Annotated in this window: 41 protein-coding genes (1 of these 41 cut by a window edge); 20 read left to right on the top strand and 21 right to left on the bottom strand. The window is 63.8% G+C overall.

Translation table 11 applies throughout. From position 1 onward, the window contains the following. Together LPA34_RS01490 and LPA34_RS01485 are read left to right on the top strand one after the other, a co-directional pair. Positions 1–365: META domain-containing protein (locus LPA34_RS01490; RefSeq protein ID WP_228974145.1), on the top strand; the 365-nt coding region annotated here is incomplete at its 5' end. Between the two features lie 180 nt (positions 366–545). Then, on the top strand, positions 546–3,902 hold the full coding sequence (locus tag LPA34_RS01485) for a DNA translocase FtsK (protein ID WP_228974143.1): 3,357 nt from the start codon (positions 546–548) through the stop codon (positions 3,900–3,902). 76 nt (positions 3,903–3,978) lie between these two features. Here LPA34_RS01485 and LPA34_RS01480 read toward each other — a convergent pair whose 3' ends face one another. Further along, the gene (locus tag LPA34_RS01480; protein WP_228974142.1) at positions 3,979–5,211 is read right to left on the bottom strand and encodes a lactonase family protein; all 1,233 of its coding nucleotides are present in this window, start codon (positions 5,209–5,211) and stop codon (positions 3,979–3,981) included. Between the two features lie 273 nt (positions 5,212–5,484). Here LPA34_RS01480 and LPA34_RS01475 point away from each other — a divergent pair, with 273 nt between their 5' ends. After that, positions 5,485–5,637 (top strand): DUF3096 domain-containing protein, encoded by a 153-nt coding sequence (locus LPA34_RS01475; protein WP_081935917.1) that lies wholly within the window; start codon positions 5,485–5,487, stop codon positions 5,635–5,637. A 144-nt stretch (positions 5,638–5,781) separates the two neighbouring features. On the opposite strand, the gene LPA34_RS01470 is transcribed toward LPA34_RS01475, so the two are convergent. Continuing rightward, positions 5,782–6,027 (bottom strand): hypothetical protein, encoded by a 246-nt coding sequence (locus LPA34_RS01470; RefSeq protein ID WP_090531497.1) that lies wholly within the window; start codon positions 6,025–6,027, stop codon positions 5,782–5,784. Positions 6,028–6,318: 291 nt separating this feature from the next. Here LPA34_RS01470 and LPA34_RS01465 point away from each other — a divergent pair, with 291 nt between their 5' ends. Continuing rightward, positions 6,319–8,217: a glycoside hydrolase family 15 protein gene (locus tag LPA34_RS01465; RefSeq protein WP_228974140.1), complete on the top strand. Its 1,899-nt coding sequence runs from the start codon at positions 6,319–6,321 to the stop codon at positions 8,215–8,217. A gap of 197 nt (positions 8,218–8,414) precedes the next feature. Then, a complete protein-coding gene (locus tag LPA34_RS01460) occupies positions 8,415–9,704 on the top strand; it encodes a polyhydroxyalkanoate depolymerase (protein WP_228974138.1) in 1,290 nt (429 codons plus the stop codon). 115 nt (positions 9,705–9,819) lie between these two features. Here LPA34_RS01460 and LPA34_RS01455 read toward each other — a convergent pair whose 3' ends face one another. Next, positions 9,820–10,452, bottom strand: coding sequence for a TetR family transcriptional regulator (locus LPA34_RS01455; RefSeq protein WP_228974136.1), 633 nt, complete (start codon positions 10,450–10,452; stop codon positions 9,820–9,822). Positions 10,453–10,759: 307 nt separating this feature from the next. Between LPA34_RS01455 and rsxB the strand changes: the two genes are divergently transcribed. The 3 genes from rsxB (at position 10,760) to LPA34_RS01440 (ending at position 12,891) form a co-directional block, all read left to right on the top strand. Then, on the top strand, positions 10,760–11,635 hold the full coding sequence (gene rsxB, locus LPA34_RS01450) for an electron transport complex subunit RsxB (protein WP_228974134.1): 876 nt from the start codon (positions 10,760–10,762) through the stop codon (positions 11,633–11,635). Positions 11,636–11,643: 8 nt separating this feature from the next. After that, positions 11,644–12,288 (top strand): endonuclease III, encoded by a 645-nt coding sequence (gene nth, locus LPA34_RS01445; protein WP_228974132.1) that lies wholly within the window; start codon positions 11,644–11,646, stop codon positions 12,286–12,288. Between the two features lie 168 nt (positions 12,289–12,456). Continuing rightward, entirely contained in the window at positions 12,457–12,891 is a 435-nt protein-coding gene (locus tag LPA34_RS01440) for a DUF1841 family protein (RefSeq protein WP_090531507.1), read from the top strand. Positions 12,892–13,033: 142 nt separating this feature from the next. Here the strand turns inward: LPA34_RS01440 and LPA34_RS01435 are convergent, their stop codons facing one another. Then, a complete protein-coding gene (locus LPA34_RS01435; protein WP_228974130.1) occupies positions 13,034–13,417 on the bottom strand; it encodes a c-type cytochrome in 384 nt (127 codons plus the stop codon). Positions 13,418–13,466: 49 nt separating this feature from the next. Next, positions 13,467–13,835 carry a c-type cytochrome gene (locus LPA34_RS01430; protein WP_228974129.1) on the bottom strand — a complete coding sequence of 123 codons (369 nt, stop codon included), beginning with the start codon at positions 13,833–13,835 and terminating at the stop codon, positions 13,467–13,469. Positions 13,836–14,201: 366 nt separating this feature from the next. On the opposite strand from LPA34_RS01430, the gene LPA34_RS01425 reads away from it, so the two are divergent. From LPA34_RS01425 to LPA34_RS01400, 6 genes are all read left to right on the top strand, one after another. Further along, positions 14,202–15,044: an AAA family ATPase gene (locus LPA34_RS01425; RefSeq protein WP_228974127.1), complete on the top strand. Its 843-nt coding sequence runs from the start codon at positions 14,202–14,204 to the stop codon at positions 15,042–15,044. A gap of 115 nt (positions 15,045–15,159) precedes the next feature. Further along, the gene (locus LPA34_RS01420) at positions 15,160–15,747 is read left to right on the top strand and encodes a GNAT family N-acetyltransferase (RefSeq protein WP_228974125.1); all 588 of its coding nucleotides are present in this window, start codon (positions 15,160–15,162) and stop codon (positions 15,745–15,747) included. A gap of 67 nt (positions 15,748–15,814) precedes the next feature. After that, on the top strand, positions 15,815–16,990 hold the full coding sequence (locus tag LPA34_RS01415; RefSeq protein ID WP_228974123.1) for a vWA domain-containing protein: 1,176 nt from the start codon (positions 15,815–15,817) through the stop codon (positions 16,988–16,990). A 37-nt stretch (positions 16,991–17,027) separates the two neighbouring features. Further along, the gene (locus tag LPA34_RS01410; RefSeq protein ID WP_228974122.1) at positions 17,028–18,248 is read left to right on the top strand and encodes a benzoate/H(+) symporter BenE family transporter; all 1,221 of its coding nucleotides are present in this window, start codon (positions 17,028–17,030) and stop codon (positions 18,246–18,248) included. A gap of 216 nt (positions 18,249–18,464) precedes the next feature. Beyond that, positions 18,465–19,418, top strand: a complete 954-nt coding sequence (tal, locus tag LPA34_RS01405; RefSeq protein ID WP_228974120.1) for a transaldolase — start codon at positions 18,465–18,467, stop codon at positions 19,416–19,418. Between the two features lie 276 nt (positions 19,419–19,694). After that, on the top strand, positions 19,695–20,117 hold the full coding sequence (locus LPA34_RS01400) for a VOC family protein (protein WP_228974119.1): 423 nt from the start codon (positions 19,695–19,697) through the stop codon (positions 20,115–20,117). A gap of 49 nt (positions 20,118–20,166) precedes the next feature. Here the strand turns inward: LPA34_RS01400 and LPA34_RS01395 are convergent, their stop codons facing one another. The 7 genes from LPA34_RS01395 to LPA34_RS01365 all read right to left on the bottom strand — a co-directional run bounded on the left by LPA34_RS01395 (position 20,167) and on the right by LPA34_RS01365 (position 27,754). Beyond that, positions 20,167–21,300 carry an FUSC family protein gene (locus LPA34_RS01395; protein ID WP_228974117.1) on the bottom strand — a complete coding sequence of 378 codons (1,134 nt, stop codon included), beginning with the start codon at positions 21,298–21,300 and terminating at the stop codon, positions 20,167–20,169. A gap of 159 nt (positions 21,301–21,459) precedes the next feature. Continuing rightward, on the bottom strand, positions 21,460–23,010 hold the full coding sequence (gene mctP, locus LPA34_RS01390; RefSeq protein ID WP_228974115.1) for a monocarboxylate uptake permease MctP: 1,551 nt from the start codon (positions 23,008–23,010) through the stop codon (positions 21,460–21,462). After that, positions 23,007–23,249: a DUF3311 domain-containing protein gene (locus tag LPA34_RS01385; protein WP_228974113.1), complete on the bottom strand. Its 243-nt coding sequence runs from the start codon at positions 23,247–23,249 to the stop codon at positions 23,007–23,009. The genes mctP and LPA34_RS01385 overlap by 4 nt, the downstream gene beginning before the upstream one ends. Positions 23,250–23,614: 365 nt before the next feature. Next, the gene (locus tag LPA34_RS01380) at positions 23,615–24,538 is read right to left on the bottom strand and encodes a class I SAM-dependent methyltransferase (RefSeq protein ID WP_228974111.1); all 924 of its coding nucleotides are present in this window, start codon (positions 24,536–24,538) and stop codon (positions 23,615–23,617) included. A 211-nt stretch (positions 24,539–24,749) separates the two neighbouring features. Beyond that, positions 24,750–25,742: a sugar-binding protein gene (locus tag LPA34_RS01375; protein WP_228974109.1), complete on the bottom strand. Its 993-nt coding sequence runs from the start codon at positions 25,740–25,742 to the stop codon at positions 24,750–24,752. 220 nt (positions 25,743–25,962) lie between these two features. Next, complete coding sequence (locus LPA34_RS01370) at positions 25,963–26,958, bottom strand: ABC transporter permease (RefSeq protein WP_228974108.1); 996 nt, start codon at positions 26,956–26,958, stop codon at positions 25,963–25,965. 55 nt (positions 26,959–27,013) lie between these two features. Further along, entirely contained in the window at positions 27,014–27,754 is a 741-nt protein-coding gene (locus LPA34_RS01365; RefSeq protein ID WP_228974105.1) for an ATP-binding cassette domain-containing protein, read from the bottom strand. A 774-nt stretch (positions 27,755–28,528) separates the two neighbouring features. Here LPA34_RS01365 and LPA34_RS01360 point away from each other — a divergent pair. Together LPA34_RS01360 and LPA34_RS01355 are read left to right on the top strand one after the other, a co-directional pair. Continuing rightward, on the top strand, positions 28,529–28,822 hold the full coding sequence (locus tag LPA34_RS01360; protein WP_228974104.1) for a hypothetical protein: 294 nt from the start codon (positions 28,529–28,531) through the stop codon (positions 28,820–28,822). A 528-nt stretch (positions 28,823–29,350) separates the two neighbouring features. Beyond that, positions 29,351–30,208, top strand: coding sequence for a PA4780 family RIO1-like protein kinase (locus LPA34_RS01355; protein ID WP_228974102.1), 858 nt, complete (start codon positions 29,351–29,353; stop codon positions 30,206–30,208). A 121-nt stretch (positions 30,209–30,329) separates the two neighbouring features. On the opposite strand, the gene LPA34_RS01350 is transcribed toward LPA34_RS01355, so the two are convergent. The 8 genes from LPA34_RS01350 to LPA34_RS01315 all read right to left on the bottom strand — a co-directional run bounded on the left by LPA34_RS01350 (position 30,330) and on the right by LPA34_RS01315 (position 37,552). Then, the gene (locus tag LPA34_RS01350) at positions 30,330–30,707 is read right to left on the bottom strand and encodes a BON domain-containing protein (RefSeq protein WP_228974100.1); all 378 of its coding nucleotides are present in this window, start codon (positions 30,705–30,707) and stop codon (positions 30,330–30,332) included. Positions 30,708–30,737: 30 nt separating this feature from the next. Continuing rightward, positions 30,738–31,883, bottom strand: coding sequence for a porin (locus tag LPA34_RS01345; protein ID WP_228974098.1), 1,146 nt, complete (start codon positions 31,881–31,883; stop codon positions 30,738–30,740). A 77-nt stretch (positions 31,884–31,960) separates the two neighbouring features. After that, complete coding sequence (locus tag LPA34_RS01340; protein ID WP_228974096.1) at positions 31,961–33,601, bottom strand: 3-(methylthio)propionyl-CoA ligase; 1,641 nt, start codon at positions 33,599–33,601, stop codon at positions 31,961–31,963. A 46-nt stretch (positions 33,602–33,647) separates the two neighbouring features. Beyond that, complete coding sequence (locus tag LPA34_RS01335) at positions 33,648–33,830, bottom strand: DUF1289 domain-containing protein (RefSeq protein ID WP_228974094.1); 183 nt, start codon at positions 33,828–33,830, stop codon at positions 33,648–33,650. Positions 33,831–33,843: 13 nt separating this feature from the next. Beyond that, on the bottom strand, positions 33,844–34,686 hold the full coding sequence (locus tag LPA34_RS01330; RefSeq protein ID WP_228974092.1) for an SDR family NAD(P)-dependent oxidoreductase: 843 nt from the start codon (positions 34,684–34,686) through the stop codon (positions 33,844–33,846). Next, on the bottom strand, positions 34,683–35,963 hold the full coding sequence (locus LPA34_RS01325; RefSeq protein ID WP_267478859.1) for an MFS transporter: 1,281 nt from the start codon (positions 35,961–35,963) through the stop codon (positions 34,683–34,685). The genes LPA34_RS01330 and LPA34_RS01325 overlap by 4 nt, the downstream gene beginning before the upstream one ends. A gap of 80 nt (positions 35,964–36,043) precedes the next feature. Continuing rightward, positions 36,044–37,099, bottom strand: a complete 1,056-nt coding sequence (locus tag LPA34_RS01320; RefSeq protein ID WP_228974090.1) for a beta-keto acid cleavage family enzyme — start codon at positions 37,097–37,099, stop codon at positions 36,044–36,046. A 45-nt stretch (positions 37,100–37,144) separates the two neighbouring features. Further along, entirely contained in the window at positions 37,145–37,552 is a 408-nt protein-coding gene (locus tag LPA34_RS01315; RefSeq protein WP_228974088.1) for a carboxymuconolactone decarboxylase family protein, read from the bottom strand. 142 nt (positions 37,553–37,694) lie between these two features. Between LPA34_RS01315 and LPA34_RS01310 the strand changes: the two genes are divergently transcribed. Next, positions 37,695–38,726, top strand: coding sequence for an AraC family transcriptional regulator (locus LPA34_RS01310; RefSeq protein ID WP_228974082.1), 1,032 nt, complete (start codon positions 37,695–37,697; stop codon positions 38,724–38,726). A 140-nt stretch (positions 38,727–38,866) separates the two neighbouring features. Here the strand turns inward: LPA34_RS01310 and LPA34_RS01305 are convergent, their stop codons facing one another. Next, complete coding sequence (locus LPA34_RS01305) at positions 38,867–39,763, bottom strand: LysR family transcriptional regulator (protein ID WP_228974080.1); 897 nt, start codon at positions 39,761–39,763, stop codon at positions 38,867–38,869. 105 nt (positions 39,764–39,868) lie between these two features. Between LPA34_RS01305 and LPA34_RS01300 the strand changes: the two genes are divergently transcribed. The 3 genes from LPA34_RS01300 to LPA34_RS01290 all read left to right on the top strand — a co-directional run. After that, positions 39,869–40,936: an alkene reductase gene (locus LPA34_RS01300; protein WP_228974078.1), complete on the top strand. Its 1,068-nt coding sequence runs from the start codon at positions 39,869–39,871 to the stop codon at positions 40,934–40,936. Positions 40,937–41,060: 124 nt separating this feature from the next. Beyond that, positions 41,061–41,618: a carboxymuconolactone decarboxylase family protein gene (locus tag LPA34_RS01295; RefSeq protein WP_228974075.1), complete on the top strand. Its 558-nt coding sequence runs from the start codon at positions 41,061–41,063 to the stop codon at positions 41,616–41,618. 37 nt (positions 41,619–41,655) lie between these two features. Continuing rightward, positions 41,656–42,021, top strand: partial view of a helix-turn-helix domain-containing protein gene (locus tag LPA34_RS01290; RefSeq protein ID WP_228974074.1) — the start only. It continues 480 nt past the right edge of the window; 366 of the gene's 846 nt are visible here — the first part of the coding sequence; its start codon is at positions 41,656–41,658; its stop codon lies off the right edge, out of view.

The raw sequence follows: 42,021 nt of genomic DNA, 5'->3' as shown, positions 1-42,021 counted from the left end.
CCCCCCGGGGGGTGCTCCCCCGCGGTACGCGGGGGGCGGGCCCGGGGCCCACGGGGCCGCACGGCGACAACGGCGAACCCGTCACGCTCACGCTATCGACCGCCAGTGGCCAGCGGCGCGCGAGCGGCTTTTCCGGCTGCAACCGCTATATGGGCACCTACGCGCTGAAGGACGGCAAGCTGTCGTTCGGACCGCTCGCCGGCACGCGGATGGCGTGCGCGACGCCGGGCGGTCAGATCGAAGGCGCCTATCTCGACGCACTGGCGCATATCGACCGCACGGGCGTGCAGATGCGCGCACCACAGGAATTGCAGCTGATTGCCGAAAACGGCGACACGCTCACGTTCGCGCGACGCGGACAATGAGCGGCCACGCGACGGACGCTTTCCGGGCGCCCCGCGCGGCGGGCATGAAGCCGCGCCGGCCGCACCGCGTGCCGCTCTTTTCGCGCCCGCGCGCCGGCGCCTGCCTTCGAAGCGTCCCGCTTCACCGGTTAAACTCGACGGATTGCGTTTTCAAGCGTCCTTCATTCGTTGATGTCTAGCATGCACACGGTAGTTTTCAGCTGGTTCGGCGCATCGGCCGTCTGGTTTATTCCCCTTTTGTGGCGTCTCGTGAAATCCGTCCTGCCGGGCGGCGTCGGGCTGCGCGGTCCGGGCACGATCCGTCTGTGGCTCGGCTTCGTCTGCGTGATGGTGACGAGCTGCACGCTGGAGGCGTCCCTCGTTCATATCCAGGGCATCGACGGTTTCGGGCACGCGCTCGCGTCCGGATTCGCGCATCTGCTCGGACCGGTCGCGACGCCGCTCGTGATGGCGGCCCTGCTGCTCGTCTGCGTGCCGTGGCTCACCGGCTTTCGCTGGCCGCAGGCCGCGATGTGGGCCGACGGCGCGTTCGGCCTCGGCCTCTCGCATGCGTTTTCGAAGCGCGACACTGAAGCGCGTCCACGTTCGCGCCGCGCGGGCGCCGGCACTGGCGACACGCCATCCGCGCACACGACGCCCACACGCACGATGTCGCCGAAATCCGAAGGCCGTTACGCGCGGCCCGTCGGCTGGCGACCGCCGGCGGTCGGACGTGGCGCCGCGGCGGGCGCGGGCATGGTGGCATCGACGGGCGATGCGCGGGCTGCAGGTTCGCAAGCCGGGGCCGGCCGGTTTTCAGGAGCGCGCGCGGATGCGCCGCAGCCGACCGGCGGCGCAACTCGCCCAGCCTCGATGACGCCGCCGCGGCAAAGTGCGCGCGCCACGTCGTGGACACCGTCGGAGCCGGTCGCTCCCGCTGACTGGCTTCGCAGTCCGGCGGCGACGTCGACTTCGAATGCTTCCACGGCTCGATCCGGTTCGACGGCGGCTCGCGTGGGCGGCGATGCGTTGCGCGCGGGTTTGCATGCTGCAGGCGCGGGTTCGGCGGCGGGTTTGCACGGTGTTGCCGCTGCGGGCGTGGCGGTTCCGGATGCGTCGACGTCATTCAGCGCTGCGCGCAGCACGTCAGGTATCTCCTCCGGTTCCGTTCAAGGCGCCGCATCGAAAGTTCGCTCCGATACGATGGTTCGCGCGAATGCACCGTCCGGCAGTGCATCGACGCCAGCACCGTCCCGCCTGGGACAACCTGCGCCGGAGCCAGCCTGGGCACGTTCGCCGATCAGTGCTCCACGCGTGAGGCCACCGGCGAGCGTGCAGGAAACGCTGCGCGGCATCGAGGAAAACGCGGCCCGCTGGACGACGCTTGCGGGCGCGGGCCTCGCGCGCATCAACGCGACCGAAGCCGGTAGCGCCGGTGCGAATGCGGCGCCAGGATCGAACGCTCCCGATCGTGCGGGCGACGAACCGACGTACACGGCGCCAGTACACGAACCGTCGGCCGACCCTGCAAGCGCGATTTCCACCGCTGCGGAAATCCCGCTCGCACCCGCGACGTCGCCCGACGCGCCCGCGGAACATCACAGTGCGCAACAAAACGACGCCGGGTCCGTTCCGCCCGTCACCGCGACCGTCGCACCAGTCGCACCAGTCGCAGTTGCGTCGGTCATCGCCCCGTGGGACTCCACGGAGGAAGACATCGACGACGTCGCCGCAATGCGAACCGGCTCGTCGACGGCATCGCACCATCACGCGTCGACGCCGGCACATGGCGACGCCACGTCACATCCCGTCGCACCGTCGCTACACATCGTGAGCGCGAGCGAAGACGCAATTCCAGCGCGATCCGCTCCGTCGAACATCGTTCGCTTTCCTGGCGCACCGCTCGCCGCGACGACGCCGGACCTCGCCACCGCACCCGTCGAACCCCTGAACGAGCCCGAAGGCGAAGAAGCAATCCTCGACGTCCCCGAAACCCCGTCCGCGTCGCCTGTCATCACGCCGGCGCCGCCACGCGGCCACGCACCGACCGGTTTCGAATTCCACGCGCCGGCGGCATCGAAGGTCGAGTTGCCTTCGCTCGATCTGCTCGAACGCACCTCGTCCGACGTCGAACCGATCGCGGACGAACAGCTCGCGGAAACCGGCCAGCTGATCGAGCAGCGTCTGCAGGAATTCAAGGTGCCGGTGACGGTGGTCGGCGCGTCGGCCGGTCCCGTGATCACGCGCTTCGAAGTCGAACCCGCGCTCGGCGTGCGCGGCAGCCAGATCGTCGGGCTGATGAAGGATCTGTCGCGCGGCCTGGGTCTGACGTCGATCCGCGTCGTCGAAACGATTCCCGGCAAGACCTGCATGGGGCTTGAGCTGCCGAACGCGAAGCGCCAGATGATCCGTCTGTCGGAAATTCTCGAAGCGGACGTCTACCAGAACTCGCGCTCGAACCTGACGCTCGCGATGGGCAAGGACATCACCGGCCATCCGGTCGTCGCCGATCTGGCGAAGGCGCCGCACATGCTGGTCGCGGGCACGACCGGCTCCGGCAAGTCGGTGGCGATCAACGCGATGATCGTCTCGCTGCTCTACAAGGCGACGCCCGAGGAAGTGCGCCTCATCATGATCGATCCGAAGATGCTGGAGCTCTCCGTCTACGAAGGCATCCCGCATCTGCTCGCGCCCGTCGTCACCGACATGAAGCTCGCCGCGAACGCGCTCAACTGGTGCGTCGGCGAGATGGAGAAACGCTACCGGCTGATGTCGGCCGTCGGCGTGCGCAATCTGGCGGGCTTCAACCAGAAGATCCGCGACGCCGAAGCGCACGGCAAGAAGCTCGGCAATCCGTTTTCGCTGACACCAGAAGCACCGGAGCCGCTCGCGCCGCTGCCGATGATCGTGGTCGTCATCGACGAGCTCGCCGACCTGATGATGGTCGCCGGCAAGAAGATCGAAGAGTTGATCGCGCGCCTCGCGCAGAAGGCCCGCGCCGCCGGCATTCACCTGATTCTCGCGACGCAGCGCCCTTCGGTGGACGTCATCACGGGTCTCATCAAGGCGAACATTCCGACGCGCGTCGCATTTCAGGTGTCGTCGAAGATCGACTCGCGCACGATTCTCGACCAGATGGGCGCGGAGTCGCTGCTCGGCCAGGGCGACATGCTGTTCCTGCCGCCCGGCACGGGTTACCCGCAGCGCGTGCACGGCGCCTACGTCGAAGATGAAGAAGTGCACCGCATCGTCGAGCATCTGAAGCAGTTCGGCGAGCCGCAATACGAGGAAGGCATTCTCGACGGCCCGGCAACCGAAGGCGCGACGCAGGATCTGTTCGGCGAAACGCCGGACGCCGAAGCCGATCCGCTTTACGACGAGGCCGTGGCGTTCGTCGTGCGCACACGGCGCGCGTCGATCTCGTCGGTGCAGCGGCAATTGCGCATCGGCTATAACCGCGCGGCGCGGCTCGTCGAGCAGATGGAAGCCGCGGGGCTGGTTTCGGCGATGGGCATCAACGGCAGTCGCGAAGTGCTTGCGCCAGGCCCCGCCGAGTAACCACGAAGCGACTGCGTTACAGCGCGACATCACCGCAAGAACGGGGCGCATGAAGACGCCCCCCGCTCTTTCCGCTCTAGTTCGGCGCGACGAGCTTGAAATCCACGGGCGCCGGGATATCGAAGCGCTTCGGGTTCGCGTCGAGCAATCCCGTCTGCGCGTCGCGGCGGAACACATAGACCGTATCGCTGCTCTGGTTGCCGACGATCAGCCATTTGCCGGTCGGATCGATCGCGAATTCACGTGGCGAAGCACCAAGGCTCGACTGATGCCCGACGAGCTTCAGATGCCCGTTGGCCGGATCGACCGCGAAGATCACGATCTCGTTCGCGTCACCGCGATTGCTCACGTAGACAAAGCGGCCATCCGGCGACAGATGGATCGCCGCGGCGCCCACCGCGCCCTTGAAACCGGGCTTCGTGAGCGGGACGGACTGCAGCAGCGTGAGCTTGCCATCGTGGTAGCGCAATGTGTCGACGGTCGCGGCCATCTCGCTTGTCAGGTACGCATACCTGCCGTCCGGGCCGAACACCAGATGACGCGGGCCGGAGCCGGGCTTCAGCGTCATGTAGCGCGTTTCCGTGGGGCCGAGCAGACCGCGACTGCCATCGGGCGTATAGCGGTACGAATAAACCTTGTCCGCGCCGAGATCCTGCGCGAAGAGATAATGGCCATCCGGCGAAAAGACCGTGGAATGCACGTGTGCATTGTCCTGCCGCCCCTTCACCGGACCGCCGCCCGCATGATGGACGGTGAGCACCGCCGCGCCAACCTGGCCGTCCGGCCGAAGCGGAAACACCGAGAGGCTGCCGCCGGGATCGGCTGCGATCGAATAGTTGGCGGCCGTCAGATACTTGCCGTCCGGCGAGATGCCCAGATAGCACGGGTCGTTGCCTTCCGATGAAACCTGGTTCAGAAACGTCAGTTGCCCGCTTTGCGGATCGAAGCCGAACGCGCTGATGCCGCCGCGCTGGTTCGCCGGTCCGTTGTCGCCAGGCAGCTCGTTGACCGCATACACGTGACGCCGGTCGCCGCTCACCACGAGGTACGACGGGTTCACCGTCTTCGCCGACGAAACGGGTGTCATGTCGCCGGTCTTCGTATCGAAGCGGTACACATAGATGCCTTCACTTTTACCGGCCGTATAGGTGCCGACCAGCAGGTCGTACACGCCATCGGCAGGAACGGCCGCGGCGCCCTGGGCAAACGCCTGGGTTGCAACGATAGAGACCATGAGTACGAAACCTTTTATTATCGAGCGGGCAGACAGTGGCACGGCGAATGCTGCAGCACGGTGACGGAAATGCATGACGGGCTCCTTTGACATCACTCCGGTTTGACTGGTGTCACTGGTCTGCCACGCGTCCTGTGTGATTGTTCTGTGCTTCGGCAAGTATAGGAGCGTTGCGCCGGAGCGCACAGCCAGAAAGGCTGACAGCGTGGCCCCGGTCGCCGTGCGAGGCCGGCTCCTGGCAGGTTTCACCGGCACCGGACGCGCAACGAGGCGTCACTGCTTCATGCATCATGCGTATGTCCGGCAGGTCTACTTTCAATAAAAACAGTTCCAACCCGTGGAGTCTTCATGAACGTCACACTCAGTCTCGGTCCGCTCGTTTCCCTGATCGCCGGCATCCTGATTCTTGTCATGCCGCGCCTGCTCAACTACATCGTCGCGCTGTATCTGATCATCATCGGGATCATCGGTATCTTCGGCATGGGCAGCACGCATTTCTGATCCGCACACGCCGCGCCAGGCGTGCGCGGGCCGCACGCGTTCATCTCACGCGCGGCCGAAGCATTCTGCAGGATCATCGTGGACACGGGCGGCGTCGATCGCCGCCCGTCGCATGTTGTCGGGTTGAGGCTGTCCGGCGGACGCTCAGCCGTTCGAGAGCTGGTCGAGCCGCAGCTTGCCCTGCAGCGACAGGCCACCAACGGCATAATGACCGTCGCTTTCCTGATAGCGCGTGAAGCATGCGCGTTCGACGAGAAATGCCGCTGCCGTTTCCATTCCGTTGCGGGAAAGACCGAGCCGGTCGGGATCGAGCGGGAGCATCGCGTCGTCGGCGAGGCTGCTGGCGGCGGAAAGTATGGTGATGCAATCCGATTTCGACAGGTTCAGCATGGCTTCAATCCTCGAAAAACAGCTTTGGGTGGAAAGGGTATAAAGCGATACGAAACGGCAGAACAGTGCAACAGACGAATATGACAGCAGGCGCGTCGGCCCGTGCCCGGATCCAGATTCCCAATTACTGGGTAGACGTGAGGATTGTAAGCACACATATTTCAGAACGCCAGTCACGGTTGCCAATATTTCGTGCTGAATCCGGCGCTTTCACATGGGTCCACGTACAACGCCGCGCCCGAACCCTGAACCTCTTCATGCGCCCTCGACGCGCTCCTGAGATCCCTCTCCATGCCCTCACTCATTGAAGATTACGCACTCGTCGGCGATGGCCACACGGCCGCACTGATCGCCCGCAACGGTTCCGTCGACTGGCTCTGCTGGCCGCGCTTCGATTCCGGCGCATGCTTCGCGGCCCTGCTCGGCACCGGGGACAACGGCCGCTGGCTGATCACGCCCGTCGTCGACGAAGGCGCGCCCGCGCCGGTTTCATCGCGGCGTTATCGCGGCGAAACGCTGATTCTCGAAACCGACTTCGAAACCCCCGAGGGCGCGGTCACCGTCGTCGATTTCATGCCGCCCGGTAACGGCACGTCGGAGCTTGTGCGGATCGTCGTCGGCAAACGCGGCACCGTGCGCATGCAGATGGAACTGGTGCTGCGCTTCGACTACGGCTACTCGGTGCCATGGGTCAGCCGCCTCGCCCGCGACAGCGGCATCAAGGCCATCGTCGGCCCCGACACCGTCGTGCTGCGCACACCAGTCGACCTGCGCGGCGAGAATCTGCGCACCGTCGCCGAATTCACGGTAACGGCCGGCGAACGCGTGCCGTTCACGCTGACCTACACGCCGTCGCATCTGCGCATGCCTCCGGCGCGTGACCCGCACACGGCGCTCGCCCGCACCGAGAATCACTGGCTCGAATGGTCGGCGCGCGGCACCGTCACCGGCCGCTGGGCCGAGCCGATCCGCCGCTCGCTGATCACGCTGAAAGCGCTCGCCTACGAACCGACAGGCGGCATCGTCGCCGCGCCGACCACCTCTCTGCCCGAACAGATCGGCGGCACGCGCAACTGGGATTACCGCTACTGCTGGTTGCGCGACGCGACGATCACGCTGCTCGCGATGATGCGCGGCGGTTACTACGACGAAGCGCGCCTGTGGCGCCAGTGGCTCGGCCGCGTGATGGCGGGCTCGCCGCAGCAGCTGCAGATCATGTACGGCATCGCCGGCGAACGGCGGCTGCCGGAGTTCGAACTCGACTGGCTGCCGGGCTATCAGGGCGCCAAACCCGTGCGGGTCGGTAACAACGCGGTCGACCAGCTGCAACTCGACGTCTACGGCGAAGTGATGAATGCGCTGCATCTGGCGCGCGTCGGTGGCCTGCAGGCAGACGAGACCGCATGGAACATCCAGTGCGCGATGCTCGAGCACCTCGAAACGATCTGGAACCAGCCCGACGAAGGCATCTGGGAAACCCGCGGCGGCCGCCAGCATTTCACGTTCTCGAAGGTCATGGCGTGGGTCGCGTTCGACCGCGCGATCAAATCGGCCGAATCGTTCGATCTGCCGGCGCCGCTCGATCACTGGCATGCCGTGCGCGCGCAGATTCACACAGATGTCTGCGAAAAGGGCTATAACGCATCGTTGAACGCGTTCACCCAGGTCTATGGCGGCGACGAACTCGACGCAAGCGTCCTGCTGCTGCCGCTACTCGGCTTCCTGCCGCCGTCGGACCCGCGCATAGCGGGCACGGTCGCGGGCGTCGAAAAGTTTCTGCTGCATGACGGTTTCGTGATGCGCTACCGCACGACCGGGTTCGACGACGGGCTGCCACCCGGCGAAGGCACGTTTCTCGCGTGCAGCTTCTGGCTGGTGGACAACCTGGCATTGCAGGGCCGCGTGGAGGAAGCGACGACGATGTACGAGCGCCTGCTGTCGCTCGCGAACGATGTCGGGCTGCTTTCCGAGGAATACGACCCGGCCGCGAAGCGACTTGTTGGTAATTTTCCCCAGGGCTTCTCCCATGTGGCGCTGGTTCATACAGGCCTGAATCTGATGAAACACGAACAGGAAATGGCGAAAGCAACCGGCCAGCCCGCGCACGAAGGCGCCGCCCCGAACGGGCAGGCCGACAGCGCGCAGGCCGCAGTCGAACAAGCACTGCCCGGCGCGACGCCAAATCCTTGATTTATTTACCTTCCCTACGTACAACGCGGCACAGTTGCTGCATTGCACAATCGGTGTTTGTCCGATATCATGAAATTTCAGTATCGGCCGATAAACAAATGGTCCATTGATGAACCAGAAACCCATAACGGCCCCGCCACAACGCATCGCGCGTTATTGCGCCGCCCCACGCGAACAACACTAACGCTGGAGCACCCATGCTCTATCAAATGCACGAATTCCAGCGGGCACTCCTGAGCCCGCTCACCGCCTGGGCCCAGGCCGCGTCGAAATCCTTCGCGAACCCGGCCAGCCCGTTTGCCTATGTGCCGGGCGCAACCCGTCTGTCCGCCGGCTACGAACTCCTGTACCGGCTCGGCAAGGATTACGAGAAACCCGAGTTCAACCTGCACCAGATCGTTAAAGACGGCCACAAGATTCCGATCGTCGAGCAAACCGTCATCGAAAAGCCGTTTTGCCGTCTGCTGCGCTTCAAGCGTTACGCCGATGACAGCGGCGCCGTCACGCAGCTGAAGGACGAGCCGGTCGTGCTGGTGTGCGCGCCGCTGTCGGGCCATCACTCCACGCTGTTGCGCGACACCGTGCGCACGCTGCTGCAGGACCACAAGGTGTACATCACCGACTGGATCGATGCACGCATGGTGCCGCTCGAAGACGGCGCGTTCCATCTCGACGACTACGTCGAATACATTCAGGAGTTCATCCGCCACATCGGCGCGAAGGACCTGCACGTGATCTCGGTATGCCAGCCGACCGTGCCGGTGCTCGCGGCGATCTCGCTGATGGCGAGCCGCGGCGAGGACACCCCGCGCACGATGACGATGATGGGTGGCCCGATCGATGCCCGCAAGAGCCCGACCGCGGTGAATTCGCTCGCCACGCAGCACTCGTACGAATGGTTCGACAACAACGTGATCTACACGGTGCCGCCGAACTATCCGGGCATCGGCCGCAAGGTCTATCCGGGCTTCCTGCAGCACACCGGCTTCGTCGCGATGAATCCGGAACGGCACGCCGCGTCGCACTGGGACTACTACCAGAGCCTGATGCGTGGCGACGAGGAAGATGCCGAGCAGCATCGCCGCTTCTACGACGAGTACAACGCCGTGCTCGACATGGCTGCCGAGTATTACCTGGAGACGATCCAGATCGTCTTCCAGGAATTCCGTCTGGCAGATGGGACATGGGAAGTGGCCGGTGAGCTGGTGCGTCCGCAGGATATCCGGCGCACGGCCCTCTTCACGATCGAAGGCGAACTCGACGACATCTCGGGCAGCGGCCAGACACGCGCCGCGCAGGATCTGTGCAGCGGCATTCCGGAGAAGAACAAGCGACACTTCACAGCCGAGAAGTGCGGCCACTACGGGATTTTCTCGGGCCGTCGCTGGCGCACGATCATCTATCCGCAACTGCGCGACTTTATCCTCGAGCACAACAAGCCGCTCAAGGCAGAAAAGAAGGAAAAGGTCGAAGCACAGCAGGCTTGATGCTGCGAATATGCAGCGCGCCGCGTCGATGAACGGCGTGGCGCGCGAAGCATTCAGTCAAATCAAAGCCTATGACACACCGGCAGGCCGCCTGGCGTTGTTTCAGCCACGCTGCTTAGCGCCGCATCAGGTAAGCCAGCAGCAACTCGGTGTTCATCTGCATGATTTCGCTACGCTCGCTGGCCGAGCTGAAATCGCGGCCGAGCGTCGCTTCAAGCGTGAAGCGGTTCGACACGATGTAATACCCCATCCCCGACAACGTCACGTAGAAGCGCAGCGGATCCACGTTCGTGCGGAACAACCCGGCGCGCTGGCCGCGCTCCAGGATGTTGCCCAGTGTCGTGACGATCGGCGAGATCATTTCGCGGATGCGCGTCGACTTCTGCATGTAGCGTGCCTCATGCAGGTTCTCGTTGTTCACGAGACGAAGCAGTTCGGGGTGATCGCGGTAGTAGTCCCAGACGAAATGCGCGAGCCGCGTGATGGCCTCGACGGGCGCGAAACCGGCGAGGTCGAGCGTGCGTTCGGCTTCGGTGAGCGCGCTGAACGCGTGCTCCAGGACCGCGGTGAACAGTTGCTCCTTGCTACCGAAGTAGTAATAGAGCATGCGTTCATTGGTTTCCGCTCGGCGGGCGATCTGGTCGACGCGCGCGCCGAACAGCCCACCATTTGCAAATTCCTCTGCCGCCGCGAGCAGGATGCGGCGACGGGTGCCTTCAGGATCTCTTTTGATTTTCGGCTGATTCATGGTGGCATCGTGCTTCGTGAGCCGCGTTATCCGGATCGTGCCGCCGGCCTCTCTCCTCGGCCAGGTACCTGCGGCACTGAGCGGGCGCGCCATGGTTGGGGGACACCCTGTTGCGGTCTTTCGAGAAAGCGCTTTGATTATGGCACATGGTTTGCGAAGCACAATCAGGGAAATCGGCGATAATTCCTTATTTGGCGCAAGCCCCGTCGCGCAAGCGCTCCAGCCTTGCCGCACACCCTCGCCGCGCGCCCCGGCCGGGCCGTTTCAGGTCCCGCACCGGCCGTCGGCAAGCCCTGATGTCGTGACCGTGACCGATTCCATAACACTAGCCGATCGCATCGAGGATCTGCTGCCCCAGACGCAATGCACAAAGTGCGGCTACACCGGTTGCCGCCCCTACGCCGAGGCCATCGCCAGCGGCGAGGCCAGCCACAACCAGTGCCCGCCTGGCGGCGCCGAAGGCATCGCGCGCCTTGCCCGCCTGCTCGGCCGGCCGCTGATTCCGCTGAACCCGGAGAACGGCGTCGAGCGGCCACGTCCGGTGGCCGTCATCGACGAAACGCTCTGCATCGGCTGCACGCTGTGCATGCAGGCGTGTCCAGTCGATGCGATCGTCGGGGCGCCTAAACAGATGCACACGATGATCGCCGCGCTCTGCACCGGATGCGATCTTTGCGTTCCGCCCTGCCCCGTCGACTGTATCGCGATGGTGCCGGTCACCGGCGAGCGCACCGGGTGGGATGCGTGGTCGCAACCGCTCGCCGACGCTGCCCGCGAACGCTACGAGGCGCGCAATGCGCGGCTCGCGCACGAACGCGAAGCCGCCGAAGCGCGCGCCGCGGCGCGCCGGGCATCAGGCGCCGCCCCCGCTGCCGCGGCTGCGTCCGGGGCGGCTGTGATTGCGGCCGCGCCTTCCACGCCTTCTCCAGGCCTCGCCGACGATCCTGAAGCAAAGAAACGCGCGATCATCCAGGCCGCGCTCGAGCGTGCCCGCAAGAAGAAGGAAGAACTCGTGGCGCAGGGCAAAGGTCCGCAGAACACGCAGCAGGTCAGCGCCGAGGTCCAGGCGCAGATCGACGCGGCCGAAACGCGCCGTCGCCGGCTCGGCATCGCGCAGGATGGCAGCGACATCGGCCCGGCGTCGGCGGAAGACGCTCCCGGCAACCCATCACAGGAATCCTGACATCCAGCATGAACGCGAACAAACGCCGCGCGATCTTCGAAACACTCCAGGAACTCAACCCGCATCCAGCCACCGAACTCGAATACACGACGCCGTTCGAGCTGCTGATCGCCGTCATGTTGTCCGCGCAGGCCACCGACGTGTCGGTCAACAAGGCGATGCGCAAGATGTTCCCGGTCGCGAACACGCCGCAAACGATCTTCGCGCTCGGCGAGGAAGGTGTCGCCGGCTACATCAGGACGATCGGTCTTTACCGCACGAAGGCGAAGAACGTCATCGCGACCTGCCGCATCCTGCTCGACAGGTTCGGCGGCGAAGTACCCGACGACCGCGAGGCGCTGGAGAGTCTGCCGGGGGTCGGCCGCAAGACCGCGAACGTGATCCTGAATACCGCGTTCGGCCATCCGGTGATCGCCGTCGACACGCACATCTTTCGGGTTGCCAATCGAACCGGACTCGCACCGGGCAAGGACGTGCGCGCCGTCGAAATCGCGCTGGAGAAGTTCACGCCCGCCGCGTTCCAGCACGACGCGCACCACTGGCTGATCCTGCACGGCCGATATGTATGCAAGGCGCGCCGGCCGGAATGCTGGCATTGCGCCATCGAGCCGTTGTGCGAATACCGGCCGAAGACGCCACCGCCGGAGCTTTGAGCGGCAACGCCAGGCGTCGGGCGGCGCTACCGGTGCCGGCGCGGTGCGGCGCGGCACGCACCTGTCGCCAGAACCCGCGCCGTCAGGTCAGCGAGCGTTTGCCCAACGACGTAAAATAGCGGCTTGCCGTTGCGACAAGCACGCCGTCCCCATCCGATACAGCTCACGATGTTCAATCCCAGCCGCGACGAAGTTCGCCTCTTTTTCACCGACACCTGGCGCAAGCAGCGCGCGGGCGAAATCCTGACGCCGCTCGAGGCGATTGCCGCCGACTGGATCGTCGAGCACCCCGAGTATCACGCCGACCTCACGAACGCCGAAGCCGCGCCGTCGCAGGATTACTCACCGGAGCGCGGCCAGACGAACCCGTTCCTGCATCTGTCGATGCATCTGGCGATCACCGAACAGCTGTCGATCGACCAGCCGCCGGGCATCCGTGCGGCGCACGAGCGGCTCGCATCGCGACTCGGCTCGACGCACGACGCACAGCACGCAATCATGGATTGCCTCGGCGAAACGATCTGGGAAGCGCAGCGCACCGGCACGCCGCCGGACACCGACGCGTACCTCGCCCGCATCGAACGCCGCGCATCACGCGACTGACCGGCTTCACGCCGTCACGCCGCCCGCGCGCAGGAAACCTGAAGTCCGCGCGAAGTCCGCTGGAAGCAATACCGAAGCCCCAAAGCAAAACACCCCGCCAAAGGCAGGGTGTTCCGTTTCGACTTGCTGAAAAACGCCGTGCTTACTTCTTCTGCACGAGATCGCCGTCGAGCGACTGGATGTAGGCGGCGAGGTCTTTCATGTCGCTTTGCGACAGACTTTGCACCTGCGCCTTCATGATCGCGTTGTTGCGACCGAGGTGCGGGTTGTCGGTGCCCATCTGATACTGGCGCAGCGCCCAGTAGATGTAGTCGGCGTGCTGACCCGCGAGCTTCGGATACTCCGGGCTCACCGGCTTGTTCAGATTCACACCGTGGCAGGCCGCGCAGTTATGCGCGTCGGCGAGCACCTTGCCGTTGGAGGCGTCCGCGGCATGTGCCGCGTTTGCTGCGACGAGGCCGGTGAATGCAACTGTCGCGCACACAGTCTTCAATGCCGTGTGGAGTGCCTGATGGGGCTTCTTCATGAATTCTCCTATCCCGCGAATGTGGTGAACCGTGGGTGACCTGTACCGGTCACTTGTCGGGATTGTTCTTCGAAGAGGATGTCTGCGCCGCGTAGTACGCCGCGACGTCGGCGATGTCCTGATCCGACAGCGACGATGTAATGGCATGCATCGTTCCGAAATGGCGGTCGCCCTTCCGGTAGGCGCGCAGCGCGCTTTCGAGGTAGGCCTGGTTCTGGCCGCCCAGCATCGGCACCCGGTAGACCTCCGGGTACGCCGTGCGATATTCGGGGATGCCGTGGCAGCCGATACACATCGCGACCTTGCCCTGGCCCGCCTTCGCGTTGCCAACGACGTCCGCGGCCTGCGCGCTGGCCGCAAAGCCTGCGAGCGCTGACAGCGCTGCGATCACGAGGTGTTTGCCGACGATTCTGTTCATAGGTTCTAACCTGGCATGAGGGGAAAACGGGCGCCCGGAAAAGGCAACGGCCTGCGCCGTTATTCTTGTAGAGGTGCCACGCAGGCCAAAAAAATCGGGCTAATTGTACCGCGACGCTACGCCGGGCGTCCATATGGCAGGCGCGAAGCCTCCATTACCGCACCGGCCCGGCATGCCGCCCGCCTCCATCGCAGGCACATCGAGAGCCCATCGAAGGCACGTCATGGACAGCGTCCAGGCACTTCACCGACACTTCACCGGCGCGGGCAAACGCATGCCGCGCCGGGTTCACACCCTACCCGAGCGCGCTTCGGCGCGACAGGGCTTCTGACTTATACTGGTCTTTTTCCAGGAGAGCAGTTCGCCATGCGCTTCGAAGGCTCATCGCAGTACGTCGCCACCGACGATCTCAAGCTCGCGGTCAATGCCGCGATGACGCTCAAACGCCCGCTCCTGATCAAGGGCGAGCCGGGCACGGGCAAGACCATGCTCGCCGAGGAAGTCGCGGCCGCCCTCGGCATGCCGCTCCTCCAGTGGCACATCAAGTCGACCACGAAGGCGCAGCAGGGCCTCTACGAATACGACGCGGTTTCGCGCCTGCGCGACTCGCAGCTCGGCGACGAGCGCGTGAAGGACATCCGCAACTACATCGTCAAGGGCGTGCTGTGGCAGGCGTTCGAATCGGACGAACAGGTCGTGCTGCTGATCGACGAGATCGACAAGGCCGACATCGAATTCCCGAACGACCTGCTGCGCGAACTCGACCGCATGGAGTTCTACGTATACGAGACGCGCGAACTCGTGAAGGCGAAACAGCGTCCGCTTGTCATCATCACGTCGAACAACGAGAAGGAACTGCCCGACGCGTTTTTGCGCCGCTGCTTCTTCCACTACATCCGCTTCCCCGATGCGCAGACGATGCAGCAGATCGTCGAGGTCCACTATCCGGGCATCAAGAAGGCGCTGCTGGCCGCCGCATTGCAGAGTTTTTTCGAGCTGCGCAACGTATCGGGCCTGAAGAAAAAGCCGTCGACGTCCGAACTGCTCGACTGGCTGAAGCTGCTGCTCGCCGAAGACATCCCGCCCGAAGCGCTGCGCTCGCCCGACCAGAAGCAGATCATCCCGCCGCTGCACGGCGCGCTGCTGAAGAACGAGCAGGACGTGGGCCTCTTCGAGCGCCTCATTTTCATGAACCGCAATAACCGCTAGGCCGGCGCCCGGTGCGAGGACGCGAAGGCACGGACTGCGACAGTATGTCGCGGCCCACCTGCCCAGCCGGTGCCGGGATGCAGAGATCAATCGAACACGTCTGGAGAGCCGTCACATGAGCCGCTGGATAGAGCCCGTTACGCTGAAGGGACAGCACGTCACGCTTGAGCCGTTGACGCTCGATCACGAACAGGCCATCGCAGCCGCAGCCGCCGACGGCGAACTGTGGAAGCTCTGGTACACCTCGGTGCCCGCGCCCGGTACCGGGCGCGCGTGGATCGAAGCCGCGCTTGCCATGCGCGACAATCTCGGCGCGCATCCGTTCGTGGTGCGCGATGCGACGGGCGACGTCGTCGGTTCGACGCGTTTTTTCAATGTCGATTCCGTCAATCGCCGGCTCGAAATCGGCCACACGTGGTACGCGAAACGCGTGCAGCGCACGCCGCTCAACACCGAGGCAAAGCTCCTGCTGCTCACGCATGCGTTCGAATCGCTGCATGCGATCGCGGTCGAGTTCCGCACGCATTTCATGAACCATCAGTCGCGTACCGCGATCGCCCGGCTCGGCGCGAAGCAGGACGGCATCCTGCGCCACCATCAGGTAGGCAAGGACGGCGTGCTGCGCGACACCGTCGTGTTCTCGGTGATCGAACCGGAATGGCCCGCCGTGCGCGCCAATCTGAAGTACAAGCTCGCGCGCTGACGCGCCGCTCACAACCAGCGCACGGAAACATGGCAACGCACGGGCCCGGACACGCAGAGGAAACAGCATGCTGATCGACTTCTTCTATTCGTTGCGCACCGCGAAGCTGCCGGTTTCGGTGAAGGAATACCTGACGCTCCTCGAAGCGCTCAAGGCGAACGTCATCGCGCCGTCGCTCGACGATTTCTACTATCTCGCGCGTCTCACGCTTGTGAAAGACGAGCAGTATTTCGACCGCTTCGACCAGGCGTTCGGCGCGTATTTTCGCGGCGTCGCGGGCAAGACGGAGCTCGCGTTCGACATCCCGCTCGACTGGCTGAAGAAGAAACTCGAACGCGACTTCACGCCCGAGGAAAAAGCGCAGATCGAGGCGATGGGCGGTCTCGACAAGCTGATGGAACGCCTGAAAGAGCTCTTCGAAGAGCAGAAAGAGCGTCATGAAGGCGGCAACAGATGGATCGGCACGGGCGGCACGTCGCCGTTCGGACACGGCGGCTATAACCCGGAGGGCATTCGCATCGGCGGCGAGGCATCCGGCAATCGCAGCGCCGTGAAAGTGTGGGAAGCGCGCGCCTACAGGGATTACGACGATCAGGTCGAAATCGGCACGCGCAACATCAAGATCGCGTTGCGCCGCCTGCGCCGTTTCGCGCGTGAAGGCGCCGCCGAGGAACTCGATCTGCCCGACACGATCCGCAGCACCGCGGCGAATGCCGGCTGGCTCGATCTGAAGATGGTGCCCGAGCGTCACAACAACGTGAAAGTGCTGATGCTGCTCGACGTCGGCGGCTCGATGGACGACCACATCAAGCGCACCGAAGAGCTGTTTTCGGCGACCAAAGCCGAATTCAAGCACCTCGAGTTCTACTACTTCCACAACTGCGTCTACGACTACCTGTGGAAGAACAACCGCCGCCGTCACGCGGAACGCACGCCCACGTACGACGTGCTGCACAAGTTCACGCCCGACTACAAGCTGATCTTCGTCGGCGACGCGACGATGAGCCCGTACGAAGTCGTGCAGGCGGGCGGTTCGGTCGAGTACAACAACACCGAGCCGGGCGCCGTCTGGCTCAGGCGTCTGGCCGACCAGTTCCCGCATCACGCGTGGCTCAACCCCGAACCGGAAGGTCTGTGGGAATACCGCCAGTCGGTCTCGATCATCCGCGAAGTGCTCGGCCAGCGCATGTATCCGCTGACGCTCGCCGGACTCGAAACCGCGATGCGCGTGCTCAGCAAATAACGCCTCAGTCATCCTTCTCACGAAAGAAAGAATCCGCATGACGCAGTCTTCCACGCCTGAACTCTCCCCTTCCGCCGCACGTCCCGCGAAGCTGCGACCGTTTGCCGACACGTCGTTATCGGCGGTCGTCGCGGGCTTCGTCGCGATGATGACGGGCTATACGAGTTCGCTCGTCCTGATGTTCCAGGCAGGCCAGGCCGCGCATCTCACCGACGCGCAGATTTCATCGTGGATCTGGGCGCTGTCGATCGGCATGGGGCTCAGCACGATCGGGCTGTCGCTGAAGTTCCGCGCGCCGGTCGTCATCGCGTGGTCGACACCCGGGGCCGCGCTGCTGGTGACGTCGCTGCCGAATGTCGCCTATCCGGAGGCGATCGGCGCGTTCATCGTCTGCGCGTTGCTGCTGACGGTGGTCGGCCTGACGGGCTGGTTCGATACGCTGATGAAGAAGATTCCGGCAGGCATCGCGTCGGCGCTGCTGGCGGGTATTCTCTTCGAGATCGGTATCGCGATCTTCCGCGCGGCGCAGGTCCAGACCGCGCTCGTGCTCGTGATGTTCTTCACGTACCTCGTCGTCAAGCGCGTGGCGCCCCGCTACGCGATCGTGACGACGTTGATTGTGGGCACCGCCTTCGCGGGCACGCTGGGCCTTCTCAACTTCAGCCAGTTTCATATCGCGCTTGCGCACCCGGTGCTCACGATGCCGGTGTTTTCGGTTTCCGCGATCGTCAGTATCGGCATTCCGCTCTTCGTGGTCGCGATGGCGTCGCAGAACGTACCCGGCATCGCCGTGCTGCGTGCGGACGGCTATACGACGCCCTCCTCGCCGCTCATCGCCACGACAGGCATCGCGTCGCTGATCCTCGCGCCGTTCGGCTCGCACGGCATCAATCTCGCGGCGATCACGGCCGCGATCTGCACAGGCCCCGAAGCGCACGAAAACCACGCGAAACGCTACACGGCGGCTGTCTGGTGCGGCACCTTCTACCTGATCGCCGGCATTTTCGGCGCGACGATCGCGGCACTTTTTGCTGCACTGCCGAATGCGCTGATCGTATCGGTGGCCGCGCTCGCGCTGTTCGGCTCGATCATGAGCGGTCTCACCAACGCGATGCAGGACGCGAAGCAGCGCGAAGCGGCGCTCGTCACCTTCATGGTGACGGCCTCGGGCCTGACGCTGCTGTCGATCGGCTCCGCTTTCTGGGGCCTGGTTGCCGGCGTGCTGACACAGCTCGTGCTGAACGCGCGCCGGGCATGACGCCAGCGCACTGGCACCGGATTGTGGAATACGTGCCCTGTAAAAACGCTATCACCCGATCCGCCATAAAATAGCGTTATTGAGCGGCGCTTCGCGGTAAGCTTCACAGTTCCATCGCATGAATGCCGCATGATGACCGCTGCCGCTGCCGCAGCGGCATGGTGGCAGTCCCATCTTCCCCTGGACCACGGCGCGTGCGCGCCCAGAAGGCTCGACATGACAACCGCACTCGATCAACTCAAGCAGTACACCACCGTCGTCGCAGATACGGGCGACTTCCAGCAACTCGCGCAGTACAAGCCGCAGGACGCGACGACCAACCCGTCGCTGATCCTGAAGGCGGTGCAGAAGGACGATTACCGTCCGCTGCTCGAAAAGACCGTCCGCGATCACGCATCGAAACCGGTCAGCGCCATCATCGACCAGTTGCTGATCGCCTTCGGCACCGAGATTCTCAAGATCATTCCGGGCCGCGTCTCGACCGAGGTCGACGCACGCCTGTCGTTCGATACGAAGGCGTCGATCGACAAGGCCCACGAACTCATCGGTTTCTACAAGGCTGCCGGCATCGGACGCGAACGCGTGCTGATCAAGCTCGCGTCGACATGGGAAGGCATCCGCGCCGCCGAAGTGCTGCAGAAGGACGGCATCAAATGCAACATGACGCTGCTGTTCTCGCTCGCCCAGGCCGTCGCGTGTGCTGAAGCGGGCGCGCAGCTGATCTCGCCGTTCGTCGGCCGGATCTACGACTGGTACAAGAAGAACGCCGGCAGCAACTGGGACGAAGCGCGTGACGGCGGCGCGAACGACCCGGGCGTGCAGTCGGTGCGCCGCATTTATGCGTACTACAAGAAGTTCGGCTACCCGACCGAAGTGATGGGCGCGAGCTTTCGCACGACCTCGCAGATCACCGAACTGGCCGGCTGCGATCTGCTGACCATCAGCCCGGACCTGCTGCAAAAACTGCACGACAGCAATGACAAGGTCGAGCGCAAGCTGTCGGCGGAAACCGGCAAGAACGAGAACATCGCGCGCGTGCCGGTCGACGAGCCGTCGTTCCGCTTCCTGCTGAACGAAGAAGCGATGGCCACGGAAAAGCTCTCGGAAGGCATCCGCACGTTCGCCGCCGACGCGGTCAAACTCGAAAAGCTCATCGAAAGTCTGCGCTAGGGTCGAGGTCGGGCCGCGCCGGGAATACCGGACAACGCGCACTCGCCTGACGCGAACCGTTTCACCTGCGCGTGACCCGCTTGCGGTCACGCGCACGGCCTTGCCAGCGCTTCGGGCGCTGCCCCGCTTTCACCTCTCCTCACACACTGTCACAAACGCACGCGAGGCGGCGTCTACAATCTTCTGCACGGTCGCTTTCTGGCGCGCTCCCGCACAACGGGACGGCCGGAGGCACTGCTTGCGCGGACACCCCGCGACACTCTCAAGGAGACGACGATGCAAGTTCAGCCTTATGTGTTCTTCAACGGTCGCTGTGAAGAGGCGATGAAGTTTTACGGCGAGAAACTCGGCGCCGAAGTGCTGTTCCAGATGCGCTTCAAGGACGCGCCGCCGTCCACCGGCCAGACCATGCCGCCGGGCAATGAAGAAAAGATCATGCACACGACGTTCCGGATCGGCGCGACCGAACTGATGGCATCCGACGGCGACTGCAACAGCGCATCGCCGCGACCCGCCGGGTTCAGCCTCTCGCTCACCGCCGACGACGTCCCGTCGGCCGAAAAATACTTCAACGCGCTGGCTGAAGGCGGCAGCGTGATGATGCCGTGGCAGGCGACGTTCTGGTCGAACGGCTTCGGCATGGTCGCCGACAAATTCGGCATTCCGTGGATGGTGACCGTTCCCCACGAAGGCGCCTAAGTCCTTCGGTTCCGGCACGCGCCTCATGCCGCGCATGCGTGCTCGCCGTTCAGGCGGCGGAGCGCGTGCTTTGCTCGATATTCCAGTTCGCCTCGGTTTCCAGCAACAACGCGCGCAGGCTGTCGACCTGTTCCGCCAGCCGCAGCCCGAGCCAGTACGGACCATGCAGGTCCACGGGCAGGCTGGCCAGCAGCGCCGGATCCGGCGGCGCGGCGAGCGTCGACGCGCGAGGAACGTGAAAACGCGTCGCGCCCGCGAAGCGCAATGCGCGTGCCATGCCGAGCAGCGCGGTTCGCACGGCATCCACCTCGATCCCGCATTCACGCGCGAAGGCCGCACGGCCGGCGGCGTCGAGATGCGCGATGGTGCCCGTCGACATCAGTTCCAGCGCGCTTAGCACCGCCCGGTGCAGACGCTGGATTTCCTCCAGCTGGGCCTGCGGCACGTCGATCTCCTTCGCCACCGATGGAATCAGCGAGCGCAACTGCACGAGCCGCGCATTGAGCGCGAGAAACGTATTCAGGGTGTCGTCCGGGGATGGGGGGCTATCGCCTCGCACGAGACGCGCATAGAGGCGCGCGCAGGCGCGCAGATTATCCGCCAGCAGGTAGCGCCACGAGTACGTGGCGTGCAGCGGCAGCGCGAAGGAAAACGCCAGCGCGATCACGATGCCGATCAGCACGTTCAGCGTGCGCCAGAGGCCGACGTCCATCAGATTCTCGCCGTGACCCGCGACGATACACATCGTGATCGCCGTCAGCAACGCGACGTAGCCCGGCTTGCCGATCGCGAACCACGCGCAGATCGCCGCCACCACCGACATCAGCACATACGTGAGCGGCAGCGAACCGATCAGGTCACGCTGCAGGATCAGCACAAGCCCGATCGACGCGCCGAGCAGCGTGCCCGCCGCCCGATCGGCGGCCTTCTTGCGGATGTTGCCGTGGTGCTGCAGGCCGCCGATCACCACCAGCAGCGTCACCGATGCCCAGATGCCGTGCGGCACGTCGACGCCGGTCGTCGCCAGAATCGACACCAGCATGGCCAGACCGACGCGCAGGCTGTGAAAGAGCTTCGCGTGCCGGTAGCGGTAGTACGGCGAAACGATCGTGCGCAAGAGGCGCCGGGCGCGACCGGGGTGCGCGCGACGGGTTTGAAGGCGGTCGGAATCGGCAGTGGGCATGCGTATCGAGGCGGATTTCAGGTGAAGGCGTTGAAGGGTACGTTCAACGAATGCCCAGTATCCCGCACCAGAAGCAGAAACGCCCGCAACTTTCGTCGCGGGCGTTTTGAGTACAGCAGACTTCCGGAGGCGCGCGGTGCGCCGCCGGGTATCTTTCGATCAGCTTTCGACCACGTCCAGATAGTCTTCCGGACGCGTGCGGTCTTCCGACTTTGTCATGCCGAGCGCGCGCACCAGGAGGCTCACGACCACCGACACCACCAGGTTCACGATCAGCGACCACACTGCCGCATAGCCCGGAATCGCCATGCCGAACAGGTGAATCGTGAAGATCGAGCCCGCCAGCTTCAGCGAAATCGCCATCCACGTGCCGGTCACGATGCCAACTGCCCAGCCGGCCAGCAGGCCGCGGTAGTCGAGCATGCGCGTGTACAGGCCAAGCACGATCGCGGGCAGCGTCTGGATGATCCAGATCCCGCCGAGCAGCTGCAACTGGATCGCATACGTCAGCGGCAGGCCGAGAATGAACGCCACCGCGCCGACCTTGACGATCAGCGACACGAGCTTGGCGACGTTCGTCTCCTGCTCGTGCGTCATGTTGCGGTTCACGAACTCCTTGTGGATGTTGCGCGTGTACAGGTTCGCGGCCGCGATCGACATGATCGCCGCCGGCACCAGTGCGCCAATGCCGATCGCCGCGAACGCGACACCGACGAACCACGACGGGAAGAAGTGCAGGAACAGCGCCGGCACCGCGAAGTTCGGACCGAACGCCTTGAAGTACGGCACGAATTCCGGCATGTCCTTCACACCGGCAGCGAGCGCCATGAAGCCGAGCAGCGCGAGGAGACCCAGCACCAGTGAATAGGCCGGCAGCATCGCCATGTTGCGGCGGATCGTGTTACCCGATTTCGACGACAGCACGGCCGTGATCGAGTGCGGGTACAGGAAGAGCGCAAGCGCCGAACCGACCGCTAGCGTCGCATACGCGCTATAGCCGTTCAGACTGCCCACATCCGGCGCCTTCAGGAGCAGCTTGGCGGGCGGCACGGCCGAAAAGATATGCCCGAAGCCACCGAGTTGCGGCGGAATCACGATGACCGCCGCGATGATCGTGATGTAGATCAGCACGTCCTTGACGACCGCGATCATCGCCGGCGCACGCAGACCCGAGGTGTACGTGTACGCCGCCAGGATCGCGAACGCGATAATGAGCGGCAGATCGCCGATAAAGCCCGTCGTGTCGAAACCGAGCCCGCCGATCACCACTTCGATACCGACCAGTTGCAGCGCGATGTACGGCATCGTCGCCACGATGCCGGTCACGGCAACCGCCAGCGCGAGCATGCGGCTGCCGTACCGCGCGCTGACGAAGTCGGCGGAGGTCACGTAGCCATGCCGCTTCGCGATGCTCCACAACTTCGGAAACACGACGAACGCGAACGGATAGATCAGGATGGTGTACGGCAGCGCGAAGAAGCCCGTCGCGCCGGCGCCGAACACGAGCGCCGGCACCGCCACGAACGTGTACGCCGTGTACAGGTCGCCGCCCAGCAGGAACCACGTGACGATCGTGCCGAAGCGACGGCCGCCGAGGCCCCACTCTTCCAGATGCGCGAGATCACCGCGGCGCCAGTGGGCCGCGACGAAGCCGAGAATCGTGACGCCAACAAAGAACAGGACGAAGACAAAGGTTGCGGTAGCGTTCATTTGGCGCCCCCTTGCGAACCGTTGGCGGTCGGGCGCTTTTTGGTCTTGAAGTACACGAGTGCGGTGATGACGGCGCTGATCAGCACCCACAGTAACTGGTACCAGTAGAAGAACGGGAAGTCGAACAGCTGCGGTTCGACCTTGTTGTAGGACGGCACCCAGATCATCGCGATCCAGGGGAGTAGCAACAGCCACAACCAGCCTTTGCTGGACTTGTTGGCGTCGGCGTCGTGAGCCATGACGTCTCCTCTTCTTTACTTTTATTGAATAGTCCGCCCATGTCGGCGGATACCGGCCCCCGTGGGCGGATAGCCGACGGGCACCCCGAAAGCTCCGAAAGAGTATAGGAGCCGCGAACGTCCGGTCAAGCGGGGTTCTTCCCAAGCGGAGAACGCTTGTCAAGTGAAAAAAGCTCAGGTTCGGGTGCGCAATGTGCGGCAGAGCGTCGAGTTCGACGCTGCAGCAGCGTTCCGGCGACACCCCGTCCGCGCGCTGCCGCCGGCGTGGTTCGCCGGAAATGACGAAGGCCGCGACGGCAGGTCTGCCGTTCGCGACCTTCGATGTCGCCCTGGCAGCAGCGCGCGCCCATGCGCGCGCGGAGCCGTCAGATCGAGAACGAACCGGACGTCTGTCCCGTCGACTCCTGCAAGCCTTTGAGCCATTTGCGCGCCGGCAGCGCGAGCGTGTCCTCGATCAGCCTGGCGCGTTTTTGCAGCGTGGCGAACGGCACGTCGATGGCCGGACCCGAGAACGCAATCGCGACGCGATTGCCGTCGTGCACTTCCGGCAACGCGAAAACGCGGCCGTCGAACGCCTCGTTCAGGCGCTTCATGTTGCGCACGAAGCTCGGATGATCGCCGAACAGGTTGATCGTCACGACACCCGCATCGGTCAGGCACGCCCGCACCGCGCGGTAGAACGCGACGCTGTCGAGCACCGGGCCGCGCGCTGTCGCGTCATAGACGTCGATCTGCAGCGCGCCGATCGTGCCATGATTCGCGCGATCGTTGACGAAGTCCCATGCATCGGTTTCATGCACGGTCAGGCGGGCGTCGTCGTGCGGCAACTCGAACATCGTCCGGGCTGCGATCACCACGGCCGGGTTCAGCTCGACGGCCTCGACTTTCGCGCGCTTCAGGAAACGATGCGCGAACTTCGTCAGCGCCGCGGCACCGAGGCCCAGCTGGACGACGCGCTTCGGGGTTTCGAGGAACAGCAGCCAGGCCATCATCTGCTGTGCGTATTCGAGTTCGATGTGATGCGGCTTTTTCAGGCGCATCGCGCCCTGTACCCACTCGGTGCCGAAATGCAGATAGCGCACGCCACCCTCTTCCGAGAACGTGACCGGCGCGAAACGCGGCTTACGCGGTGTCTCGATGAGCGGTGCGTCGTCGAGGTCGTCGTCGCGGTTCCTGCCGGACGCACGATGCTTCGCGCGCGACATTTTCTGCTTCGATTCCACGGAATCAGCCTGTTTGTTGCGGAACGCACGCGCTTCGGCTGAAGCGCGCCTGATCAGTTTCGTCATGTAAGGATGTCGCGCCAGGGACGCAATTTTTTGGTCGAACGAGAGGATAGCATTCGCCGGGCTCGACGCAGGCAATACGAGGGGATGTAGCCCGCTTCAGTGGTGACGGACGTAGAGCGTACGCCTGTCAGACAAAAGCGGGCAGCGTGACGAGGCCGGGTCAGGGCTGCCCGGCTCCCGCATCCATCCTTGCAATGGATCCTGCCGGCCTTCAATGCTTGAGGCAGGTGTCGGCGTTCTTCCAGGTGCAAGTGTCAAGGCCGGTGTGGATGACCGGCTTCACCGTCTTTCCTTCCGCGAGATTACGCATGACCATCGCGGCCTGATAGCCCATTTCCTCCGGCCGCTGGCCAACGAGAACATTGACCTTGTGATCCTTGAGGGCTTGCAGTTCCGGTCCAAGCGTATCGGCCGAGACGATGACGAACTTGCCGCTCTGGATCTTGTCCATGATCGGCGCGACGACCTGCGAATAGGCCTGCGGGGCGAAGAGCGGCCAGCCGCCCTCGAGCACGAAGGCATCGAGACCGGTGGCGTTGGCGGTCAGCGTGTCCTGCATCATCTGGTTCGCTCTCGCGGCGTCGTCGTTCACGTAGAGCGGGCAGGCGCTGATCTCATGCCAGCCGTTTTCACCGGCGAGCTTCGTGACTCCCTTCTTGCCGGAAAGTGCGTCGCGCGTGCCCTGGGCGCGCTGGTTGATATTCTCGGCCGCGGGATTACCCATGACGAGGCAGATATTGCCACCCTTCGGCATCAGCAACTTCAACTGCTCGCCGAGCTTGACGCCCAGTTCGTAATTGTCGGTGCCGACGTAGCTCTTGCGCAGCGACGCGTCCTTCGGCAACAAATCGGCATCCGCGGTGATGACCGGGATCTTCACATTACGGCGCCGCAACTCTTCGGCCACGGCCGGGGCGTTCGCGGGCGAGATCGCCATGCCCGCCACACCCTTGGTCAGGAGGTCGTCAATGATCTGCACTTCGGCGCTTTCGTCCGCAGCCGTTGCGGGACCCGTGTAGTAGCAGGTGTAGCCTTCCTTATGAAGTTCCTTGTTCGCCCGCTCGCATCCCTGGTGCATCAGGTCGAAGTAGGGGTTGTCGAGACCCTTCACCACCAGCGCCAGGGTCTTATCGGCTGCGAAGGCGGGAGAAGCCAGCATCGCGAGCCCTCCGATAGCAGCAAGACACATCAAAGCTTTTTTCATTGTTTCCTCCGGTCTCATGCACAGCTGCAGGCGCCGGGTCTACGGCGCCCATGTCGGCTCGCACACTATCCATGATAGTTCCAGGGAAAGCCGGTGTTCGAGCTTTAATCTTGCCGCGGATCCCTCGCGTTTCGCATGAACGCCCGCGTCCGGCAGTTCCGCATCCTGTCCGGCCGCAGTGGGCACCGGCCGTCATACGGCCAATGCCCGCGACGACATTTCAGTCTCCTTGCCGCTCACCGCCGAGCCGGTTAAAGAGCACGGCGATGATGATGAAAGCACCCACGACCGTACCCTGCCAGAACGAGTCGACCCCGAGCAGGATCAGGCTGTTGCGGATGACTTCGATGAGTGCGGCGCCGACGACGGTCCCGAAGGCACTGCCAACGCCACCCATGAGATTGGTGCCGCCGATCACGGTCGCGGCGATCACGCGCAATTCGTCGCCCGCGCCAAGGCCTGTCGTCACCGCGCCGAGCCAGCCCACTTCGAGGATCGCCGCGACGCCCGCCATGAGGCCGGCTAGCACATAGACGGAGCAGATGATGCGACGCACCGGAACGCCGGTGAGTCTCGCCGCATGGCGATTGCCGCCGACCGCGAAGACGTAGCGACCCCAGCGCGTCCACGCAAAGGCGAACCAGAAAAGCACGGCGAGGACAATCAGGAACCACACCGGATTGGCGAGGCCGAAGGTCTTGCCGCCGCCAAGCGCAAGCAGTTTGCTGCCGTCGGGACCGAAATCGAAAATGGTCCGGCTGCCGGAGAACACCAGCGCGAGACTACGGCCGACGCTCAGCATACCGAGCGTCACGACGAAAGGCTGCATGTCGAGATAGGCGATGAGCAGACCGTTCACGAGGCCGACGAGCCCCGCGGTCAGGAGCCCCATGCCGATGCCAGCCCAGATCGGATAGCCGGCATTCATGACCACCGAGAGGACGATACCGCTCAAGCCGATCGTCGAACCGACCGAAATATCGATGCCGCCCGTGACGATCACGGCCATCATGCCGAGCGCGACGATTGCGACGAAGGCGAAGTTGCGCGTGACGTTGAAAAGATTTTGCTGCGTCGCAAAAGTCGAGGTCACGAGCGAGAGCACGATGCAGGCGACGATCGTTGCGAGCACCACCCAGAACACCTGGCTCGCGAGAAGCCCGGTCCAGCGAGTATGCGTCCTCGCGGATTGCGGATCGTCAAGCAATGCCGACAATGGGGCGGGCCTTTCCTGCGGATCGTTCAATTTCGGGCTCCCGTGCGAGTCAGGTTCAGGCGGTGGCGATGGCTCCGGTGATGAGGCCGGTCACCTCTTCCGGAGAGGACGCTTCGGTCTTCTTGTCCGCGACCTTGCGCCCGCGCCGCATGACGACCACGCGATCGGCGACGGTGAAAATGTCCGGCATGCGATGGCTGATGAGAATGACCGCGATGCCGTGTTCGGACAGGCGTTTGATGAGATCGAGCACCTCGACCACCTGCCGGACGCTGATCGATGCCGTCGGCTCGTCCATGATGACGAGCCGCGCTTCGGAGAGCCGCGTGCGTGCGATCGCCACAGCCTGTCGCTGGCCGCCCGACATCTGCCGGACGAGATCGCGGGGGCGCGTCTCGGATTTCAGTTCTTTGAAAAGTTCGCCGGCGCGCCGATACATGGTCGCGTGATCGAGAATGCTGACGAGCCCGAAACCGAGCCGTGGCTCCCGGCCAAGGAAGACATTGGCGGCCGCCGTGAGGTTGTCGCAGAGCGCAAGGTCCTGATAGACGACTTCGATCCCCTGAGCGCGGGCGTCGACCGGCTTGCTGAAATGCACCTGCTTACCATCGATGAGGATTTCGCCGTGCGAGGGGGGAAAGTTACCGGCGATGACCTTCACCAGCGTCGATTTCCCAGCCCCGTTGTCTCCCATGAGTCCGACCACCTGACCCGGCTCCAGACTGAACGTCACGTCGCTCAGAGCTTGAATGGCGCCAAAGTGTCTGGAAATGCCTCTGAGCTCTAGAAGACTCATGGACTGTCGCGCTCGCTCCAGTAGTGCCGCCCATTTCTTCGGCCGGGAGGCCGGGAGAGCGGTAGACATGCCAGCTAGCATTTTTTATAGCACAACGGCGCCTTTTGGCAAGCCTCCATCGGTTACCCGATCGCGCCGCGAGGCGGAGCCGTTAACTACAAGGTGGCGCCTGGCGAACATGTCTCGCGTAGCACCGTTATTGCGGAAATCGTCGATCCCTGCGCGGATGACCCGCTCGGATCGGCAGTTGCAATTCGCACCAGAACCGATGGGATCGTCGCGTCCCGGACGCTGATTCGTTTCGTGCCACGCGGGGAAATTGTCGCCAGGATCGTGGGAACCGTGCCGCTTCGATCAGGCGCGTTACTTGAGCCCTGGTCCCGATTGAGGCTGGCGGCTACGTTGCTGGTCCGCTTGAACAGCCGCCTGAAGCGGGTCCACTGGTCGCCTGGAGTCGAGTGCCCTCGATCGCAGTCGGACAATGACCGGCCCCGGATTGGGGACCGGGACCCATTAGGGTAACCCCGGAAATCGAAATTCACCCTTGCGAACAATGCGCTTAATTATCAGCGACCGCTTTCCTAAACTAGGTGTCACCTGCGTACGTGTATCGTTGCCAGCCCTGAGTGGCGATCTTTGGTTTGCCTCACGTGTACCACTGCGAACGGTCGCGCGAGTTTGATCGCCACGGGCCAGGCGTGCAACGACCGCTATGGAGCAATACGAATGGATCGTCCGCATCGATATTCCAGTCCAATCAAGGAGGGACGGATCATGAACAAGGCAATCAGCACATTGATCGCGGCCGTCGCCGCACTCGCGCTGTCGGGCGGCGCTTATGCACAGAACAACACGCTGGCAACCCCGACCACCGTGTCGCCGGCCGCCAATGCAACGAGCGGCTACGGCACGCCTGGCGCCACCAGTTCGGACAGCGGCATGGGCTCCGGGTCGCCGAACTCGGGCCAGCCGACGAACACGAACACCAGCTCGACGTCCGGCACCAGCGCTTACGGGGGCAACAACACGCTGGCAACCCCGACCACAGCATCGCCGGCTACCAAATAACAGCAATTAATGACGACAACCAGGCGCAAGGGCAAAACGAACAAGCGCCCCTCATTCACCACCCGTCATGAGAAAAGCCGCTGCCCTCACGGACAGCGGCTTTTTGTTTCTCCCTAACCTTTTCCTGGCAGCGGCTTGCGGCACACCAACTGATTGCGTGCTTCCAGCGTGACCCGAATAACGGCGACCGGGCTAGCCTGCCGTAAGGCGCCAGAAGGCCGGATTCGACCAACGGTGAATGACCGCTTCGCGGAACGAAACAGATCGGGTGCTGCCCGTCGAGCCAGGCAGGGTGCGGCATGGAACAGCAGCGCAATGCATCTACGCGGTCGCCGGGAGATTTGCGTCGGCTCGTCCCCGGCCACCCTTATAATCCGGCATGACTCCATCCATCTCCCACGCAGCAAGCTTACGGCCGACAGCACCGGCTACGCGATTCATCAGTTTGACCGTCACGCATACCTCAGCGGGCCGCTCACCATCCACGCATGTGGAATGCACGTCCTGCGAGCCGCAACTGGCGGCCGTATGAAAATACCCAAACGACTTGCACCGCTTCTCGAAGAAGGACTCATCGACGAAGTCATCGGCCAGTTGATGAGCGGCAAGGAGGCAACAGTCTACGTCGTGCGCAGCGGCGAATCGACGCGTTGCGCAAAGGTCTACAAGGACGCGAAGCAGCGCAGTTTCCGGCAAGCCGCGTCGTATCGGGACGGACGCAAGGTCAAGAACAGCCGGCAGGCGCGGGCAATGGAAAAAGGCACGCGCTACGGCCGTCAGATGCAGGAAGCGTCGTGGCAGAACGCCGAAGTCGACGCGTTGTTCCGGCTCGCCGACGCAGGCGTGCGTGTGCCGCAACCCTATATCTGTACCGACGGCGTGTTGCTGATGGAACTGGTGATCGATGCGGAGGGTGACGTCGCGCCACGGCTCAACGACGTCGACCTGACCGAAGCCCGCGCCCTCGAACTGCACGCGCTGCTGCTGAACCAGGTCGTCCGCATGCTCTGCGCAGGCATGATTCACGGCGACCTGTCGGAATACAACATCCTGATGGCAGCGGATGGGCCGGTGATCATCGATCTGCCACAGGCCGTCGACGCAGCCGGCAACAACGAAGCCGCCGCGATGCTCAAGCGAGACGTCGACAACCTGGCCGCGTACTTCGGACGGTTCGCACCGCAAATACTCACCACGCGTTATGGCACGGAGATCTGGACGCTCTTCGAAGCAGGCCAGCTGCACGTCGATGCCGAACTGACCGGCCGCATCGAAGTCGACACGCGACCTGTGGACCTCGATAGCGTGCTGCAGGAACTCGAAGACACACGTCTTGAGGAAGACGCGCGACTGCGGCGACAGCAGGAACTGAGCGCAGGCCGGTAACCGTGCTCGACGTTCCACGAAGATAGTCCTGAAGTGAAGGTCTTCGAGGAATGTCGCTTCCCGGCCAACGGCGACCGCCTGTTTATGGGTGACGGCCGCCGTGCCCCCGGGTCGAGCGCGTCTACTGGCCGCCGAACGGCTTCCTGACAGCGAGCCTGCTGGTCACGGACACCACCCCGGTCACGCTTTTTGCGATCGCGGTCACCTTGTCAATCTGTGACTCGTCCACCACCGTCCCGTCAAGCGTCACCGCGCCGTCCTTCGCGATAACGCTGATTTTGCCGGCGTCAATCTCCTTGTACTTCACGATGGCGGCATAGACTTTCCGGCGAAGCGCACGATTCGCCTGCCGGGTCGCCTTTGCAGGCATGGCGCCAGACGCCGCCATGGCGGATCCGGTCGCCGCAGCGCCCGTTTCGCTGGTCTGTGACCATGCGTGAATGGAAGCCAGAGCGAACAATACGCCGCAGGACAATCTGAGTGCCGGAACAGTCTTCATTGAATTCTCCATTTTTTGTTGATCACGGGATCAGAAGCTGTGACGGATGCCTATCATGGCTGCGGTGGTCGACACGCCCGGCGCAACAGGCTGCCCGTACACGATCGTCTGGTTCATGGTGCCCTTGTTGTCGACATACCCCACCTGCGCGTAGGCGAGCGTGCTCCTGGACAGGCTGTATTCGGCCCCCACCGCGAATTCATTCGAGTGACTGGCCGAATTGTTCCGGTCCTTCAGGTAATAGAAGCCCGATGTGACCTTGAAGGTCGGGGTGAACTTGTAACCCAGACCCGCCGAGACCAGTTCAAAGTCGACGTGACCGCTGTTCGCGGGATTCTTGCCGATGCTGTATGACGTCGAGACGGAAAAATCGTGAAACGTATACAGCGCGCCCAGATAGTAAAAGCGGTTATTGCTCTGTCCGGTCGCCGGCGTAGCGGGGGCCGCCGGATAGGTAGCCGGGAACGGATTGCTGTCGTGCCCGTTGTAGTACGCGGCCGCCAGATTGAGGCCGTAGTTCGAATACTTGAGCACGGCCGACTCGCGCGTTCCGCCTTGAAACTGGCCCGCGACACCGCCGGGCGCATATTCGAGCGCGAGGGATGCGCCGTAGAACTTCGGCGACTGATAAACCAGCGCGTTGTCGTCATACAGTGCGCCGATCGGGCCGTTCGTGCTGGTGCCCGGCCAGCCGGCAGCCTGGTTCATGCCAATCCACGCGGTCAGGATACTGCCGAAATACTGGGCGCCCCGTACGTCGGTGTCGTACATCGCATAGATCATCGGCACGATCTGCCGGCCCGCGTCGATGGTGCCGAACGGACCCGACACGCCTACCGTCGTCTGCTGATTGAAGACCGCGGTGGCGCCCGGCGCGTCGGCCAGGCCGAGCTTCCCGCTGCCGCTGCTGAACGACCCCTGCAGCTTGAAGTTGATCTTGTAACCGCCTCCGATGTCTTCGGCGCCCTTAAGACCCCAGATGCTCGCATAGATGCCGCCGTCCTTGAACGCGTAAACCTTCCCGGTATTCGGCGCCCTGGGCGAGAACGAAGCCGCCGACGTGCTCTGATACAGCAACCCGGAATCAATGGCGCCGTACAACGTCACCGACGATTGCGCATAAGCCGCACTTCCAGTTGCAGCCAATGCGGCCGCAGCGATCCATTTCAATTTCATTGCGTCTCCAGTTATTGTGTTTTAAACAACCCGTAACGACGTACGTCGATGTAGAACCCAAAAGATCGCCTGCTGGCTCACGACGCCAGCAGATAGTCCTGAAACCGTTCGCGCAGCTGGTTCTTCAACACCTTGCCGGTGGCGCCAAGCGGCACCGCGTCGACAAACACGACGGCGTCGGGAGTCCACCACTTCGCGATTTTTCCCTCGAAGAACGCCAGCAACTCCTCCGCCGTCACCTGTGCATCCGGCTTTCTCACGGCGAGCAGCAGTGGCCGTTCGTCCCACTTCGGATGCCTGGCGGCAATGCACGCCACGTATGCGATTGCGGGGTGCGCGCTTGCGATGTGCTCGATTTCGATCGAACTGATCCATTCGCCGCCGGACTTGATCACGTCCTTGCTGCGATCCGTGATCTGCATGAAGCCGTCGGCGTCGATGGTCGCGATATCGCCAGTTGGAAACCAGCCATGCCCATCGGCATCAATCCACAGGGGATTTCCGCCTTCGTTCCGGAAGTAGTTGCGCACCACCCATGGGCCGCGTACCAGCAACTCCCCTGAGGTCACACCGTCCCAGGGCAATTCCTGTCCGTCCCCACCCAGGATCTTCATGTCGACGCCAAACACTGCCCGGCCCTGCCTGGCTTGCACGGCGCGGCGGTCTTCCGGGCTCATGCCACGGTGTCGCGCTTTCATCGCGCCGACGGTCCCGAGCGGACTCAGCTCAGTCATGCCCCATGCGTGCAACACTTCCACGCCGTACCCGTCCTGGAACTTGCGCAACATGGCGGGCGGACAGGCCGCGCCGCCAATGACGGTGCGCTTCATGCTCGTGAACGTCAGGCCTTCCTGTTCGAGCCAGGTCAGCAGGCCCTGCCACACCGTCGGCACGCCGGCGGCGAAAGTAACCTGCTCGGCTTCAAGGAGCTCATACAGCGATTGACCGTCCAGCCCCGGACCGGGGAAAACCAGCCTGGCCCCGACCATGCACGCCACGTACGGCAGACCCCATGCATTGACATGGAACATGGGCACCACCGGCAGGATCACGTCGCGCGCCGAGCAGTTCAGCGCGTCCGGCAGCGCGGCCGCAAAGGTGTGCAGCAAAGCCGAGCGGTGGGAATACAGCACGCCCTTCGGGTTGCCGGTCGTGCCCGACGTGTAGCACAGCGTGCAGGCGGTGTCCTCGTCGAAATCCGGCCACGCGTAGTCGGGGGAATGCCCTTCGATCAGGTCTTCGTAGCACAGCAGATTGGCAATGCCGGAATCCTGCGGCAGGTGCGCGCGATCGGTCATCGCGATAAACGCCCTGATCGTTCTGCAGCGGCCGGCAATCGCCTTCACTAACGGCAGGAAGGTCAGATCGAAGAACAGATACTGGTCTTCCGCATGGTCGGCGATGTAGGCGATCTGGTCGACGTGCAGGCGCGGATTGATCGTATGCATCACCGCCCCCATGCCGGAAATGCCGTAGTACAGCTCCATGTGGCGATAGCCGTTCCACGCCAGCGTGCCGATGCGATCGGACGCCTTGACGCCGAGGCTGATGAGCGCATTGGCCATCTGACGGGCTCGGCGATGGCAATCGCGGAAGGTGTAGCGGTGAATGTCGCCCTCCACCCGGCGCGACACGATTTCCGTATCGCCATGATGGCGGTCCGCATGCACGATCAACGAGGAAATCAACAACTGCTTTTGCAACATCAAGCCGTTCATACGGTAGTCCATTCTCTGTTACGGGGTCGCGGGTCGCGGCCGGAAGTCACCCTTTTTCGCGGCGACGGCGTTCGGGCAAGGCTGCGACGTCTGCCTTTTTCAGGTCAGTCACCTGGTCCTGGTGATCTGTCTCCGGTAGCGTTCTCCAGCACCCCTGGCAGAACTTATCGTCATGATCCGTTCTGAAAATATTGATGCAGGAATTGTCGGCGGGTTCGTCCAGGTTCATCGCGCTTCGCCCGTCATATCACTGCGCCGCCGTTCGGGCTGATGATCTGGCCGACCAGGTAGTGCTCGCCGGCCAGATACGTGACTGTCGCCGCGTATTCCTCCATCGTGCCGAGACGCCCGGCCGGGATCATCTGCCAGAGCTGATTCCGCTTTTCTTCGCCGATGCTGCCCAGGAACGCTTCGAAGTCCGGGGTGGCCACACCGCCCGGCGCCATGGCGTTGACGAAGATATTGGCCCCTGCCACTTCGGCGGCGACCGACCTGGTGAAGGCGACCACGGCACCTTTGGTGGCGCTGTAATGCGGGCTATGAGCGCTCATGGCCGAGATTCCGGCGATCGAGGCGATGTTTACGATCCTGCCGTCGCGCTGCGGCTCCATCAGCCTGAGCGCTTCACGTGTGCAATAAAAGAGGCCGTGCACGTTGACGTCCCAGTAGCGATGCCACTCCTCGTCGCTTATGGTGCTGGTGAAACCCAGTGACTGCCGCGGCACGGGCGTGGTCAGATACGCGTAGTGCCTGTTGCGGCGCCCGGTATCGACCGGCCTGTTCGGGACAAGCGCGGCATTGTTGACAAGAATGTGCAGCGTGCCAAAGCGCTCGACGATGCGCGAAAACATATCGGCGACTTCTCTGCTCGACGACACATCGCAGCGCAGCGCCAGACACGGCGCACCGGCCCCTTCCACCGCCGCGCGCGTCTCTTCCAGCGCCGGCATGTCGATGTCGCAAATCGCGACGCTTGCACCGGCTCTGGCCAGATCGATGGCAATGGCACCGCCCATGCCGCGACCGGCACCGGTGACGAGGGCAACACGCCCTGCGAGATTCTGACGTTGGTTTCGCATTTTCATGACCTCACCGGCTGTACATTTTCCAGCGCGAGCGCGCGCTGCTTGCGCGAGGCACGCGCCGCGAGTGCAAAGAACAGTGCCGAGCTGATCGCCAGCGCGTCGGTGGCGATCAGAACGCCAGTCAGCGGAGCGGTCACGCCAGCCTTGATGAAATAGTCCGCGACCGTACCGACGACCACGGTGCCGATGGCCAGAGCAAATACATTGATCGACAGCATCGTGAAGCCGGTGACCGTCGAGCGCATGGTCTGCGGCGTCATGTTCGCAAGTGCCGTCATGCCCGGGCCGTACACCGCCAGCGGCAGGAAGAATCCGGCACACATGCCGATGTAGAACAGGGGCGACCCGGTGGGTGCGAAACGGTATGCCAGCATCAACGGCGCGCAGATCACGACGAGGAGTGCCATGAAGCTCGCATGTCCTCCCCGCAACTTTCTCGCCACGCGATCGCTCATGACGCCGCCCACCGCCGCGCCAAGCGTGCCGAACACCAGTTGCAGCGTGCCTATCCTGCTGGCAATGCCAGCCGCGTTCATGCCGCGCTCGTTGACGAGCCATAACTGCGTGAAGGCGAAGCTGGCAAAAACCAGATGGACCAGCACGAAGCCAGTGATCATGAAGCCCAGCGCCGGGGTGCCCCTGACGATGCGCAGGACCGCGAGCACCTGTGGCAGGAAGGCTGCGCCGCGTTCCTGCGGTGCGAGCCGGCTGCGGTCTTCCTTGAGCAGCGCCAGCGGCAAGGCGATGGCGACGCCGACGATGCCCAGGGCATAGAACGTAGTGCGCCAGCCGTGCGTCGCACCAAAGCTGCCGGCGAGCAGGAAGCTGCAGCCGATTCCCAGGGGGATGCCCATGAAAAACAGCCCCATTGCCGTGCCTCGCCGCTTCTCGGAAAAAAGTTCGGCCAGCAGGGCCACCGCGGCAGGGACCAGCGCCGCCTCGCCGCTGGCGACGAAAAAGCGCGCAACGACCATCTCCTCGAAGCTTTGTGCATGGCCCGAGGCCAACGTGCAGGCGCTCCAGATCAGCACGCCGGCGGCGATGACGCGAGTACGGCTGAAGCGGTCTGCCAGCGTGCCCATGAACATCGCCACCACGCCGAAGCTGAGTACCCACACCGCGCCGACCAGAAAGCCATACTGCGCATTGCTGAGCGCCAGATCCTTGATGATCTGCGGCGAGAAGCCGAGCAGCATGTTGCGGTCGATATGTGCCAGCAGGTGGATCACCAGCAGGGACGCCAGCACGGCAGGGGGGCTTTTTTTCCAGAACATCATCTGTCTCCAGGACTGAGGGGCTTGGCTTGCTGGCGAGACGGCATGCGGTACGCTGCCGCGTTCCGTCCTGCCACCCTCTGTCAGGCGGCCTTGCGTCCCGCTCCGTCGCGCTGGACGGGCGTGCGGTTAGGCACCATGCCAAGGTTCTCCAGCGTCTCGCCGGCGCTGCCCCAATGCGTGCCGATCTGGTAGATGCGATGGGCATCCTCGCCGCTGGCGATGTCGCGATTGAGTTCGCGCGCGATGCGAACCATCTTCTCGATCTGTTGTACCGAGGTCGCGCGCTCGCCGTCCGGGCCGAGCAGCGTGTCCTCGATGCCGACGCGCACGTGCAGGCCCAGCGCGATCGCCATCGTGTTCATCGGCACCACATACCGGCCCAGCGTTTCGAGCGTGAGCACCGCGCCGTCCGGGGTACGGCGGGCGAACTCGAGCATGTCGGCCGGGTGCAGCCCGGCCGCCCCGCCACCGATCGCCACATAGTTGAGGACCACCGGGCCGGTATAGGCCCCAGCGCGAATCAGGCGCTCAACCGTTTCCAGTTGCGTCAGGTTCCCCAGCATGAAGTGCGGCTGGATGCCGCTAGCGACCAGGCGCCGGAGGTGCTCGACATGCCAGGACGGACTGGACGGCACGATCATGTCGCGGTAGGCGGCCTGGTACGCCGGATTGGCCAGCGAGGTACCTGCGTAGTCGGCCTCGACCAGCAGCTCCATGATGTTCATCTGGCTGGTGTTGATTGCCACCGTCACCTGATCCGGTCGCGGATCGAGTTCGGCCAGCATGTGGCGGGTGTCGTCGGTCATCCACTTTGCGGCCTGGCCTTCATCCTCCGGTGCGAACGAGATCGAACCGCCGACCTGCAGAACCATCTTCGGCACCGCTTCGCGCAGGCGGCCCAGCATCTCGTTGAACTGGGACAGACGCTTGCTGCCCTTGCCGTCTTTCTCGCGGACATGCACGTGCAGGACGGTCGCGCCCGCGTTGTAGCAGTCGACGGCTTTCTGGACCTGTTCGTCCATCGTGACCGGGATATCGTCCGAATCGCCGGGAATCCATTGCGGGCCATAGGGCGCGACCTGAATCACGAGTTTTTCCTGATTTTCAGGCAGCAGGGAATCGTCCAGGAAATGCATGTTTGTCTTCCTCTTTGATGAATGGGTTGCGTCGCGGCTGGCGGATTACGCGACAGCTTGCGGGCCGGGCGCCTTTGTCTGCCCGATCGCGGCGAGTTCTTCAAGCAGGATTGGCGCGCCAAGGCTGCTTGAATGAATGCCAAGGACGCTCACCGCTTGCAGGACCGCTGCAATTTCTTCCCGGGTGGCGCCCAGCTCGAGCGCCTTGCGGATATGGCGACGTGTGCCGGGCGCATACATGTGGGTGCAGGACGCATCGACCGCGATCGCGATGAACTCGAAAACCTTGGGTTCCAGCACACCCGACATCACGGGGTGCATGCCCATCGCCATGAATTTCTCGGCCCAGGCGGGATCGAGTTCGGCAATCGCGTCCCAGGCGGGATTCCAGTTGCCGGTCGCGCGCAGCTGGTCACAGACCGGTGTGGCGCGGTGCTCCGTCTCGTTGCTCATCGTTCGTCTCCCTGACTTTCCCGGATGACGCGGGACGTTGAACCGTCGCGCGTCGCTGGAGAGAAGTATCGGATAACGGCGAATTGCCGATTGACATAACGGGACTATGAATTTACATTTCGGGACACTACGGGAAATCCTTATGTCCTATCTGCTGCGCAGTGCGGCCCTGACCAATTACGTCGAAGTGGCGCGGTCGGTGGGGCTGGATCCCTATTTCCAGTTGAGTGCTGCCGGGATCAACCGGTCGGCGTTACTGGACCCCGACACCATGATTCCCGCGGAGGCGGTGGGACGCCTGCTGGAGGCATCGGCGCAGGCCGCGGCCGTCGAAGGCTTCGGGTTGCGCATGGCTGAGAATCGCGAGCTGTCCAACCTGGGTCCGCTTGGTTTTGTCGTGCGCGAACAACCGACGCTGCGCAAGGCGCTCGAATCGATGGCGCATTACCTGCGTCTGCACAATGAAGCGATCTACATGCGCATCGAGGAGACGGAAGGCCTGTCCGTCATCCGGCAAGACATCGTGGGCGGCTTTCCCGGCCTGGTGCGCCAGGCTACCGAGCTCGTGCTGGGCGTGCTGTACCGGATGCTGAGCATGATTCTTGGGGCGAACTGGAAGCCGCGCGGCATCTGCTTCACGCACGATGCTCCAGTCAGCCTCACCATGCACGAACGGGTGTTTGGCGCGCCGGTGGAGTTCAATCAGGATTTCGACGGCATTGTGTGCCTGACCTCCGATCTCGACGCCACGATCCCAACCTATGATCCGGTGATGGCGCACCTGGTGCGCCGCTATCTGGATTCGATGCTGGTTCAGTCAAACGAAACGATGTCCGACAAGGTCAGGAAGCTGGTTATCGCGCTGCTCCCGTCCGGCGCCTGCTCGGTCGAGCAACTGGCGCAGCAGCTGGGCTTGGATCGCAGAACCGTGCATCGCCACCTCGCGCAGTCTGGCGAAAGCTATTCCTCGATTGTCGATACGGTGCGGGTCGAACTGGTGATGCGATATGTCGAGCGCCGCGACCGGCCGCTGTCGGAAGTCGCGACGCTGCTGGGATTCTCATCGCTGAGCGCGTTTTCCCGCTGGTTCAATGGGCGGTTCGGCTGCAGCGTTTCAGCGTGGCGCAGCGGAAAAGGACAACGAAGCGGTGGCGCCGACGAGGCGTTTGCATAGCAGGCGGCGCATTGGTCCGCCCATTCTGGAAGCCCAGTGCGCGACAATGAACGCTGCGTCATGGCGACCATCGGACAGCTTCACCCTGAGCTGCGCCTCGAGGTTCGCGAGGGTCTGGGCGACCACCGATCACCCGCGCTCTACGGTTCGCGCAACCGCACCTTCAGGAAATCGATGAACAGCCGCGCTCTCGCCGGCAGCAGACGGGTTTCGGTCACGGCGTGCACCTGAACCGGTGCGAGACTCCAGCCGGGCAGCACGCGAGCAAGGCGCCCCAACGTGACGTCGTCCAGCGCGAGCACGTTGTCCAGCACGGCGAGCCCGACACCTTGTATCGCCAGCGCGCGGCTCAGCGCGACACTGTTCATCGCGAAGCGTGTCCCGACCATCACGTTGACCGACTCGTCGCCGCGATAGAACGTCCTCGCGACTTGCCCCAGCCTCGCTGCGCCTTCCACGATGCACACCACGTGTCTGTCGAGATCGTTGGGGTGCGTGAGCGGCGCGGCGCGCCTCAGATACTCCGGCGACGCATACAGATAGCGCTGCAGCACCGCGATCGGCCGCGCGACGAGCGTCGACGGCGCCGTGGGCGGCGGACCGAGGCGGATCGCGAGATCGAAGGGCTCCGTCTGCAGATCGACGGGGCGCGGCGACAGGTCGAACTCGAAAGCGATCAGCGGGTACGTCTTCTCGAAGTCCGCGATAACCGGCGCGAGATATCCAGTGGCGAAGTCCGCGGGCATCGACACCCGTAGCGTGCCGGTCGGACGTTCGGCCACATCGCGCAGCGACTCGTGCGCGATCCGCGCTTCCTCGACGATGCTCTGGCAGCGCCTGAAATACACCTCGCCCGCTTCCGTCAGCTCGACCTTGCGCGTCGAGCGATTCAGCAGCCGCAGGCCGATCGTCTTCTCCAGCTCCGCGATGTGACGCGACACAGTCGAGTTCGGCATGTTCAGCGCGTCCGCCGCCCGGCGAAAACTCTTCGCGCGCGCGACTTCCACGAACAGACGCATGTAGTTCAGTAGTTCCACGTCGATTGCTCCACTGATGGACCAGTGTTTTCAATTGTAGGCCTTTATCCCACTGACGAATCAGTTCATCGTGTCGATACTCCTTCAACCTTTCGGGAAATCGACATGAACTCTCTCAACGAAACCATCCGCATCGGACGCCATACGTTGCGCAACCGCCTCGTCATGGCGCCGATGACGCGCTCGCGCGCCGACGACGCGACCGGCGTGCCCTCCGCCCTCGCCGCGCAGTACTACGCACAGCGCGCGGAGGCCGGCCTGATCATCACCGAAGGCACCTTCCCGTCGCCGATGGGCAAAGGCTATGTGCGCACGCCGGGCATCCACTCCGCCGCGCAGATCGACGGATGGAAGCGCGTCACCGACGCGGTTCACGCGCGCGGCGGCCTGATCTTTCTGCAGTTGATGCACACCGGACGCATCTCGCATCCGGACCTGCTGCCGAACGGGGCGACGCCCGTCGCGCCTTCGGCGATCGCAGCCGCGGGCCAGGTGTACACCGCGACAGGACCGCAGGACTTCGTCGTGCCGCGCGCGCTCGAGACCGGCGAGATCGCCGGCATCGTCGACGCGTACCGCTTCGCCACGCGTCACGCGTTGCAAGCCGGCTTCGACGGCGTCGAACTGCATGCGGCCTCCGGTTATCTGCCGGAACAGTTCCTGTCGTCCGGGACCAACCAGCGCACCGACCGCTACGGCGGATCACCGGAGAATCGCGCGCGCTTCATCGTCGAAGTGCTGAACGCGATGATCGACGAAGCGGGCAGCGACCGCACCGGCATCAAGATCTCGCCGGAGATGGGCTTCAACAGCGTGACCGACGCGGCGCCGCAGGAGACGTATCAATACCTCGTGCAGCGACTCGGCATGCTGAAGCTCGCGTACCTGCATCTCGCGCGCACCGGCAGCGCGTTCGATTACCGCGCGCTGCTGCGGCCGCTTTTCGACGGGCCGCTGCTTGTCGGCGGCAGACTCGACCGGGACAGCGCCGGATCGCTGATCGCCCAACGCGATGCCGACGCCGCCGTATTCGGCAGCCTGTACCTCGCGAATCCGGACCTGCCGCAACGCTTCGCCGAGGGCGCGCCGCTCAATGCGCCGGACCGCGACACGTTCTATTCCGACGGCCCCCAAGGCTATATCGACTACCCTGTTCTGGAGCAAACACGATGAACCGTGCGCTTTGCGTCGCCGCGCGGCGATTACATCCGATGTAATTGGCGTACGGAACGAGCGCTTCTACTCTCTGGCTGTCGGGCGCCACCAATCCGGTGGCGCTCACCGTCAAGGAGATACCATGTCCCGCTATCCCGTTCACACGATCGAGTCCGCGCCCGCGCAATCGAAGCCCGTGCTCCAGCAACTGCAACAGGCGTTCGGCCTGATTCCGAACATCGCGGCCGCGATGGCCGCTTCACCGGCGCTGATCAACGGCTTCATCGGCCTGTTCGAGCGCGTGCATGCGAGCAGTCTGACGGAGCCGCAGATCCAGACGTTGCTGCTGACCAACGCGGTCACGAACGCCAGTGAGTGGCCTGTCGCGTTTCACTCGGCCCTCGCGTTGAAGGCCGGCCTGCATCCGGCGGATGTCGACGCAATCCGGCACGGCGGCCTGCCTGGCGACACCAGACTGGCCGCGCTGTCGACGCTGGCGCGCACGCTGATCGAAAAGCGCGGTCGCGTTGCCGAATCGGACCAGCGACGCTTCCTCGACGCGGGGTTCAGTTCCGAACAGATACTCGAGGTCATTGCGGTGGTGGCAGCATCTGCTATCACGAACTACACCAGCAGCGTGACCCAGCCGGCGCTCGAAGCGCCGTTTGAGGAGTTCGTCTGGCATGCGAGCGCGACCTGAGCGCGTTATATTCACCCGTCTTGATCAGGGGAATCCGATGAACGTCACCCGTCCCGATCCAAAAGTGCCGCGGAGCGAACTTGGTGATTTATTGCGCTATTGGCGTGACGTGCGTGGCGTGAGTCAGCTCGATCTGTCGCTCGAGGCCGGTGTCTCGCAGCGCCAGATCAGCTTCATTGAAAGCGGACGCAGCGCGCCGGGTCGGGACACGCTATTGACCCTCGCGCAGACGCTCGACGTGCCGCTGCGCGAGCGTAATGCCCTGTTGCTCGCCGCTGGCTACGCACCCGTGTATTCGGAGGCACCGTGGAACGCACAGGAGATGCACAGCGTCATCCGTGCGCTTGAGCGGGTCGTTCGCCAGCACGAACCGTTTCCGGCGATCGTGATGGACCGTCACTGG

Source organism: Paraburkholderia gardini, from assembly GCF_907164575.1.
Lineage (GTDB): Bacteria > Pseudomonadota > Gammaproteobacteria > Burkholderiales > Burkholderiaceae > Paraburkholderia > Paraburkholderia gardini.
Note: the sequence above shows the minus strand (reverse complement) of the source record. Positions and strands in the feature narration are given on the sequence as shown.

Excerpts from the sequence above, each read along its gene's own strand:
- LPA34_RS01485 (WP_228974143.1), top strand. The coding sequence starts at position 546 with ATGCACACGGTAGTTTTCAGCTGGTTCGGCGCATCGGCCGTCTGGTTT.
- LPA34_RS01480 (WP_228974142.1), bottom strand. The coding sequence starts at position 5,211 with ATGCATTTCCGTCACCGTGCTGCAGCATTCGCCGTGCCACTGTCTGCC.
- LPA34_RS01475 (WP_081935917.1), top strand. The coding sequence starts at position 5,485 with ATGAACGTCACACTCAGTCTCGGTCCGCTCGTTTCCCTGATCGCCGGC.
- LPA34_RS01470 (WP_090531497.1), bottom strand. The coding sequence starts at position 6,027 with ATGCTGAACCTGTCGAAATCGGATTGCATCACCATACTTTCCGCCGCC.
- LPA34_RS01465 (WP_228974140.1), top strand. The coding sequence starts at position 6,319 with ATGCCCTCACTCATTGAAGATTACGCACTCGTCGGCGATGGCCACACG.
- LPA34_RS01460 (WP_228974138.1), top strand. The coding sequence starts at position 8,415 with ATGCTCTATCAAATGCACGAATTCCAGCGGGCACTCCTGAGCCCGCTC.
- LPA34_RS01455 (WP_228974136.1), bottom strand. The coding sequence starts at position 10,452 with ATGAATCAGCCGAAAATCAAAAGAGATCCTGAAGGCACCCGTCGCCGC.
- nth (WP_228974132.1), top strand. The coding sequence starts at position 11,644 with ATGAACGCGAACAAACGCCGCGCGATCTTCGAAACACTCCAGGAACTC.
- LPA34_RS01440 (WP_090531507.1), top strand. The coding sequence starts at position 12,457 with ATGTTCAATCCCAGCCGCGACGAAGTTCGCCTCTTTTTCACCGACACC.
- LPA34_RS01435 (WP_228974130.1), bottom strand. The coding sequence starts at position 13,417 with ATGAAGAAGCCCCATCAGGCACTCCACACGGCATTGAAGACTGTGTGC.
- LPA34_RS01430 (WP_228974129.1), bottom strand. The coding sequence starts at position 13,835 with ATGAACAGAATCGTCGGCAAACACCTCGTGATCGCAGCGCTGTCAGCG.
- LPA34_RS01425 (WP_228974127.1), top strand. The coding sequence starts at position 14,202 with ATGCGCTTCGAAGGCTCATCGCAGTACGTCGCCACCGACGATCTCAAG.
- LPA34_RS01420 (WP_228974125.1), top strand. The coding sequence starts at position 15,160 with ATGAGCCGCTGGATAGAGCCCGTTACGCTGAAGGGACAGCACGTCACG.
- LPA34_RS01415 (WP_228974123.1), top strand. The coding sequence starts at position 15,815 with ATGCTGATCGACTTCTTCTATTCGTTGCGCACCGCGAAGCTGCCGGTT.
- LPA34_RS01410 (WP_228974122.1), top strand. The coding sequence starts at position 17,028 with ATGACGCAGTCTTCCACGCCTGAACTCTCCCCTTCCGCCGCACGTCCC.
- tal (WP_228974120.1), top strand. The coding sequence starts at position 18,465 with ATGACAACCGCACTCGATCAACTCAAGCAGTACACCACCGTCGTCGCA.
- LPA34_RS01400 (WP_228974119.1), top strand. The coding sequence starts at position 19,695 with ATGCAAGTTCAGCCTTATGTGTTCTTCAACGGTCGCTGTGAAGAGGCG.
- LPA34_RS01395 (WP_228974117.1), bottom strand. The coding sequence starts at position 21,300 with ATGCCCACTGCCGATTCCGACCGCCTTCAAACCCGTCGCGCGCACCCC.
- mctP (WP_228974115.1), bottom strand. The coding sequence starts at position 23,010 with ATGAACGCTACCGCAACCTTTGTCTTCGTCCTGTTCTTTGTTGGCGTC.
- LPA34_RS01385 (WP_228974113.1), bottom strand. The coding sequence starts at position 23,249 with ATGGCTCACGACGCCGACGCCAACAAGTCCAGCAAAGGCTGGTTGTGG.
- LPA34_RS01380 (WP_228974111.1), bottom strand. The coding sequence starts at position 24,538 with ATGACGAAACTGATCAGGCGCGCTTCAGCCGAAGCGCGTGCGTTCCGC.
- LPA34_RS01375 (WP_228974109.1), bottom strand. The coding sequence starts at position 25,742 with ATGAAAAAAGCTTTGATGTGTCTTGCTGCTATCGGAGGGCTCGCGATG.
- LPA34_RS01365 (WP_228974105.1), bottom strand. The coding sequence starts at position 27,754 with ATGAGTCTTCTAGAGCTCAGAGGCATTTCCAGACACTTTGGCGCCATT.
- LPA34_RS01360 (WP_228974104.1), top strand. The coding sequence starts at position 28,529 with ATGAACAAGGCAATCAGCACATTGATCGCGGCCGTCGCCGCACTCGCG.
- LPA34_RS01355 (WP_228974102.1), top strand. The coding sequence starts at position 29,351 with ATGAAAATACCCAAACGACTTGCACCGCTTCTCGAAGAAGGACTCATC.
- LPA34_RS01350 (WP_228974100.1), bottom strand. The coding sequence starts at position 30,707 with ATGAAGACTGTTCCGGCACTCAGATTGTCCTGCGGCGTATTGTTCGCT.
- LPA34_RS01345 (WP_228974098.1), bottom strand. The coding sequence starts at position 31,883 with ATGAAATTGAAATGGATCGCTGCGGCCGCATTGGCTGCAACTGGAAGT.
- LPA34_RS01340 (WP_228974096.1), bottom strand. The coding sequence starts at position 33,601 with ATGAACGGCTTGATGTTGCAAAAGCAGTTGTTGATTTCCTCGTTGATC.
- LPA34_RS01335 (WP_228974094.1), bottom strand. The coding sequence starts at position 33,830 with ATGAACCTGGACGAACCCGCCGACAATTCCTGCATCAATATTTTCAGA.
- LPA34_RS01330 (WP_228974092.1), bottom strand. The coding sequence starts at position 34,686 with ATGAAAATGCGAAACCAACGTCAGAATCTCGCAGGGCGTGTTGCCCTC.
- LPA34_RS01325 (WP_267478859.1), bottom strand. The coding sequence starts at position 35,963 with ATGATGTTCTGGAAAAAAAGCCCCCCTGCCGTGCTGGCGTCCCTGCTG.
- LPA34_RS01320 (WP_228974090.1), bottom strand. The coding sequence starts at position 37,099 with ATGCATTTCCTGGACGATTCCCTGCTGCCTGAAAATCAGGAAAAACTC.
- LPA34_RS01315 (WP_228974088.1), bottom strand. The coding sequence starts at position 37,552 with ATGAGCAACGAGACGGAGCACCGCGCCACACCGGTCTGTGACCAGCTG.
- LPA34_RS01310 (WP_228974082.1), top strand. The coding sequence starts at position 37,695 with ATGTCCTATCTGCTGCGCAGTGCGGCCCTGACCAATTACGTCGAAGTG.
- LPA34_RS01300 (WP_228974078.1), top strand. The coding sequence starts at position 39,869 with ATGAACTCTCTCAACGAAACCATCCGCATCGGACGCCATACGTTGCGC.
- LPA34_RS01295 (WP_228974075.1), top strand. The coding sequence starts at position 41,061 with ATGTCCCGCTATCCCGTTCACACGATCGAGTCCGCGCCCGCGCAATCG.